We start from the raw sequence: 55,620 nt of genomic DNA on the forward strand, positions 1-55,620 counted from the left end.
GGTGGTCGGTGACGGCGCCGTGGGCCTGTGCGGCATCATCGCGGCGCGCCGGCTCGGGGCCGAGCGGATCGTCGCGTTCTCCCGCAACCCGGCACGGCAGGCGCTCGCGCGCCGGTTCGGTGCGACGGACGTCGTCGCGGAGCGCGGTGACGAGGGTGCGGCGGCCGTCGTGGACCTGCTCGACGGCGTCGGGCCCGACGGGGTGCTGGAGTGCGTGGGCACCAAGGAGTCCATGGCCCAGGCGCTGGCCACCGTGCGGCCCGGTGGGCGCGTCGGGTTCGTCGGCGTCCCCGCGGGAGGTCCGGAGCTGCCCGTGCAGACGATGTTCTCCGCCAACAAGGGCGTGGTCGGCGGGGTCGCACCCGTGCGCGGCTACATCGAGGGCCTGCTGCCGGACGTCTGGGCCGGGACCATCGAGCCGGGCCTGGTGTTCGACGCGACCTTCGCGCTCGGCGACATCGCCGACGCGTACCGCGCCATGGACGAGCGCACGTGCACGAAGGCGCTGGTCCTGCCGTGACCGCGACCCTCGCCGACGTCGTCGCGGCGCTCGACGGCCGCTACCCGCCGCGGACCGCGGAGTCCTGGGACCGCGTCGGCCTGGCCGCGGGCGACCCGGCGGCGCCGGTGCGGCGCGTCCTGTTCGCCGTCGACCCGGTGGCGACGGTCGTCGACGAGGCGATCACCTGGGACGCGGACCTCCTGGTCACGCACCACCCGCTGCTGCTGCGGCCCGTGCACTCGGTGGCCGCGACGACGTACAAGGGCGCGCTGCTCCACCGGCTCGTGCGGGCGGGCTGCGGGCTGTACACGGCCCACACCAACGCGGACGCGGCGCGCGGTGGCGTGGCCGAGGCGCTGGCCGACGCCGTGGGCCTGGTCGGCACGGAGCCGCTCGTCGCGGCCGACGCGCCCGCGCTCGACAAGCACGTCGTCATGGTGCCGGTCACGGGCGCGGACGCCCTGGTCGACGCGCTCGCGGCTGCCGGCGCCGGTGAGGTCGGCGACTACGCACGGTGCGCGTGGACGACCACCGGGCAGGGCACGTTCACGCCGCTGCCCGGCGCGTCTCCCGCGGTCGGGTCCGTGGGGAGCCGCGAGAACGTCGCCGAGGCGCGTGTCGAGATGGTCGCGCCGCGTGGCCTGCGAGCGCGTGTCGTCGCCGCGATGAGGGCGGCCCACCCGTACGAGGAGCCGGCGTTCGACGTGCTGGAGCTCGCCGCGCTGCCCGGGGAGACCGGGCTGGGTCGTGTCGGCGCGCTGCGCGCCCCCATGCCGCTGCGCGACTTCGCCGCGGCGGTGGCCGCCGCGGTGCCGGCCTCCGCGCAGGGCGTGCGGTACGCCGGCGACCCCGACATGCCGGTGCGGCGCGTCGCGGTGCTCGGCGGCTCGGGGGACTCGCTGTTCGACGCCGTGCGCGCCGCGGACGTCGACGTGTACGTCACCGCCGACCTGCGGCACCACCCGGCCTCGGAGCAGCAGGAGCGCGCCGCGTTCGAGGCGGGCGACGGACCACCGCGTCCCGCACTGGTCGACGTCGCGCACTCCGCCTCGGAGTGGTTGTGGCTGCCGCGCGCCGCCGACGCGCTGCGGGCCGATCTGGCGGCCACGGGCACTACGGTGGAGACCCGCGTCAGCACGCGGCGCACCGACCCGTGGACGGGTCATGTGCCGCAGACGTCCCCGCCGGAAGGAACCACGTGACGACCGCTCCCGCAGCCGACCAGCGCCGACTCCTCGACGTCCAGGAGCTGGACACCCGCCTCGCGCAGCTCGCGCACAAGCGGCGCTCGCTCCCGGCCCTCGCGCGGCTCGTCGAGCTCGACTCGCAGCTCGCGGACCTGGACTCCGCGCTGGTGACGTCCCGGACCGCGGCGTCCGACCTGCGCATCGAGGTGGCGAAGGCGGAGACCGACGTCGACCAGGTGCGCAGCCGCGCCGCCCGCAACCAGCAGCGGCTCGACGGCGGGCAGGTCGGTGCCAAGGACGCGCAGGCACTCACGAGCGAGCTCGCCAGCCTCGCGGCGCGGCAGGCGCACCTCGAGGACGTCGAGCTCGAGGTCATGGAGCGGCTCGAGGCGCACGAGGCCGTGCTGCGCGACCTCGAGCAGGCGCAGGGTGCCCTCGTCGCGGACCGCGACAAGGTCGTCGCCGAGCGGGACGCCGGGTACGCCGAGCTGGACGCCGAGGCGGCGCGGGTGCGCGCCGAGCGCGAACGTGCTGCCGAGGGCCTGGACGCGGGTCTCGTCGCGCTCTACGAGCGGCTGCGGGGCCAGCTCGGCGGCAGCGGCGCCGCCGCGCTGCGGGGCAACCGGTGCGAGGGCTGCCGCCTCGACCTGAACGGTCAGGACCTCGAGGCCATCCGCGCGCGTCCGGCCGACGCGGTCGTCCGGTGCGAGGAGTGCGGGCGCATCCTGGTCCGCCTCACCGACTCCTGAGGGGCGGCGCGGTGCGCTGGACCGGCGGGCCGCAGCCGCGAAGAATGTGCGGATGACCAGCGCACCCGGACGTCCTGCCAGCCCGCCCGCCGGACCGGAGGGCGGGTCCGGGTCACCCGCCGAGCCCCTCGCACCCACGCGGGCGGACCCCGCGGGCTCCGGCACGTCGGCTGCGGGGCAGGGCGGCGCGCGGCTCCGTGCCGTGCGGCCGTCGGGGACCGCTCCCCGGTTCGACGACGACGAGCCGACGACGGTCGTGCTCGTGCGGCACGGCCAGACCGCGATGACGGTCTCGCGCGGGTACTCGGGCTCCTCGGAACCCGGGCCGTCGCTCGACGACCTCGGGCGGACGCAGGCGGCGGCTGCCGCGGCGCTCGTCCACCGCGTCGGCCGTGACCTGTGGGGCGACATCGAGTACCCGAGCGAGATCGTCGCCTCCCCGATGGTCCGCACGCAGGAGACAGCCGCGATCCTCGCCGAGCGCCTGGGGCTGCCGCTGCGCACCGACGCGGCCTTCCAGGAGGCGGACTTCGGGCAGTGGCAGGGGCTGACGGCCGAGCAGATCGAGGAGCGCTGGCCCGGGGTGCTCGAGCCGTGGCACACCGACGGCCACGTGCGCCCGCCCGGTGGTGAGTCCATCGCGGACGTCGGCGTGCGGCTGCGCCGCGGACTGGACGGACTGCGCGAGGGCGGGCCGCGGACCGTCGTGGTGGTGTCGCACGCGGTCGCGATCCGCGCGGCGCTCGGTGTGACGATGGGCGCCCACCCCGGGACGTGGAGCCAGCTGCGCGTGGCGCCTGCCTCGGTGAGCATCGTGCGGCTGTTCGCTGACCGCCGTGACGAGATCGCGGTGGCGGGCGCACCCAGCGAGGGCTGGTGACGCCCGGCCGCTGATGACGCCGGGCCGTTGGCGCCGGTCGCGTCAGACGACGACGAGCGACAGCGTGCGAGGCCCGCGTCGCGGCTCGGGGCCCAGCTCCACGGCGTGCAGCGCGTCGCCGACCAGCGCGCTCGCGGCGTGCGCCAGCTCGTCGGCGTCGCGCGGCTCGCGGCCGCGGCGGGTCACGAGGTGGCGCGTCAGCACGCCGCGCGTGTGCTTGGCGTGGTGCGAGACCACCGAGCGGCGTCCGTCGACCTCCCGCAGCACCCGCACGTCGACCCAGCGAGCGCCGGCCGGTGGGGTCCACGCGGCGCGGTACGCGGCCGACCGGCAGTCGACGACCAGCTCGTCCTCGGCGCGCTGCGTGAGCTCGACCCCGAGCGGCCCGCGCCAGGCGGCGGCGAGCGGGCCGATGCCGGGCAGGTCCGTGCCCATCGACAGGCGGTAGGCGGGGACGACGTCGTCGACCGTCAGCACGCCCCACAGCGCCGACACGACGCGCACGCTCGCGACCGCCCGGGTGCGCGCCGCCGGGGTCAGCGTGTCGAGCCCGGCCGCGCCGTACAGCACGCCGGTGTAGACGCGTGAGGCGCGCGCCGCGGGCGCCGAGCGCAGCACGACGTTGCGCGCGACCTCGTCCGCGAGTCCGCGCGAGACGCCGAGCACGTCGCACGCGTCCGGGCGGGCGCTGACGGCGACGAGCGCGTCGAGCACCTTCTCGCGGACCGGCGTCAGGCCCGGGTGCGACAGCGACGCCAGGTCGAGCGGGGGAGCGGCGGCGGGCGCGGGCGTCTTGCCCTCGGAGGGCGGCAGGAGCACGAGCACCGCACGAGGGTACGGTGTGCGCTCCGCCGTCCGACGACGTCAGGGGTGTGACGTGGCGCAGGTCAAGGTCTACGGGCGCCGCTCGGTGTGGGGTGCACGCCGCCAGGAGGTCTCCGATGCCGTGCACGGCGCGCTGGTCGCGGCGTGGGGGCTGCCGGACGACAAGCGGTTCCACCGGTTCCTGCTGCTCGACGACGAGGACCTCGTCGCGCCGCGCGGCCCGGCATACCTCGTCGTCGAGGTCGTGTGCTTCACGGGCCGCAGCCCGGGCGCGGTCCGCGCGCTGATCGCCGCGTTCTTCGACGACGTCGCGCCCGCGCTCGGCCTGGGCGCCGACGACCTGGAGGTCGTGGTCATCGAGAGCCCGCCGACGCACTGGGGCATCCGCGGCGTCGCCGGTGACGAGCTGACCCTGCCGTACCGCGTCGACGTGTGACGCGGGTAGGCTGACCGCGCGGATGAGTCAGCCAGGCGGCCGCGTCAGGACCCTCGGGTCCTGCCGAGGAACGTCCGGGCTCCGTAGGGCAGGGTGGTGGGTAACACCCACCCGGGGTGACCCGCGGGAAAGTGCCACAGAGAACAGACCGCCACGACGGACCGGCTCGCCGGGACGGCGCGGTAAGGGTGAAACGGTGGGGTAAGAGCCCACCAGCGTGCCGGGTGACCGGTGCGGCTCGGCAAACCCCACCCGGAGCAAGGCCAGACAGGGAGCGTTCGAGGGTTGCCCGCCCGAGCTCCCGGGTAGGCCGCTGGAGGCGTGCGGCAACGTACGTCGTAGATGGATGGTCGCCACCCGTGCGAGGGCAACCGCGCACGGGGACAGAACCCGGCGTACCGGCTGGCTCATCCGCACATGAGCCGCTGACCTGAGGAGACGCAACGGCCCGACGTCCCTCATGCCGATTCCGCTCCCGCCCCTCATCGATGTGAACAGTCCACTTCCCGGCCTTCTGCTACGGCGACCCATCCGCAGTCCGCGAGGAGTCCGCAGGAGTGCCGAGCACGGCGTCCACAGCCTCGCGGGTCCGGTCGTCCGAGTCCGGCCACAGGTGGCTGTAGGTGTCCAGCGTCTCGACCGCCGACGCGTGCCCGAGCCGCGCTTGGACCGTCTTCACGGACTCCCCGTGCCGGATCAGCAGCGATGCGTAGTAGTGCCGCTATCGCACGCACCGAGGCGGACGAGCGTGCTACGGACGGGGGTGCGTCGCTGAGGGCACGTTCGCCGGTAGGTTGCCCGACATGACACCCGAGCCCGGCACGCGGGTCAACCAGCTCACCAATCTCGGCCAAGGCCTTGCTGTGGGTTGCCTCGCCCTCGGCGTGACGGCCATCACCCGCACGAAGATGACCATAGAGTTCGCGTTCGGGCACGCCTGGCGACCGTGGTTGTACTCAAGGCGCTTCCCGCAGGTCCGCGCCGATCGGCGCAACGACATCTACTTCGAGATCATCGGACGAAGCGAACGACGCCAGGGGGCAACGATCGCCGCGTGGGACCTACACGGCGAGGTCGGCGTCGAGCCCTATCTGAAGGGCGCTTGGACACTCGATGATGCGCAGGACCTGATGCCGACGTACACAGGGGTGCCGTGGTCCGGCTGGCTCGACCTCGCGGAGCGCTTCGTCGGCGACCTCGGCGACGATCAGGTCGTCCGCGGCTGACTATGCCCGGCGTCGCGACTGTGCGGCGCGTGAACGAGCCGAACGTGGCTCGATCCGGTTGCGGTCGAGGGGGACCGTGCGGTCAGCGCGCCACTGCCGGTACGTGCACTCATCCACGAGCCATCGACCATTCGGCACCACCTGGAAGCCGCCGGGGACAACGCCGTGCCGGATGTAGAGCACTGCGGTGGACACAGCCACGTGGAGCTCGTCAGCGATCTGCCGAGGTGTGAGCGTCCGGCCTGGCAGAGAGTCGTCGGCATCGGGCACGGCGGAAGAGTTACGTAGTCCGCAGCCAGTCCGCAAGAGCACCACCACGGCCCAACGCTCACCGTCAGCGCCCAACAGCGTCCTGGCAGGTCAGCCCTAAGAACGGTCATCCGCCGCATCGTGCACACATCTGCCATATGGGCCGCCGTCGGTACCGGGCGTACCGGCTGGCTCATCCGCACTTCGAGCCTGTGAACTGCAAGAGAACCCCGGTGGAAGTCCCGCGACGGCCTTCATGGGGGTCGCAGGGGTCGCGTGATGTTGCGACATGTTGAGGCGCGTAGCCCCCACACAGCCCCCGGATTCCGGAGTCGGGGTCGTGGGATCAGCGCTCGTCGGCGCCGTCGTCGCGGATCCGGATGATCCCGTCGGACGCGTCGCGCATCCGCTCGTCGTCGTCAGGCCACAGGTGAGCGTAGGTCCGCAGCGTCTCGTTCGCGTCCCTGTGCTCGAGGCGATGCGTGACGGCCACCGGTGACGCGCCGCCGGCGACGAGCAGCGACGCGTGGAAGTGCCGCAGCTCGTGCCACCCGTCCCCGCCCGGCGCGCCCGCGATCGCCGCGGCCGCGCGCCACACCTCCCACGCCGTCCTGATCGCGACGCGCCGGTCGCTCGACGGCGTCCTCACCGGCCCGAGCACCGGCCGCCCTGCTGCGACCGTCTCGCGCGTCAGCTGCCGGTCGATGCGCAGCACCGGCACCGCCGTCGATCTCGACAACGCGGTCCCATGTCAGACCGCGCATCTCCCCGGAGCGCCGCCCGGACGTCGCCCCCAGGACGGACATCGCACGGAAGCGCTTGCGGGCCGCGTCGGTGAGCGGGGTGCATGAGGATCACGCGCGCCGTCGGTGCGCCGAGAAGCACGGGGGCGCGGTGCCAGACGACGACGTGCGTCATCTCGCGCAGCCGGCGGCCACGGATGATCTGGACTCATGTCCGGAACCGTAGGTAGCGCCCCCGAGCGGGCGGGCGTCGGTGTGTCAGGACTGCACGAGCTGGTGTGCCCGCTGGTGCGACACTCCGAGCACCGCCCCGACGTCGCGCAGTGGCACGTCCTGGGCGACGAGGTCCCGCGCGAGCGCCGCAGCGTGCGCGCGCGCCGCAGCCTCGAGCCGCTGAGCCTGGGCGCGCTCGTCGCGGATGGCCGCGAGCCGTGCGGCGACATCCACGTCGCCGACCCTCGCGACGACGACGTGGACGCCGACCTCGTCGAGAGGCACGTCGAGCGTGACCGCCACGAGCTCGCGGGCCATGGTCTCGACCTCCGTGAGCCGGCGCGCCTGGGTGACGCCGATGTCTGGCACGGTGACCGTCCACCAGCGGCCATCGCGGGCCGCGGTCGCGGTGTAGGTGGTGCTCATCGTGCCTCCTCGATCGCCTGCATGATCTTCCGGTACACCCCGGGGCTGATGGTGCGGTGCCCGTCCGGGACCGCGATGCCCTTGCCGCTGGGGTGCTCCCACCAGGTGTGTGACCCGGTCGTGCGGACCGGCTCGAACCCGGCGGCCCGCAGTTCGCGGGTGACCTTGCGGGTGGGCTGCTCTGCGATCATGAAATGTAGTCTATGTCGAGTAGACATAACAAGTCTAGTACGTCTAGACGTGATTGCCTCGACATCCCTGTCGCCTCCATGGAGCCGCCACGGCAGTAAACGCCCAGGCCACGATTTCGTGCTTCAGAACCCGGCGTACCGGCTGGCTCATCCGCCCACCCGGTGCCCTCGCGGTCACAGGCCGGCCGTCGCGCGCTCGGCCTCCTCGGCCCCGGGCGCGGTGACTCCGGCGCCCGTGCGGCGCGTCGGCGCCGCCGGCAGCCGCACCGTGAACGTCGCCCCCTCGCCGGGCTGCCCCACGGCGTAGATCGTGCCGCCGTGGCTGGTGACGACCTCGCGCAGTAGCGCGAGGCCGAGCCCGAACCGGCGCTCGTCGTCGCCGGGTCCGCGGTGGAACCGGTCGAACAGGTGCTCCGGGTCGGCGAGGTCGAAGCCCTCACCGGTGTCGGTGACGACGACCTCCACGGTCCGTCCCTGCTCGGACGTGCTCGCGCACACGGCGACGTGCCCGCCGGGCGGGGTGTGGGTCAGGGCGTTGGAGAGCAGCTCCGCGACGACGCGGCGCAGCGCCGAGGTGATGCCCCGGACGTGCGGGAGGTCGTCGTCGGTGAGCGCCGTGATCGTGACGCCGCGCTCGGCCGCGCGAGCGGCGTCGGCGCAGACCGCGTCCTCGACGAGGGCGGCGACGTCGACGTCCGTGCTGTCGGGGCGGGTGGCGACGGTGTCCTGCGTGGCCGCGAGCCGCGCGGACATCAGGAGCTCGTCGACGATCTCGCCCAGGCGGCGCGTCGTGGCGACGAGCCGGTCCAGGTCGCGCGCCTGCACGTGGTCGTCGGCCGCGCGGGCCCGGCGCACGAGCAGCTGGGCGCGCGCGTGGACCTGCGCGATCGGGGTGCGCAGCTCGTGGCTCGCGTCCGCGACGAACCGGCGCTGGCGGTGCAGGGCGTCGGCGAGGGGAGCGACGGCGCGGCGGCCCACCACGACGCCGCTCACGACGGCGGCGAGCGCTCCGGCGGCGGCGGCGACACCGAACGCGACCAGCAGGTGACGGCGGTCGGCGAGCTGGAAGCGTGCGTCGAAGACCGCCTGCACCACCTCGTCGCCGTTCCGTGCGGTGCGCACGTGGTAGACCGTGCCGTCCTGCGTGATCCGGGTGTCCTGCGCGACCCCCGACGCGGCGACCTCGACCAGGGCCTGACGCAGCGGGAAGCCGTCCGGTGGCGGGGCGACCCCGGTGTCCACGGACGTCCCGTCGAACGTGATGATCCAGCTGCAGGCCGGCGGCCCGGCGATCGTGCCGTGGGCGACGCCCCACGCGAGCTCCCCGTCGATCTGCTGCTCCTGGCTGTGCAGCAGGACGCCGTAGGAGATGGCGCCCGCGAGGCCGAGCAGCGCTGCGACCACGAGCCCGACGAGGGACCCGATCCGCAGGCGCGCGCGCCGGACGACCCGCTCCTCGGGCGTCGGCGCCATCACAGGGCGCCCAGCCGGTAGCCCGCGCCGCGCACGGTGCTGACGGCGTCGCGACCGAGCTTGCGGCGCAGGTAGTACACGTAGGTGTCGACGATCGAGGCGGCCTCGGTGTCGGCGAAGACCTGGCGGCGCAGCTCGGAGCGGGTGTGCACCGCCTGCGGACGCTCGGCGAGGGCACGCAGCAGCGCGTGCTCCCGAGCCGACAGGTCGACCTGCCGGCCGTTGCCGAGCACGACCTGCCGCGTCACGAGGTCGAGCGAGGCGCCGCCGACCGGCAGGTGCGTGTCGGCCTCGTCGACGCGGCGGCACAGCGCCCGGATCCGGGCGCTGAGCTCGTCGAGCTCGAACGGCTTCACCAAGTAGTCGTCGGCGCCCGCGTCGAGCCCGGCGACGCGGTCCGCGACCGTGCCGAGCGCCGTCAGGACGAGCGCACGGGCCGACACGGCACGGGCACGCAGCCGCGTCAGCATGTCGAGGCCGTCCACCGCCGGCAGGCGGCGGTCGACGACCAGCACGTCGTAGGGCCGTGTGAGGCCCAGGTGCAGGCCCCGGTGGCCGTCGCGGGCCTGGTCGACGACGTACCCCTCGTCGGTCAGGACCTCGGCCAGCATGTCGTTGAGCTCTCGGTCATCCTCGACCACGAGGAGCCGGTGCGGTCGTCCGGGCATGTCCTGACCATCGCACACCTCGTGTGACTTGAGTAATACCTGTCTCGTCACAGCGTCGCCCGAACGTGCGGTGCGGGGGTCGGTGCGGCCTCCGTGAGGGGGTGGCGGTCCTCGACCCACGACAGCAGCGGGCTCGTCATGATCGTCGTCACGAGCGCGACGAGGACGAGCACCGTGAACAGTGCCGGCCCGACGATCCCCGCCTCGAGCCCGATGTTCAGGGCGATCAGCTGCATGAGTCCGCGCGCGTTCATCAGCGACGCGACCCGCAGCGCCACACCCTGGGGCTCGCTGCGCCGCCGCGCCGCGAACCAGCAGGCCCCGAACTTGCCGACGATCGCGACCACCACGCACGCGACGGCGAACAGCAGCACGGACGGTTCGGTGAACAGCCCGAACTGGGTGTTGAGGCCCGAGTAGGTGAAGAACAGGGGTACGAGCACCGCGGTGACGGGCGTGAGTGCGCCGACGACGCGCTCGGACGCCGGGCCGCGTGGCAGCGCCAGGCCCAGCGCGAACGCGCCGAACACCGCGTACAGCCCGATCTCGTCGGTGAACCACGCCGCCGCGAACAGGATCGCGACGGTGCCCAGCAGGCGTGCCGGGTCGTCGACGCGGGTGGTCGACATGAGCCGCAGCATGCCGGGGCGGGCCACGAACCACACCAGCGCGACGAACACCGTCGCGCCGCCCACCGTCACCAGCGCCGGTCCCGGGCTCCCCGTGGCGACGGCCAGGACGACGGCCAGGAGCACCCACGCGACGACGTCGTCCACGGCGCCGCTCGCCAGGGCGATCGACCCGTGCCGCGTGCCCGCCTGCCCGCGCTCGGTGATGATGCGCGCGAGCATCGGGAACGCGGTGATGGCCAGCGCGACGCCCACGAACGCGGCCACCACGCCCACCGGCACGCCGTCGGGGGCCAGCGGCACGTGGCCGGCCGCGACGAGGACCAGCCCCATCCCCAGCAGCAGGGGAGCGGTGACACCGGCCAGCGACACGGCCGCCGCCGTGCGGGCGAGCCCTCCGGTGCTGTGCGTGCTGAAGGCGAAGCCGGCGTGGAACATCAGGAGCACCAGGCCGATCTGCCCGACGACGTACAGCACCGGACGCAGGTCGGCGGGGAACAGGGCCTCCTGGGCCCCCGGGAGCAGCAGCCCCAGCAGCGAGGGGCCCAGCAGGACGCCGGCCACCATCTCGCCCACGACGGGCGGCTGACCCACGCGCCCCATCAGCCACGACACGCCACGGCAGACCAGCAGGATGACGACGACCGCGAGGAAGAAGCGCGGTGCGAGCTCGACCGGTGTCATGCGCGGACCTCCGTGACGTAGGTGGTGCAGGGCTTCAGGTGCCGGGCGTGGAGCACCATCGCGGTGCCCAGGACGAGCTGCTGCACCGACCGCCCCACGTCCGACCACCGGTCGCCCAGCCGCATCGCCGCCAGGCGAGCGCTGCCGGGCCCCGGGACGCCGACGGGCGTGAGGTACGCCGGGCCGCGGTTCGGCATCGACCGCGTGTGGGCGCCGGTCGACGTCACGTCGAACCGCCGCAGGACCTCGCGCAGGACGGCGCGCAGCATGACGGGGGCCGACCCCCGCGCGGGGCACGCCCGGTTGGCGGTCACGCCGAAGGGGATGAAGTGCGCGTCGTGGTGCCGCAGGGTGCGCCACCGCTCGGGGTCGAACACGTCGTCGTCGGCGGCACCGGTGCGCTGGTACGCGAGGTAGTTGAACAGCAGCACCGAGCCCGTGGGGAGCGTGACCTCGTCGTCGACGACGATCGGTGCCGACGTGATGCGGTGCGCGACGCCGAACAGCGGGTGCACGCGCAGCGTCTCGTCGACGATCCGGTCCAGGGCGTCGTCGTCGTCCACCTGGTCCCGTGCCGGGCCGTACGCACCCGCGCACAGCAGGACGTGCGCGGCGGCCTCGGACATCTGCACGACCGCGGTGTTGAAGAAGGCGCCCTGCAGGTACCAGGCCGTCTCCTGCGCCGTGAACGGTGGGGGCAGCACCACCGGGCACGTCCCGTCCTCGACGCGGCGCTGCAGGTAGCGCGTGAGCCGGTCACGGCGGCCCATGTGGCGCAGTCCCGTGCCCTTGAGCGCCGTGACGACGTCGTCGGCGTTCGCGACGACCAGCTCGCGCGCGTCGGGCGGGCAGGGCTCGTCGAAGACGAGCTCGTGGTAGACCTCCGCCCACACCGGCATGAGCAGGTCGCGCAGCCGGACCCGGGTCGCGCGGTCGGTGGGCAGGGCGTCGAGGGCGCGTCGTGCGGCGGCGGTCGCGAGCTCGTCGCTGCGCGCGTGCCGCACAGCCAGGACCTGGCGGGTCGTGCGGGCGACCGTCCGGTACCGCTCGCCCGGCTCGAGGTGCTCCTGGTGCATGTGCGGACCCGGCGACAGCCAGTACCAGAAGAGGTCGGACAGCCCGGCGCCCGCGCTGCGGCCGTCGGCGGCCGGGTGCGAGTAGACCCGCTCGAAGTGCTCGGAGCCGACCGTGGGGCCCGGCACGGGGATGCCCTCGGTGCCGTTGACCCAGGTGAACACGCGTTCGCGCAGCCGGACGACGGCGCGCGGCAGCCAGCGCGGCAGCGTCCACGCCGCCACGAGGGCGACCGCGACGCCCGCGACCACGGGGCTCACGGGACGGTCACCAGGTCGGGAGTCAGGTCCGCCGGACGGTGGGCGCCGACCAGTGCCATGGCGTGCGCCAGCTCGTCCGTGAGGTCCTCGAGCACGGCTTGCACTCCGTCGGCACCGCCCAGCGCGAGCCCCCACAGCACGGGACGGCCCAGCATGACGGCGTCGGCGCCCAGTGCGAGCGCGACGAGCGCGTCGACGCCGCTGCGCACGCCGCCGTCCAGCAGCACCGGCACGCGCCCGGCGACGGCGTCGGCCACCGCTGGCAGCGCGTCGAGCGTGCTCACGGCACCGTCGAGCTGGCGGCCGCCGTGGTTCGACACGACGATCCCGTCGACGCCGTGCTCGACGGCCAGGCGCGCGTCGGCGGGGTGCAGCACGCCCTTGACCAGGACCGGCAGGGACGTCGTGCCGCGCAACCACGCGACGGCGTCCCAGCCGAGGTCGGGGTCGACGACCAGGTCCCGCACGCGCCCGTCCGCGGCACGCAGGTTCTCGCACACCATCCCGGCGGGCAGCTCGGTGAACCCGTGCCGCTCGTCGCGCGCGTGGCGTCCGCGGACCGGTGAGTCGACCGTCAGCACGACGGCGCGGCAGCCCGCCGCCTCGGCGCGCGCGACCAGGGCGGCCGTGAACGAACGGTCCGGCTGCACGTACAGCTGGAACCACAGGGCGGCGCCGGCGGCGGCGATGTCCTCGACCGCGGTCGTCGCCATCGTGCTGACGGTGAGCAGGCCGCCTGCCGCCGCGACGCCCGCCGCCGTCGCGGCCTCGCCGTCGCGGTGCGCGAGGCGGTGGAACGCGGTCGGTGCGACGACGACGGGCGCTGCCAGCCGCACGCCCGGCAGGTCGGTCGACAGGTCGACCGGGCCCGGGCCGCGCAGGACCCGGGGCACCAGCCGGCGGCGTGCGAACGCCTCCTCGTTGGCCGTGAGCGTGCGCTCGTCTCCCGCCCCGCCGGCCAGGTAGTCGAAGTGCGCCGGTTCCAGGACGTCACGCGCGCCGCGCTCGACCTCCCGCGCCCGGCCGGCCGGGTCCACGTCAGCGCCCCGCGAGCGCACCGGCCACGAACGCCTCCAGGGGGGCGACGTGGGCGTCGGGCCGGTCCCACCGGTTCTCGAGGTTCTCCGCGAGGTGGTGGGTCGCGACGAGCTCACCCCGGCGGTGGTGCCGCACGACCGGGTGCAGGTAGGCCGCGTCGTGCGCGACCCCCGGCGTGTCCTGGGCGATCCGCTGCACGCCCACGTCGAACGGGTCGACCTTGTCGTGGTCCGGCCCGTACTCGAGCGTGACGACGAACGCGTCGTCGTCGTGACCGTCCGGTCCCATGCCCATGCGGGAGTGGTAGGCGACCGGGACCTCCTCGTGGTAGCGCGCCGCACCGTCCGTCACGGCGACGACGTCCGCCAGCACCCCGAACTGCTGCCACAGCGCGGACGTGCGGTTGACGCGCTCCACCACGGCTGCCGTGATCGCCGCGGGCGTCGCCTCCACGGGCGCCGACGGCCACGGCTCACCGCCGTACCGGCGCTCGAGGACGCGGTGCAGCGCCCGCACGGCGTACCGGAAGCCGTGCACGAACCCGTTGGTCGAGTGCTTGAAGTCGCGCTGCTGGCTCAGGGTCCCGGCGAAGAACAGGTCGGGCACGTCGACGGACTCCCACTCGTCGGTCTGCGCGGGGAAGCGTCCCCCGATCGCCAGCGCCGGCCGGCAGGTGTCGTCGAACACCGCGGGGTCGAACGCGAACCCCGTGCAGCCCAGGACCCGGTCGTAGTGCAGCACGCGGGTCTCGTCTGCCCGCGTGAAGCGGAACGTCACCGCGAGGCCCTCGGCGTCACGCTCGATCCGCTCGACCGTGCCGTCGAGCACGGCGTTGGCGGACTTGAGCTGGTAGGTGTCGAGGAAGTTGTTGTTCACCGCGCGCAGGTGCCCCACGTAGTGCGTCCGCCACGCCAGGTGCACCGAGTCGGGCCCGGCGACGTGGATGACGGTCGTCGTCTCCATGAGCGCGTCGGCGGTCTCGAACGCCGAGTTGCCCTTGCCGATGATGAGCACGCGCTGGTCGAGGTAGTCCTGCGGGTCGACGGACATGGTGTCGTAGCCCTCGACGAGGTCGAACCCCGGGATCGCGGGGCGGTGCAGCCGGCTCACCCCGGTGGCGACGACGACCGAGCGGGCGGTCAGGGTGTCGGAGCCGACCTGCACCTCGAACAGGTCGTCGCGGCGCGACACGCGCGTCACCGGTGCCCCGTACCGCACGCGCACCTTCGAGCGCTCGGCGAAGTCGGCGAGGTACTGCACCATGACGTCGGCGTCCGGGAAGTAGCGGTCGGTGTAGCGCGTGAACCGCAGGTCCGGGTCCTCGCTCAGCAGCGAGTTCCAGTCGAGCCGCAGGTTGAGCTCGGGGTCGTCGCTGCCGGTGCGCGGCTTGTTGATCGAGATGAGCCGGCGGTGGCGCGGGTAGCGCGTGAAGAACGAACCGGGCACGTCGGCGCGGTCGACGACGAGGTAGTCCCGACGGCCGTCCGCCTCCAGGAGCGCGCCGAGCTGCAGGCCGGCGGGCCCGGCTCCGATCACGAGGTGGTCGAGGGTCATGGCTGGTCCTCCGGGTCGGTGGTGAGGACGACGTGCGCGGCGGTGCGCACGTCCTGCTGCAGAGGGCGGTCGGGGTCGACGGGACGCACGGCGGCGGTGAGTGAGGAGAGCAGCGCGCGCGACGCGGGTGCGGTGGGGGGTCGCGCGCCGACGTGGGCGGCCTGGCGCAGGCCCAGGGCGAGCGACCCGACGAGGAGCCGGAGCACCGAGACGCCGTCGAGCGAGCGCAGCGCCGCCTGCGTGCCGAACGGGACGACGTCCTGCGTGCGCAGGTTGGTCGACAGGGACTGCATGCTCGCCGGGGTCGCGTCCCGGCGGAGCTCGGCGACCAGGGCCGTCGAGGCCAGCTGCACCCCCTGCAGCCCGTGCTGGAGCCCGGGGCCGGCCGCGAGCATGGGCGGCAGGCCGCCGTTGCGGACCGGGTCGACGAGCAGGTCCAGCTGACGTTCGGCGAGGTTGCCGAGCTGTGCGGACACGAGCGCCAGCAGGTCGGCCGCGAACGCCGCCGGCTGACCGAAGAAGTTGCCGCCGTGGACGACCTTGTCGTCCTCCGGGAACAGCAGGGGGTTGTCGCTCACCCCGGCGAGGTCGGCGGTCACGACGTCCTCGACGTAGCGCAGCGCGTCGTGCGCGGCGCCGAGCAGCTGCGGCGTGCAGCGGATCGAGTAGGGCTCCTGCAGGGCGCGGGTGCCCGACGGCACGAGACCCGTCAGGAGCCCGCGCATGCGGGCACCGACGACGGCCGCGCCCGGGTGGGCGTACCGGTCCAGCAGGTCGGCGTCGGTGAACTGCCCGTCGCAGCCGAGCAGGTCCGTGAGCAGGCACGTGAGCCTCACCAGCGCGGTGTGCACCTCACGCACGCCGCCGAGCGCGAGCGCGAGCGCGGCGGTCGTGAGCGACGTGCCGTTGACCAGGGCGAGCGCGTCGCGGCCGTCGAGCCGCAGGGGTGTCAGGCCGGCGGCGTCGAGCGCCTCACGTGCCGGCATGCGCCGTCCGTCGACGTCCGCCTCGCCGTCGCCGCGCAGGGCGGCCGCGACGGCGGCCAGCGGGACCAGGTCGCCGCTGGCGCCCACCGACCCCCAGCGCGGCACGACGGGCGCGAACGTGGTCCCGAGCATCGCGGCGAGCGCGTCGAGCACGTGCGGCCCGACCCCCGACGCGCCCTGCGCGAGCGACCGGGCCCGCACCAGCACCGTGGCCCGGACCAGTCCGGCGGGGAGCGTCGGGCCCTGACCGGCGCCGAGGTGCGCGAGCGTGTTGTCGGCCTGGTCCCAGCCGTCGGCCCGGCCGCGGAACCCGACCAGCGCGCCGAAGCCCGTCGTGCGGCCGTAGACCGGACGGTCGTCGCCGACCGCGGTGTCGAGGAACGCCCGTGCCGCGCTGGTGCGCTCGCGTGCCACGAGCGGGACGACGACGTCGACAGGGCCGGCGGACGCCACGAGGTCGTGGGTCCGCAGGGGGGAGGCGAGGTCGACGCGGGTCCTCAGCGCGGCACGGGCTGTCATGAGGTCGACGGTAGGTAGTTGATTTCAGAACTATGTGAGATAAGTCACCTTAGCGTCGCCGGCATGGCGCAGGACCACGCAGGGGACGAGGACGTGACGACGGACGACGTGAGGACGGGGCGGCGGCGCGCCGCGCTGTGGCCGCAGCCGGTGCTCGACCTGCTCGCGCGCGACCCGAGCCGGCCCGTCTTCGAGGACGGCGACCGGGTCGTGGACGCGGGGGAGATGCGGGACGCGGTCGCGCGCGTGGTCGCAGGGCTGCGCGCCGCGGGCGTCGGCCCGGGGGTCGGCGCCGCGCTCGACCTCGGGGTCACGCCCGAGGCCTTCGCCGCCACCGTCGCCGCCTTCACGGTGGGCGCGCGCGTGTGCGGGATGCCGCCCGGCCTCACGCCGGAGCAGCGGACCGACGTGCTCGCGCGTGCCGACGTCGCGGTGGTCGTCGACGAGGCGCGCCTGGCGTGGCTGCTGACGTCGCCGCCGGCGGCGCCGGTCGAGGCGGCGGGGCAGCCTGCCGACGTCGCGCGGATCACCTGGACCAGCGGCACCAGCGGCCGGCCGAAGGGGTGCGTCCAGACCTACGCGTCGATGAGCGCCGCGTGGGCGCCGTACCCCGAGCAGTGGCCGCCGGCGGTGGCGGCGCTGGCTCCCCGGCTGGACCGCTACCTCGTGTTCGGGTCGCTCAGCAGCCAGGTCATGCTCGAGTACGCCGTCCTCACCCTGAGTGCGGGCGGCGTCCTGGTGGCCGCACGGCCGCCCGGATTCCCGGACGCGATCGTGCGGCACCGCGCGACCGCGAGCGTCATCACGGTCGGGCGTCTGCACCAGCTCGTCCGCGCTCAGCGGGAGCACCCGGCCGACCTGTCGACCCTGCGCGCGCTGCTCGTGTCCGGCTCGCCCCTGGCCCCCGCGCGGCTCGCCGAGGCGCTCGACGTGCTCGGGCCCGTCGTCTTCCACGGCTACGGGCAGACCGAGACGGGGATGATCGCCATGGTCTCGCCGGAGGAGATGCTGGCCGCGCCCGCCGTGCTCGCCACCGTGGGCCGGCCACCGGCGTGCGTCGACGTCCGCGAGCGGGACGGTGAGCTGTGGGTGCGCACGCCCGCGCAGGCGTCGGGCTACTGGGGTGACCCGCAGGAGACGGTGGGCGTGTTCGCCGACGGCTGGGTGCGCACCCGCGACCTGGGGCACGTCGATGCCGAGGGGTACGTGCACCTCGAGGGCCGCGCTCGCGACGTCGTCATCGTCGACGCGCAGCTCGTGCACGCCGGTGCCGTCGAGCGCGTCCTCGAGCAGGACCCCGCGGTCGCGGAGGCCTATGTCGCGGCCCGGCCCGACGACGTCACCGGTGAGGCGGTGCACGCGTGGGTCGTCGCCGCCCACGGCCAGGTGCCGGACGCGGCGGTGCTGCGCGACCGGGTCGCCGGGAGCCTGGGGGCGCTCGCGGTGCCGCGGACCGTGACCCTCGTCGACCACGTCCCGCTGGCAGCCAGCGGCAAGCCGGACAAGTCGGCGCTGCCGACGGCCGTCGTCACCGCGTGACGTCGTCGGCAGCGCCGGGCGCGCGCGGCGGGTACACCCAGGTCACGAGCACGACCGAGATGATCATCAGCAGGAACCACGACACGAGCTTGCTGCCGCCGACGACCACCCAGCCGTCGACCTGCGAGGGATAGAGCCAGGCGCCCGCGAAGGTGGCGACGTTCTCCGCCGCCCAGATGAACGCAGCGACCAGCGTGAACGCCAGCAGCAGCGGCATCCGCAGACGGGCGGCGTGCACCCGGAAGTGCATGACGGAGCGCCCGTACACCACGACGACACCGGCCAGCAGGACCCAGCGCGCGTCGGCCACCCAGTGGTGCGTGAAGAAGTTGACGTAGATCGCGACGGCCAGGACGGCCGTCACCCAGCGGCGGGGGTAGCGGTCGAAGCGCAGCTCGAAGATGCGGAACACGCGCACGAGGTAGGAGCCCACGGCGCCGTACATGAACCCCGAGAAGAGCGGGACCGCGCCGACGCGCAGCACCCCCTCGGCGGCGTACGACCACGAGCCGACATCGGTCTTGAAGAGCTCCATCGCCGTGCCGACGACGTGGAAGAGCAGGACGACCCGCATCTCGCGGAGGGTCTCGAGCCGGCTCGCGAGCATGCCGACCTGCAGCGCGAGCGCGGCCAGCGTCAGCGCGTCGTTGCGGGCCAGCCAGGCGTCGTCGGGGTACCAGAACCGGGCGGCGAGCAGCAGGACGAGCAGCAGCGCGCCGAACAGGCACGCCCACCCCTGCTTGAGCACGAACACCGTGAGCTCGACGAGCCCCGCGCGCACGCTGCGGGTACGCAGCCGGACCAGGCGCGCACGGGCCCAGGTGTCGATGCGTTCCTCGACCACCGTGAGCTCGCGCGCGCCCGGCCCGGGGAGGGCCAGACGCAGGTCGCGGAGCACGTGCCCATCACACCGCGGCGCTGCGGTGGGCGGGCGTCGTCCGCCGTCGGGTTCACGGCGGGACCTGTGCAGATCCTGTGCGGCGCCCCACGCTGGGCGCCGCGTCGGGGATCAGCGGGTGGAACGCGGACGGTACCGCTGGACCATCGGGCAGTCGAAGGGGTCGCGGGCGGACAGGCCGACGCGGTTGAGGTACTGGATCACCAGCATGTACGAGCGGACCAGCGAGGTCTCCGTGTACGGCATGCCGACCTGCGCGCAGTGCTCGCGCACCATGCGGCGGGCGCGGGCCAGGTGGGGCCGCGGCATGTTGGGGAACAGGTGGTGCTCGATCTGCGCGTCGAGTCCGCCCATGAGCATCGTGACGGTCGTGCCGCCGCCGATGTTGCGGGACGTGAGCACCTGCTTGGACAGGAAGTCCAGCCGGCTGTCGGCCGGGATGATCGCCATGCCCTTGTGGTTGGGAGCGAAAGACGCGCCCATGTACACGCCGAACACGGCGAGCTGCACCGCGAGGAACGCGGCTGCCAGGCCGATCGGCAGCGCCCAGACCACGAGTGCCACGTAGATGCTCAGGCGGGCCGTGAGGATCGTCAGCTCGAGCGTGCGGGCGCGCGACCTCGGTGCGGCGATGAGGCTCTTGTACGCCAGGACGTGCAGGTTGACGCCCTCGAGCGTGAGCAGAGGGAAGAAGAGCCAGCCCTGCTTGCGGGTGATGGCCGCCATGAGTCCGCGCTGCTTGGCGGCGTCCTCCTCGAGGAAGGAGATGGTGTCCCACTCGATGTCGGGGTCCTTGCCGACCCGGTTCGGGTTGGCGTGGTGCCGCGTGTGCTTCGTCATCCACCACGAGTGGCTGATGCCGACGACGCCGTTGGCGAGCACCCGGCCGAGCCGGTCGTTCGCCGGGCCGGTGAGCAGCACCTGGCGGTGGGACGCCTCGTGCGCGACGAACGCGAACTGCGTCAGGACCAGGCCGAGGCCGGCGGCCACCAGCAGCTGCCACCACGAGTGGCCCAGGAGCACGAACGCCGTGACCAGGCCGCCGAGGACGGCGGTGAGCCCCGCGAGCAGCGAGATGTAGAAGCCGGGTGTGCGCTCGAGCAGTCCTGCCTCGCGCACCTGCGCGGACAGCTCGTGATAGCTGCCGGTCGCGGCCGCCTGACGGGGACGCGTCGGGACGGGGGGCGCAGTTACGGGTGCAGCAGCCACATGACCTCCAGGGCTGATTCGACTTCCCAGCCGTGGGGTGGAGCGGTTGCTCGTCGTGCGGATGGCCCCACCCTACGCGACCGTAGGTTCGCTGTCCCGGGGTAGCGGCGATCGGGTTTCGCAGGGGTCGTCAGCGACCACCGGTCGCGGCGAGCCGCGCCGCGCCCACGATCCCCGCGGCGTTGCGCAACCCTGCGGGGACGATGCGGGTGCGCAGGTCCAGCAGCGGCAGGAACTGCTCGTGCTTCTTGCTCACCCCCCCGCCGACGACGATGAGGTCGGGCCAGAACAGGTTCTCGACCACCGAGAAGTACCGCTGCAGGCGCTGCGCCCACTGCTCGAACGACAGGTCCTCGCGGTCGCGGGCGGCGTCGGACGCGCGCGACTCGGCGTCGTGCCCGTCGATCTCCAGGTGGCCGAGCTCCGTGTTGGGCACCAGGACCCCGTCGACGACGAGCGCCGAGCCGATGCCCGTGCCCAGCGTGACGACCAGGACGACCCCCTGGACACCCTTCGCGGCGCCGTAGACGACCTCGGCGTACCCCGCGGCGTCCGCGTCGTTCACGGCCAGCACCCGCCGGCCCGTCGCCCCGCCGACGGTCGCGGCCACGTCCGTCCCGATCCAGGAGTCGTCCACGTTCGCGGCCGACTGCGCGACGCCGTGCAGGATGACCGCCGGGAACGTCACCCCGATCGGGACGCCCTTGTGGAGGTCGAACGAGTCGACGACCTGCGCGACCGTCCGCGCGACGGCTTGCGGCGTAGCCGGCTGCGGCGTGGGGATGCGCACCCGGTCGGCCGTGAACTCGCCGGACCGCAGGTCGACGGGCGCACCCTTGATGCCGGACCCGCCGATGTCGATGCCGAACGCGGTGTCGGCCTCCGTGTGCTTGTGCTTCGCGTCCTTGCTCATGGCAGCGTCAGGATCTCCGCTCCGGTGTCGGTGACCAGCAGGGTGTGCTCGAACTGCGCAGAGCGGCGCCGGTCGGCCGTGACGACCGTCCACCCGTCGTCCCACATCTCCCAGTCCTCGGTGCCCAGGTCGAGCATCGGCTCGATCGTGAACACCATGCCGGGCTCGATGAGCGTGGCGTGCTCGGGTGCCGCGTCGTAGTGCGGCACGACGAGGCCGGTGTGGAACGCGGGACCGACGCCGTGGCCCGTGAAGTCACGCACGACGCCGTAGCCGAAGCGTGCCGCGTACTTCTCGATGACGCGCCCGATGACGTTGATCGCGCGTCCCGGCCGCACCGCCCTGATGCCGCGCTCGAGCGCCTCGCGGGTGCGCTCGACGAGCAGTCGCGACTCCTCGTCCACGTCGCCGGCCAGGAACGTCGCGTTGTTGTCGCCGTGCACCCCGCCGATGTACGCCGTGACGTCGATGTTCACGATGTCGCCGTCCTCGATCACCGTCGAGTCCGGGATGCCGTGGCAGATCACCTCGTTGACGGACGTGCACAGCGACTTGGGGAAGCCCCGGTAGCCGAGCGTCGAGGGGTACGCGTCGTGGTCGACCAGGAACTGGTGGCCGATCGCGTCGAGCTCGTCGGTCGTGACGCCGGGGGCGACGTGGCGGCCCACCTCCTGCAGCGCCTGTGCGGCGATGCGCGAGGCGACACGGACGCGCGCGACCGTGTCGTCGTCGAGGACGTCGGGTCCTCGCCACGGTGCGGGCATGGGCCTGTCGACGTACTCCGGACGCGGGATGCGCGCGGGCACGGGTCGTCGGGGGCTGACTTGCCCGGGGACGAGCGCGGTGCGCGGCGAGTGGACCGACGGCATGCTTGGCAGTCTACGTAGCGACGGGGCGGCACGGCCCGCCGGGACCAGGAGGAGCCGACGTGACCGAGTACTTCTACAACACCCGGACCAACCAGGTGGAGGAGGGCCGCCAGAGCGACTGGTCGCAGCTCATGGGTCCGTACGCGACGCGTGAGGAGGCCGCGCAGGCGCTCGAGAAGGCCCGCGCCCGCAACGACGCGTGGGACGCGCAGGACGAGCAGGGGTGAGCTCCGCGCCCGGTCACGACACCGTGACCGGGCGCGCGCCTCACGAGTCGAAGGAGTGGGCGGCCTCCGGGAAGGACCCGGAGCGCACCTCGTCGACGTAGTCGCGGGCGGCCGCCGTCAGGGCGGCGCCGACCTCCCCGAAGCGCTTCGCGAACCGGGGTGACCAGTCGCCCATGCCGGCCATGTCCACCCACACCAGCACCTGGCCGTCGCACTGCGGGCCGGCGCCGATGCCGATGGTGGGCACGCGGACGACCTCGGTGATGCGGGCGGCGACGGGCGCGGGCACCATCTCCAGCACGATCGCGACCGCACCGGCGTCCGTCACGGCGACGGCGTCGTCGCTGATCTCCTCGGCCGCGTGGCCCCGGCCCTGCACACGGGGCCCGCCCAGCGCGTTCTCCGACTGCGGCGTGTACCCGAGGTGCGCGACGACGGGGATCCCCGCCTGCGTGAGGGCGCGGATCTGGGGCACCGAACGGTGCCCGCCCTCGAGCTTCACCGCAGCGACGCCCGTCTCCTTCATGATCCGCACGGCACTGGCCAGCGCCTGCTCCGGGCCGGCCTCGTACGTCCCGAACGGAAGGTCGGCGACGACGAACGCGCGGCGGGCGGCGCCGGCGACGGCGCGAGCGGCGACGACGATCTCGTCCAGGGTCACCGGCAGTGTCGTGCGGTACCCGTGCATGGTGTTCCCGATGGAGTCGCCGACGAGCAGCATGTCGACGCCTGCGTCGTCGAAGATCCGTGCCGTGACGGCGTCGTAGGCCGTCAGCATGGTCAGGCGCTCACCGCGTTCCTTGGCTGCCAGCAGGTGGTGCACGCGTACGCGGCGGGGTGTCGGGGCGTCACTGGTCGACATGCGCCGAGCCTATCGGCGGGTGGGCGCCGGGCGCTGTGGGCCAGCGCACAGACGAGGCGCTCCGCCACCTGTGGGACGGACGCACCGCAGGAGCCGGTCATCAGGCAGGATGTACGCCATGGACAGGCAGCAGGAGTTCGTGCTCCGAACCGTCGAGGAGCGGGACATCCGCTTCATCCGTCTGTGGTTCACGGACGTGCTCGGGATGCTCAAGTCGGTCGCCGTCGCGCCCGCGGAGCTGGAGCAGGCGTTCAGTGAGGGCATCGGGTTCGACGGCAGCGCGATCGAGGGCCTCACGCGTGTGTACGAGGCCGACATGATCGCCAAGCCCGACCCGTCGACGTTCCAGATCCTGCCCTGGCGGGGGGAGCGGCACGGCACCGCGCGCATGTTCTGCGACCTGCTGACCCCTGACGGGGAGCCGTCGCTCGCCGACTCGCGGTACGTCCTCAAGCGCGCGCTGGACCGCGCGAGCGACCGTGGCTTCACCTTCTACACGCACCCCGAGGTCGAGTTCTACCTGTTCGACGCACCGGCGGACCCGACGCGTCCCCTCGTGCCCGTCGACCAGGGCGGCTACTTCGACCACGTGCCGCGCGGCACCGCGCACGACTTCCGGCGCGCCGCGATCACGATGCTCGAGTCGATGGGGATCTCGGTCGAGTTCTCGCACCACGAGGCGGGCCCGGGCCAGAACGAGATCGACCTGCGGTACGCCGACGCGCTCACCACCGCCGACAACATCATGACGTTCCGCACGGTGGTCAAGGAGGTCGCGCTCGAGCAGGGCGTGTTCGCGTCCTTCATGCCCAAGCCGCTGGCGGACCAGCCGGGCTCCGGCATGCACACGCACCTGTCGCTGTTCGAGGGCGACCGCAACGCGTTCCACGAGGCGGGGGCGCCGCTCGAGCTGTCGAAGGTCGCGCGGTCGTTCATCGCGGGGCTGCTGAGGCACGCCGCGGAGATCACCGCGGTGACCAACCAGTTCGTCAACTCCTACAAGCGGCTCTGGGGCGGCGCCGAGGCGCCGAGCTTCATCTGCTGGGGGCACAACAACCGCTCCGCCCTCGTGCGCGTGCCGATGTACAAGCCCGGCAAGGGCAACTCGAGCCGCGTCGAGTACCGCGCCGTGGACTCGGCCACCAACCCGTACCTCTCGTTCGCGGTGCTGCTCGCGGCCGGGCTCAAGGGCATCGAGGAGGGGTACGAGCTGCCCGAGGGCGCCGACGACGACGTCTGGGAGCTGACGGACGCCGAGCGCAAGGCGCTCGGCATCGAGCCGCTGCCGACGTCGCTGGAGGCGGCGATCGAGGTCATGCAGCGCTCCGAGCTCGTCGCCGAGACGCTCGGGGAGCACGTCTTCGACTACTTCCTGCGCAACAAGCGCCAGGAGTGGGCCGAGTACCGTGCGCAGGTGACCCCGTACGAGCTGCAGCGGTTCCTGCCGCTGATCTGACGCCATGTCGACGTCCACGGGCCGCGGCGCCTCTGTCGCAGCCCGGCTGACTCGGGTGGGCGTGGCCGACGTGCCGCGTGCGGAGCGACTCCTGGCCGACGCGGCGCTGCGCGCGGTGGACCCGGACGCGGTCGACCACGTCGTCGGCGGGCTGGGCGACGTCGGTGACCCCGACGAGGCCCTGCTCGCGCTCGCGAAGGTGGCCGGGGCGGTGCAGCGGGACCCGGCGCTGTCGGGCCTGCTGCGCGACGTGCTGGCCGACGACGGGCCGGCGCGTCGCCGGCTGCTCGCGCTGACCGGCGCCTCGTCCGCCATCGGCAACACGCTCGCCGCGCACCCGGGCAACCTGCGCGTCGTCGCGGATCCGGCCCCCGGCCTCGGTGTGGACGCGGGACAGGTGCGTGCCGAGCTGCTGCGTGCCGTCGACGCCGACCCCGACGCCGAGGTGCCAGTCGCAGGGTTGTCGGGCACGCCGGGCGTCGACGCGATGCGGCGTGCGTACCGGACCCGGCTGCTCCGGATCGCCGCGACCGACCTGACGGCGGACGACCCCCTGAGCCGGATGCCGGGCGTCGGTGCCGCGCTTGCGGACCTCGCGGCGGCGGCGCTCGAGGCGTCGCTGGCGCTCGCCCGTGCCGAGCTCGACGACGAGGGGCGCGGCGTGCGCCTGGCCGTCATCGGGATGGGCAAGGCGGGCGGGCGCGAGCTCAACTACGTCTCCGACGTCGACGTCGTGTACGTCGCCGAGCCGGTCGACGGCACGCCCGAGGACGTGGCCATGGTCACCGGCGCCCGGCTGGCCGCCGGCGTGGCGCGCGCCTGCTGCGCCCCGGCGGGCGAGCCCGCGCTGTGGCCCGTCGACGCCGCGCTGCGCCCCGAGGGCAAGGACGGCCCGCTGGTGCGGACCGTCGCGAGCCACCGCGCGTACTACGAGCGCTGGGCGAAGACGTGGGAGTTCCAGGCGCTGCTCAAGGCCCGCCCGCTGGCAGGGGACCGCGAGGTGGGACGCGCGTACGTCGAGGCCGTGTCGCCGTTCGTGTGGTCGGCGGTCCAGCGGGACAACTTCGTCGAGGACTCGCAGGCGATGCGCCGGCGGGTCGAGGCCCACATCCCGCGCGCCGAGGCGGACCGTCAGCTCAAGCTCGGCAGCGGTGGCCTGCGGGACGTGGAGTTCACGGTGCAGCTGCTGCAGCTCGTCCACGGGCGTGCGGACGAGACGATCCGCAGCCCCAGCACGCTGACGGCGTTGGCGGCGCTGGCCGCCGGGGGCTACGTCGGGCGGGACCACGCCGCGCAGCTGGCCGTGTGCTACCGGTGGCTGCGGATGATGGAGCACCGCATCCAGCTGCACCGCCTGCAGCGCACGCACCTGGTGCCGACGTCCGACGCGGACCTGCGGCGCCTCGCCCGCACGATGGGCATGCGGGCCGAGGGCCCGGAGGGCCTGCTCGCGCGCTGGCGCACGACCCGCCGCGACGTGCGGCGGCTGCACGAGGAGCTGTTCTACCGGCCGCTGCTGCCGGCCACCGCCGCGCTGTCGACCGAGGAGGCGAGGCTCGCACCGGAGGCGGCGCGCGCCCGGCTGGCCGCCATCGGGTACCGGGACCCGGCCGGTGCCGTCCGGCACATCGCGGCGCTGACCGACGGTGTCTCCCGGCGGGCGGCGATCCAGCGCCAGCTCCTGCCGGTCATGCTCGGCTGGTTCGCGGACGGGGCCGACCCGGACGGCGGGCTGCTCGCTTTCCGGCGCCTGTCCGACCAGCTCGGCACGACGCACTGGTACCTCAAGCTGCTGCGGGACTCGGGCACCGCGGCCCAGAACCTCGCGCACGTGCTGTCGACCTCCCGGTACGTCGCTGACGCACTGCGCCGGTCGCCCGAGTCCGTGACGTGGCTCGACGACGACGCGGAGCTCGCGCCGCGGTCCGCCGAGCGGCTCGCCGCCGAGGCGGACGCGGTCCTGCGCCGGGCCGCCGAGCCGGTGCCGGCGGTCACGGCGCTGCGCGCCCTGCGGAGGCGGGAGCTGGCGCGCACGGCCGTCGCGGACGTGCTCGGCGTGACGACGGGGGTGCGGGCGTCGCAGAGCCTGACGGTGACGGCCGACGCCGTGCTCGCCGGCACGCTGCGGGTCGCGGAGTCCGACGCCCGGACCGCCGCGGGACTGGACGCGAGCCCGACCCGGCTCCTCGTCGTGGCGATGGGCCGGCTGGGCGGGCGTGAGATGGCGTACTCGTCGGACGCCGACGTGATGTTCGTGCACGACCCCGTGCCCGGGGCCGACGGCAAGGTGGCGCAGGACTTCGCGGTGGCGGTGGCCACGCGGGTGCGCCAGCTGTTGGGCAGCGTCGGTCCCGAGCCGACCTTGAGCGTGGACGCCGACCTGCGGCCCGAGGGGCGCAACGGTCCGCTGGCGCGGTCGTTCGACGCGTACGTCGAGTACTACCAGCGGTGGTCGTCCCCGTGGGAGAGCCAGGCGCTGCTGCGCGCGCGGCCCGTCGCGGGCGACGAAGGGCTGGGGGAGCGGTTCGTCGCGCTCATCGACCCGCTGCGGTACCCCGCCGGGGGTCTGGACGCCGCCACGGAGCGCGAGATCCGCCGCATCAAGGCGCGGGTCGAGGCCGAGCGGCTGCCGCGCGGCGTCGAGCCCTCGCGGCACCTCAAGCTGGGCCGCGGCGGCATCAGCGACGTCGAGTGGACCGCCCAGCTGCTGCAGCTGCAGCACGCGCACGCCGTGCCCGGCCTGCGGACCACCTCGACGCTCGACGCGCTCGACGCGGCGCGGGACGCCGGACTGATCGCGGCGGACGACACGGCCGTCCTGCGCGAGGCGTGGCTGCTCGCGTCCCGCGTGCGCGACGCGAACGTCCTGTGGACGGGGCGCGCCGAGGGGGCGCACGCCGACGTCCTGCCGCACGACCGCACGGCGCTCGCGGGCGTCGCGCGCGTGCTCGGTCACCCGCCGGGGTCGGGCGGGATGCTCGAGGAGACGTACCTGCGGACCGCGCGCCGCGCGCGAGCCGTCGTGGAGCGCGTCTTCTACGGCTGAGCCGCCCGTGTGGTCGCCTGGACGGGTGGCCCCTACAGTCGATCGGGTGATGGCCACGGCGGACGGGCAGACGCAGAGCACGGCGGCCGGCTGCCCCGTGCGCAAGCTCGCGCAGCCCGACGACGGGCCGGGTCCGGACCTCGAGCACGTGCCAGGGCCACGCGAGCGCTGGCGCGTCCGCTCCCACGCGCTCGCCCGCGCCGTCCTGCGTCAGCCCGAGGCGACGCGCCAGGCGGGGTTCGGCGCCGACACGCTCAACCAGGGGCCCGTCCGGATGCGGCCGCCGATCCTGTACCAGGAGGGGGAGCAGCACCACGCCCAGCGCCGCGCGGCCGCGCACCTGCTCGCGCCGCGGGTCGTCGCCGGGTACCGGGACTGGATGGCGGCGACGGCCGAGCGGCACGTCGCGCAGGTGCGCACCGACCGCTGGACGGACCTCACGGCGATCACGATGCAGATGGCGGTCGAGGTCACGTCCCGCGTCATCGGCCTCGACCACGGGGCCTCTCCGCGCATGCGGGGCCGGCTCGCGGAGTTCTTCGAGCCCGTGCCGTCGGGCGGCTCGCCGCTCACGCGCGCGCGGGCGGCGCTGCGGAACACGGCGATCCTGCGGTTCTACGTGTTCGACGTGAGGCCCGCGATCCGGGTGCGGCGCCGACGGCGCGGCGAGGACCTGATCAGCAGCCTGCTCGACGCCGGTTACACCGACCTGGAGATCCTCACCGAGTGCGTCACGTACGCCGCCGCCGGCATGGCGACGACGCGCGAGCTCATGACGGCGGCCGTGTGGCACCTGCTCGACGACGACGCGCTGCTCGCCCGGTACCGCGGGTCCGACCGCGACGGCCGCGTCGCGATCATCGAGGAGGTGCTGCGCGTCGAGCCCGTCGTCGGGCACCTGCTGCGGCGCACGACGGCTCCGCTCACGCTCGACGGTCCCGACGGGCCGGTCGAGGTCCCGGCCGGAGCGTTGATCGAGCTCGACCTGCGGGCCGTGAACGCCGACGAGCGGGTCGTCGGTGACGACCCGCTCGCGGTGTGCCCGGCACGTCCGATGACGCGCGCGGTCGGCCCGGTCGTGCTCGCGTTCGGTGACGGACACCACCGGTGCCCTGGCGCGCCGCTGGCGTCGATGGAGGCGGAGATCTTCGTCTCCGCGCTCCTGCTGCACGACGACGTCGCGACGGCCGGGCCCCCGCGGGTGCGGTGGAACGACGTCAGCCAGGGCTACGACCTGACCGCGTGGCGCGTGCGGCGCGTCGGCCCGGCCGGCTCGCCGGGCTGACGCCGCGGGTGGGTCAGGCTGCGGCCACCTCGGCGGCTGCCACGGCGGGGGCGGCCTTCCGCGTGCGACGGGTGCCGACCGCGTGGACGACGAGCCCGACGACGACCCACGCACCGAGCGTGAGACCGGCGGTCAGACCGCCCGTGCCACCGAAGTACGCGACCGAGCGGACGAGGGTGCCGGTCGCCCCGGGGGGCAGGATCTGCCCGAACGCACCGAGCCCGGTCGGCAGCCACGCGGCGGTGGTGGCGATGCCCGCGAACGGGTTGCCGAGGAACATCATCGACATCGCCCCGATCGTGAACCCCTTGCCGCCGAATGCCTCCTGGAGCCCGGTGAGCGGGAACGCCATGGCGGCGATGCCCAGTGCCATGGCGGCGGCGACCGGCAGGAACGCGGAGTCGATGCTGCCGAAGGCGAACCGCAGCACGGTGGCGACGACGAGGCCACCGACCACGGAGAAGGTGAGCAGGCCCACGAGCTTCCAGGTGTTGCTGCGCGCGAACGCGGTCCGGAACGCGACGACGGGCACGATGCCGCCGAACACGAGCGGGAACGCCAGGCCGCCGATGCCGATGCCCGACGGGTCGGTGGTCGGCAGTGCGACGACGTCGTCGGTCGTGACGGGGACGCCCATCGCGGTACCGATGCCCTGCGCGGTGGCGGAGACGGACTGCGCGATGGCGCCGCCACCGGCGGAGGCGACGACGCTGTGGACACCGTTGGGCCCGACGACGAAGCCGCCGACGACCTCGCGCCCGCGCACCGCCTCGATCAGCGTCGCCTGGTCGGTGAACTCCTGGACCTGGTAGGCGCCGGGCGCGGAAGCCGTCAGGGCCTCCTCGAAGCGGTCCGCCTCCTGCGACGAGCCGACGAGCCCGACCGGCAGGTCGGTCGGCCCGCTCTTCAGCGACGGGAGGATGAAGATGGCCAGCAGGACGGCCAGGACCGCGCCGAGGGCGACGGTCATGCCCACCATCTTGGTCAGCTGCTTGCGCTTGCGCGGGGGAGCGACCTCGCCCTCGGGGTCGCGCGGGGCGGGGGCGAGCTCGGTCGTCGCAGTCATGAGTTCCTTCATCCGGGACAAGCGGAGGATCATCGTCCGCTTATGTGGATGATAGCCCTCCGGTTAGGCTGATGGGTGTCGAGAGGCCCGCACGTGGGCATCGTCACACCGAGGAGGGGGCCATGCGCGCGGACGCAGCGCGTCGTCGCGCCGCGCTCATCCGCGCGGCTCGGCACCTGTTCGCCCTGCACGGCAGCGACATCGCCCTCGACGCGGTCGCCGAGGCAGCGGACGTGGGCATCGCGACGCTCTATCGCAACTTCTCCTCGCGGGCCGCGCTGGCCGAGGAGGTGGCCCTCGCCATCCTGGACGACGTGCACGCGGCGGCCGACGAGGCGCTGGAGGGCATGGCCCAGGATCCGCAGGCCGCGTGGCACGAGTACGTCCGCCGGCTCGTCCAGCTCGACGTCGGGGCGCTGTCCGCCGCGCTGACCGAGCACCTCACGGACGACATGTCCGCGCACGTGCGCGTGGCGCAGGCCGAGACGCTCACGGGCGTGGGTGACCTGCTGGGTGCCGCTCGCGCCGCCGGCCTGGTCCGCCAGGACCTGGAACCGCTCGACCTCGTGCTCGGCATCGGCCTGATCACCCGTCCGCTGCCCGAACCGGTCGCGCGCGACGTCCCCGATCTCGTGCCCCGGATGGTCGACATCGTGCTCGCCGGGATGCGGCCCGGCGTCGCCGGCCCGGGGCCGGACGGTACATCTCGACCGGAGGTCGCCCGCCGTGCCGCTGTCGCGCGCCTCGCCGAGCAGCCCTGCGTGTGGCTGACGACGCTGCGGCCGGACGGCTCGCCGCACGTCACGCCCGTGTGGTTCCTGCTCGACGGGGACACGTTCTGGATCGCGAGCTCGACGGTCAACGTCAAGGTCGCCAACCTGGAGCGCGACCCGCGCGTCGCGATCGCGGTCGACGGCTCAGGGGCCCGACCGGTCGTCGCCGAGGGCCACGCGCACGTGGACCGCGACATCCACGCGCATGCCTCGCTCCTGGCCCGCTTCGCCGCCAAGTACGACGGCTGGGACGCCGCCGACGAGCGCCAGGACGGGCCGCGGGTCATGGTCGAGGTCCGGGTCGACCGCTGGCTCCTGCGCCCCGACGCGAGGGCCTAGCCTCTGGCCCCGGGGACGACGTAGAGACGAGAGGTGTCGTGCCGTGGCCGAGTCAGCTGTCCCAGGAGCCGTGCCGAGCGCTGCGCGGACGGTCGTCATCACCGGCGGGGGTACGGGCATGGGTCGCGCCATCGCGGACCGGTTCGTGTCGGAGGGCGCCGAGGTCGTCGTCGTCGGACGTCGGCTGGAGCCCTTAGAGCGTGTGCAGCGTGCACACGTCGACGCCGCCGTCCGTGCGGTCCAGGCCGACCTGACCGACCCGGACGCCGTCCTCCGTGTCGCCGACGCGCTCGAGGGCAGGGTGGTCGACGTCCTCGTCAACAACGCCGGGGGCGTCGGCGAACCGCCCGCGCCGGGCCTGCACGGGCGACTCCAGGCGTGGCGCCACGTCCTCGACCAGAACCTGCTGTCCGCGATGATGCTCACCGAGGCGTTGTGGCCGGTCCTTGCCCGACCGGGCGGTCGGGTCGTCACCATCAGCTCGATCGCTGCTCAGCGCGGTGGGGGAGGTGCCTACGGCGCGGCGAAGGCCGGTCTGCTCGCGTGGAGCGCCGAGCTCGCCGTGCGCGGTGGCCGGGACGGCATCACCGTCAACTCCGTGGCCCCCGGCTACGTGGCCGACACGGAGTTCTTCAACGAGAGCGGACGGTCTCCACGGCACGATGCGCTCGTGAGCCAGACGCTGCTCGGTCGCGCAGGAGCGCCGGCCGATGTCGCAGGGGCGGTGCAGTACCTGGCCTCCGAGGACGCCGGTTGGGTGACCGGGCAGGTGCTCAGCGTCAACGGCGGCGCTGTGCTGGGCCGGTGAGAGTGCGGCACCCCCGCCGCCACGAGGGTGACGGGGGTGCCGGTCTTGCAGGTCAGGCGCTCACGGGAGCAGCCGTGACGCCTGACGATCAGCAGTCGTAGTAGAGCTCGAGCGACAGCCAACTCCGCTGCGTTTGTGCTGCTCAGCGAGTTTGGGGCTGGTGCACGAGTAGGTGACACCCACCTGTGGCGCCGGGGGCGTCGCTGGAAGGATGCGCATCGTGCCCAGGCCCTATCCCAAGGGGTTCCGCGACGATGTCGTGGCGGTGGCTCGCCGCGGGGATGCTCCGATCGAGCAGGTCGCAGCCGACTTCGCCGATCGCCGAGTCGTGCCTGCGCAACTGGTTGCGTGACGCCGACGTCGAGGACGGTCAGCGGCCCGGCCAGAGCCGTGTCGAGTCCGCCGAACTGCGGGAGGCGAACCGCCGCATCCGACTACTCGAGCAGGAGAACGAGATCCTGCGCCGCGCAGCGGCCTACCTGTCCCAGGCGCACCTGCCGGGAAGAGGCTCTACCCGCTCGTGAGCGAGCTCGCCGCAGACGGCATCCCCGTCGCGGTGACGTGCCGGGTCCTCAAGCTCGCCAGACAGCCCTACTACCGCTGGCTCGCCGCGCCCGTGACGCATCGGGAGCTCGACGAGGCGCACCTGGCCAACGCGTTGTTCGACGCCCACCGTGACGACCCGGAGTTCGGCTACCGGCTCCTGGCCGACGAGGCCACCCGCGCCGTGCACCGGGCGTGCGACCGGCGGGTGTGGCGGATCTGCTCGGGCAACGGCTGGTGGTCGGCCTTCGGGAAGCCACGGGCCAGGGGCGCCAAGAAGGCCGGCCCACCGGCCCACGACGACCTCGTCCTGCGTCTCTCGGGACACGATGCCTGCGCACCGGCTAGCGAATCTGCCGCACCCGTTCGGAAGAACCCCAGGCGGTGTCGGCGGTCAGGGCCACTACGTCCAGCCGGTTGGCGAGCGCGAGACAGAAGCGGTCAGCGAGCGACAGACCGGATCCGCGCTGCCACAGCGCGGCCGCCGCCTCACCGTCCCGGGCGGTGGCATCGTGGAGGGACAGGCCGTAGCTGGCGAGCAGGGCGGAGGCGACGGACCAGTCCCCTCCACCAGCGCGGATCTTCTGTGCGACTTCGGACCAGTTCACGGCCGAGCACACTGTGCCGCCGGCCAGCGCCTCCTCCACGACGTCGGCCCCGGGTTCACCGGCGAGGAAGGCCAGGACTGCGGAGGCGTCAAGAACAGCCGTCACGCGGCGTCCTCTGCTGCTGCGGCGGAGCGACGGTCAGCGAGGAGCTGGGCGACGACGTCCGTGCCGGCGAGCTGGCTGCGCAGGAGGTCGCGCGCTTGTTCGCGGGTCATGAGCACCAGGCCGCCGGGTGTCTCGAGCAGCAGCAGCGGGACGCCTTCTGCCAGGCCGGTGTGTGCGCGCACCTCCGCGGGGACGACGAGCCGCCCGCGGTCTCCCATGGTCACAGGGTATGTCCCACTCATCGAAGTAGCGTACCACTCGTGATGTCTGCGTGGGATGGAAGAGTGAGCCCTGGGCGTAGGCCAGACGCGCCCACGCGCAGCCCGGTACGGCGAGCGGCGCCGCCTGGCGCGCTTGACCCCGGCGCCCAGCGGTTCGTCCTGGTCGCCCGCCTCGACGCGCAGACTCGCAGCGCGCCCCGCGGCTGCGACCTGCGCTGAGCCGGGCGTCCAAGGCCTGCGCTCGGTTCCACGCCTCCTGCGCGCGGCGGCTACCGCAGAGCTCGCCGGCGCGTCGACCGTGCTCGTGGTACCAGATGATCCGGTAGTTCGGCTTGGCCTGCGTCGGCTCGATGAGCGTGACGCGGCCGCTGGCGCCGATCGGGATGCCCCGGCGTCGGGCGCTCACGCCGCGGCCTTCCGTGCCGCGCGTGCTGCTGCGATCGCCGCGAGGGCCGCGTCCTCGGAGACCACGTAGGTGGCGCTGGTCGCCGCCGCCGAGGATCCGGCCGCGGCAGGACCCACCGTGCTCGCGGCGATGCCACTCGCGCCGGCCGGCTTGTCGGCACCAGCGGCGGCGCAGTTCGGGCAGACCCGGGCGCTGTCGCCATCGACGAAGTCGAGCACCGTGAGAAGGCCCGCCATTGCGGCAACCTCCGCACGCGGTTGTGGCAAGAAAAGCGGCACCCCCGCCGCCACGAGGGCGACGGGGGTGCCGGTCTTGCAGGTCAGGCGCTCACGGGAGCAGCCGTGACGCCTGACGATCAGCAGTCGTAGTACAGCTCGAACTCGTGCGGGTGCGGACGCAGCCGGATCGGGTCGACCTCGGCGGAGCGCTTGTAGTCGATCCACGTCTGGATGAGGTCCGGCGTGAAGACGTTGCCGGCCGTCAGCCAGTCGTGGTCGGCCTCGAGGTTGTCGAGGACCTCGGACAGCGAGCCCGGGACCTGCTCGATGAGCGCGTGCTCCTCCGGGGGCAGCTCGTACAGGTCCTTGTCGACCGGGTCCGGCGGCTCGATCCGGTTCTGGATGCCGTCGAGGCCGGCCATGAGCATGGCCGCGAACGCGAGGTACGGGTTCGACGACGGGTCGGGCACGCGGAACTCGATGCGCTTGGCCTTCGGGTTCGAGCCTGTGACCGGGATGCGGATGCACGCGGAGCGGTTGCGGGCCGAGTACACCAGGTTGACGGGGGCCTCGAAGCCGGGCACCAGGCGGTGGTAGGAGTTCACCGTCGGGTTGGTGAACGCCAGCAGCGCCGGCGCGTGCTTGAGCAGGCCGCCGATGTACCAGCGCGCCATGTCCGACAGGCCGCCGTAGCCCTTCTCGTCGAAGAACAGCGGCTCGCCGTCCTTCCACAGCGACTGGTGGACGTGCATGCCCGAGCCGTTGTCGCCGAACAGCGGCTTCGGCATGAACGTCGCCGTGCGGCCGTTCTCGTGCGCCACGTTCTTCACGACGTACTTGAACAGCTGCACCTTGTCGGCCGACTTGCCGAGGGTGTCGAAGCGGTAGTTGATCTCCGCCTGACCGGCCGTGCCGACCTCGTGGTGGGCGCGCTCGACCTGGAAGCCCAGCTCGTCGAGCTGCAGCGAGATCTGGTCGCGCAGGTCGGCGAAGTGGTCGACCGGCGGGACGGGGAAGTAGCCGCCCTTGTAGGGCGTCTTGTGCCCGAGGTTGCCACCCTCCTCCTTGCGGCCCGTGTTCCAGGCGCCCTCGATGGAGTCGATGTAGTAGAACGACGCGTCCTGGCGGGTCTGGAACCGGATGTCGTCGAAGATGTAGAACTCGGCCTCGGGCGCGAAGAACGCGGTGTCCGCGATGCCGGTCGACTTCAGGTACGCCTCGGCCTTCGCGGCGACCTGGCGCGGGTCGCGGCTGTACGGCTCGTCGGTGTACGGGTCGACGATGTGGAAATTGATGTTGAGCGTCTTCTCCGTGCGGAACGGGTCGACGTAGGCCGTCGTCAGGTCCGGGATCAGCTTCATGTCGGACTCGTGGATCGCCTGGAAGCCGCGGATCGAGGACCCGTCGAACATCTGGCCGTCGGTGAAGAAGTCCGCGTCGAGCGAGGCGGCAGGCACGTTGAAGTGCTGCATCACGCCCGGCAGGTCGCAGAACCGCACGTCGACGAACTTGACGTCCTCGCTCTTGATGAACGCCAGGACTTCCTCTGGCTTCGTGAACATCCGCTGCTCCTCGGTCGATGGTGCCCGGTCGTCCCGGGCAGAGCGAGGCTAGGAGCGGCGGGTTTCCCTGCCGTGGCCTCGCTGTTTCCGGGAGGTTACGGACCTGCGTGCGAGGTAACGATCGCACGACATGGCGGGTGCATCGGGCCGATCGGTGGCGCACGTAGGCTGGACGCATGGTGACGCGCGACTCCGTGGGCTCCTGGCTCGAGGGTGGACCCGGTGGCCACGACGACGGGGACGGACCCGCGCGCGGCGCGCGGCTGGGCCTGCCCGCGACGGGCCCGGGATCGCTCGCGCGCCTGGGTCGCCGCGTCGTCGCGCTCGCGATCGACTGGGCCGCCTGCCTCGCCGTCTCCGCGGTGCTGCTGCCCTCGCGCACCGACGGGCTCTACCTGCTGCGCGGGGACTCCCTGGCGACGTTGGCGGTCTTCGCGCTCGAGAACGTCGTGCTCGTCGCGACGCTCGGGCACACCCTGGGGCACCGCCTGCTCGGCCTGCAGGTGCGGCGGGCGATCCAGGCGGCGCCCGACGGGCCGCCGCAGCTCGCGCACCGCCCACCCGGCGTGGTGGCTGCACTCGTGCGGACCGGGCTGCTCTGCCTGGTGCTGCCGGCGGTGATCTGGGACGGCGACGGTCGCGGCCTGCACGACCGTGCGGCGGGAACGGTGCTCGTCCGGCGCTGACCGCCCCGACGCACCGCCGCGGGGCTCAGCGCCCGCGCATGCCCTTGCGGTCGGGGCGTGCACGCGTCGGGTCGATCCCCTTCGGCACGGGCAGCTTCGCGGCGCCGAGGGACGTGACCCGGCGCAGCACGACAGCGACCTCGTCCTTGGTGAGCTGCGGCTTGAGCTTGGTGACGGTGCGCGGCAGCTTGCGCAGCGGCACCTGGCCCTCGCCGTCACCGACCTGGATGAGGTGGATCGGCGCGCCGGACACCACGCGCGCCGTGCGCTTGCGCTCCGCCTCGAGCAGCTTGCCGACGCGGTGGGACGGGCCCTCGCCGACGAGGACGACCCCGGGCCGTCCGACGCCCCGGAAGACCAGGTCCTGCGTGCGCGGGTCGACCGCGACGGGCTCCTGCGTGAAGGTCCACCCGCGGCGCAGCGTGCCGAGCGCCGCGAGGGCGGCGCCGGGCTGGCCCTCGATGCGCGTGTACGCGGCCGTCTCGGCCCGTCGTGCCAGCACGAACATCGCACCCAGGACCGCGAACGGGATGCTGAGGATCAGCACGTAGACGAGCTGGTTGATCAGCAGGCCGATCACGACGCCGAGCGCCACGATGCCGAGGAACACCGCGAGGATGATCCACGTGACGGCGGGGTCCGACTGCCGGGTGATCTGGAACGCCTGCCAGACCTGGTGGTACCAGCGGGTCTTCTTGACCTTCCCGGTGCCCGCCCCCGTGCTCGAGGAGGAGCCCTGCGGGGACGTGGAGCGCTCGCGTGCCATGAGCCGGGAGTCTACCGGCGCGGACGCGTGCGACCGAGCCGTCGTCCGCGTCAGCCCGCAGTCGTCCTGGAGAGCAGGGCGGACGCCTCCTGGCGGGCCGTCATCGGCTCGCCGAGGTGCGCCAGCGCGTCCGGGATCTCCAGGCCGCGACGTCGCATCGCCTGGCCCCACAGCCGCCCCGCCCGGTACGACGAGCGCACGAGCGGTCCGGACATCACCCCGAGGAACCCGATGCGCTCGGCCTCCTCGGAGAGCTCGACGAACTCCTCCGGGCGGACCCAGCGGGCGACGGGGTGGTGACGCACGGACGGACGCAGGTACTGCGTGATGGTGATGAGGTCGCAGCCCGCGTCGTGCAGGTCCTGCAGCGCCTCGACGACCTCCTCGGTCGTCTCACCCATGCCGAGGATGAGGTTCGACTTGGTCACCAGGCCGGCCTCGCGGGCGCGTGTCAGGACGGACAGCGAGCGCTCGTAGCGGAAGGCCGGGCGGATCTGCTTGAAGATCCGCGGCACGGTCTCGAGGTTGTGGGCCAGCACCTCGGGACGCGACTCGTTGATCAGGTCCAGCAGCTCGGGGACCGCGTTGAAGTCGGGGATGAGCAGCTCGACGCCGGTGCCGGGGTTCATGGCGTGGATCTGGCGCACCGTCTCGGCGTACAGCCACACGCCGCCGTCGGGCAGGTCGTCGCGCGCCACGCCCGTGATGGTCGAGTACTTCAGGCCCATGGCCTGGACCGACTCGGCGACGCGGCGCGGCTCGTCGGTGTCGAGCGCCGCTGGCTTGCCGGTGTCGATCTGGCAGAAGTCGCAGCGCCGCGTGCACTGGTCACCCCCGATGAGGAAGGTGGCCTCGCGGTCCTCCCAGCACTCGAAGATGTTGGGACAGCCCGCTTCCTCGCAGACCGTGTGCAGGCCCTCGCGGCGCACCAGGCCCTTGAGCTCGCTGTACTCGGGGCCGGTCGTGGCCCGCGTGCGGATCCACTCCGGCTTCTTCTCGATCGGGGTGGCGGCGTTGCGCGCCTCCACCCGGAGCATGCGGCGGCCCTCGGGAGCGATCGTCACGCCGTCAGCCTAGCCCGCTTACGCGGACCTCCCCTGTCCACGGGGTGTGACGGGGACCTCTGTCCCGCGCGCATCGGGCGCCCGGGGGGCAGGCTGGGGCGAGACGGTCGACCGCCGGCCCGCGGGGGGCGACCGGCCGGCCTGGAGGAGGTGGCGCGATGCGCGTCCTGGTGACGGTGGCGTCGCGGCATGGAGCGACGCGCGAGATGGGTGCGGAGGTCGCCTCGCAGCTGCGCGCGGCGGGCCACGACGTGGACGAGCTCGAGCCGGACGACGTCGAGCACGTCGAGCCCTACGACGCCGTGGTGATGGGCTCGGCCGTGTACGTCGGGCGGCTGGCGCTCGGGCTGCGCGACCTCGTCGAGCGGCAGGCCGGCCAGCTGCGGCAGCGCCCGACGTGGCTGTTCTGGTCCGGTCCCGTGGGGGACCCGCCCATGCCCGAGACGGTGCCCGACGACGTGACCGACATCGCCCGCACGACGGGGGTGCGCGACGTGGCGGTGTTCGCCGGACGGCTGGACCGCGACGGGCTCAACATCTCCGAGCGTGCGCTCGTCGCGCTCACCCGCGCCGACGCCGGCGACTTCCGCGACCTCGACGCGGTCCGCGCCTGGGCACAGGGGATCGCGGCCGCGCTGCGCTCGATCGAGCGGGACGCGTAGCGGCTCAGCGGCCGGTCGCCGCCGCGTGGTGCACGGCCAGCAGCGGGCCGAGCACGTCCTGCAGGTGCCCGACGACCACGGGCGCGACCTCGGCGATCGTGACGCTGCGCGCCGCCTCGGCGGACAGCGTCGTGACGTCGGCGTCGTCGATGCCGCACGGCACGATCCGCGAGTACCAGTCGAGCGACGCGGTGCAGTTCAGGGCGAAGCCGTGCATCGTCGTGCCCCGGGCGACGCGCACGCCTATCGCGGCGACCTTGCGCTCACGGCGTGGCAGCGGCGACGCGGTGGCGTCGTCGGCGGGCAGCCACACGCCGCTGCGCCCCTCGACGCGTCCGGCGGTGACCCCGACGTCGGCGCACGTGCGGATCAGCGCCTCCTCGAGGGCGCGGACGTAGCGCACGACGTCCACCGGTTCCGCGAGGCGCACGATCGGGTACCCGACGAGCTGACCCGGCCCGTGCCACGTGATGCGCCCTCCGCGGTCGACGTCGACGACGGGCGTGCCGTCGACGGGACGGTCGGAGCGCGCCGTGCGCTTGCCCGCGGTGTAGACGGGCTCGTGCTCGACGAGCAGGAGCGTGTCCTCGCGCTCACCGGCGGCGACGGCCGCGTGGATCTCGCGCTGCAGGTCCCAGGTGGGCACGTACGGCTGCAGGCGGGTGCCGAGCTCGAGCGGTTCGACGCGCATGCTCGCCAGGCTAGACGGTCGGTGCCGACGGGTGAGCGGTCTCGCGAGGGCGCACCGGTCCGGGCAGCAGCTCCCACGGCGCGACGAGCTCACGCAGCAGCTCGTCGAGCAGCGCTCGACGCTCGGGCGGCAGGTGCCCGAGCACCTGCTCCTGGGCCGGTCGGGGATCGGCGCACGCCGCGAGGGCGGCGGCGCCCGCGGGCGTGATGTCGATCACGTGACGTCGGCGGTCGTCCGCGTGCGGGCGGCGCGTCACGTAACCGGTGCGCTCGAGCCGGGCGACCACACGGCTCATCGTCTGCTCGGTGACGCCGCACGCGTCGGCGAGCTCGCGCTGCGACATCGGCGCGACCGTGACGTGGACGAGGACCGGAAGGCTCGCGTGGTTCAGGTCCCACGACGCCAGGTGCGCGTCCCACGCACGCTCGATCCGCCGCGCGACGGCGGACAGCATCCGTCCGACCGGCCAGTGGTCCACCGGCGGCACCTGCGGGGTGCTCACTCGACCTCCCGTTTGCCGACCTCCTGCTCGGGGTCCATGATACTCAGCATGCTGAGGAATCCCGTGGCCCGTGCGGTGGCCGTCGCTGTGGTGCTCGTCGTATGGATGGGGTTCGCCTCCGTGGGGGGGATGGCCCAGGGCAAGCTGTCCCAGGTCCAGACGAACGACGCCGCTGCTTTTCTGCCCTCGTCGGCGCAGTCCACACGGGCGGCGGAGGCCTCCCGCGAGTTCGTCGACACGCAGACCCTACCTGCGCTCGTCGTGCTGACCCCTGCCGACGGTGGTGACGTCACCGACGAGCAGCTGGGTGCCGTGGCGCAGTTCGCCGGTGAGTTCGCGCAGACGGAGGTCGGCGACGGGACCTGGGCGGAGCGCCTGACCGGTGACATCGTCCCGATCCCCTCCGAGGACGGTGAGGCGATCCTGCTCGCCGTCCCGCTCGACGCCGAGGCGGCGGAGGAGCTCGTGGGGGAGGAGTCCCTCACCAACGTCCTGGTCGCCGACCTGCGGGCCGCGCTCGACGACGAGCTGGGCGCGACCGCGTCCGGCGCCGGCGACCTCGGTCTCGAGGCGTGGGTGACCGGACCGGCGGGGTTCGTCACGGACCTCGGCACCGCCTTCGCCGGCATCGACGGTCTGCTGCTGCTCGTCGCGCTCGGCGCCGTGCTGCTCATCCTCGTCGTCGTCTACCGCTCGCCGTTCCTGCCGCTCGTCGTGATCTTCACGGCCGTCTTCGCCCTCGCCCTCGCCGGGCTGGTGGTGTACGAGCTCGCGGACGCGGGGGTGCTCGTGCTCAACGGTCAGGCGCAGGGCATCCTGTCGATCCTCGTCGTCGGCGCCGCCGTCGACTACTCGCTGCTGCTGGTCGCGCGGTACCGCGAGGAGCTGAAGCACACCGACCACCCGGCCGACGCCATGCGCATCGCCTGGCGCCAGTCCCTCGAGCCGATCGCCGCCAGCGCCGGGACGGTCGTCGCCGGTCTGCTCTGCCTGCTGCTGTCGGACCTCGCCTCCAACCGCAGCCTCGGCCCCGTCGCCGCGATCGGCATCGCCGCGGCCCTGCTCGCCGCGCTCACGCTGCTGCCGGCGATCCTCCTCGTCGCCGGTCGGCGCTCGCGCGCCCTGTTCTGGCCCCGGGCTCCGCGCCCCGCGACGGCCGCGACCACGCCGTCGACGCACGGCGAGCACGCCACGGCCGTCCCGCCGGAGGTCGCCGACCCGGCCGAGGGCGCCGGCCTGTGGGCCCGCTGGGCGCGGTTCGTCGCGCGACGCGCACGTCCCGTGTGGATCGTCAGCGCCGCCGTCCTGCTGCTCGCGGCAGCCTTCGTGCCGACGTTCCGCGCCGGCGGCACGAGCCAGACGGACGTGTTCCTCACGGCCGTGGACTCGGTCGCGGGCGAGGAGGTGCTGGCCGAGCACTACCCGGCCGGTGCCGTGCAGCCCGCCATCGTCGTGGTCCCGCAGGAGGAGCTCGACGCGGTGGTGGAGGCCGCCGAGGGGGTCGAGGGCGTGAGCTCGGCCGCCCCCTACACGGGTGCGCCGTCGGGGGCCCCGGGAGCGGGCGCCGACGCACCGCCGGTCGTCGTCGACGGCCGCGTGCGCGTCGACGTCGTCACCGAGGCGCCGTCCGACAGCCAGGAGGCCGTGGACACCGTCGCGGACCTGCGCGAGGCCGTCACCGCGGTGGCGCCCGACGCGATCGTCGGCGGGCCCGCAGCCGAGACGCTGGACACGCAGATCGCGAGCGAGCGGGACCTGCGCGTGATCGTCCCCGTCGTGCTGGTCGTGATCCTGCTGATCCTCATGCTGCTGCTCCGCTCGGTGGTGGCCGGTCTGCTGCTGATGGCGGCCAACGTGCTGTCGTTCGCCGCGACGATCGGCATCTCCGCCCTGGTCTTCAACCACGTGCTCGACCTGCCCGACGCCGACCCGGTCGTCCCGCTGTACGGCTTCGTCTTCCTCGTCGCGCTGGGCGTCGACTACTCGATCTTCCTCATGACGCGTGTGCGGGAGGAGTCGTTGCGCGTCGGCACGCGCGAGGGGGTCACCCGCGGGCTCGCCGTCACCGGCGGCGTCATCACCTCCGCGGGTCTCGTGCTCGCGGCCACCTTCGCCGCGCTGGCCGTGATCCCGCTGCTCTTCCTGGCACAGCTGGCCTTCATCGTCGCGCTCGGCGTCCTCGTCGACACGTTCGTCGTGCGCAGCCTGCTCGTCCCGGGGCTCGTGCACGACGTCGGGCCGCGCTCCTGGTGGCCCAGCGCGTTGGCCCGCCGTCCGGAGCACGGGGCGCACAACGCCGCCGGCGAGCACGGTCCCGACGCCGCGGACGGCGAGCACGGAGCGCACGCCGCGGCCGGTGGGGCGGCGACGACGACGCGCTGACTGCCTCCTACAGTGGCCGGATGGAACCGCTGCGCATCGGGCTGATCGGGTACGGCGCGGCCGGGCGTGGGATCCACGCCCGGCTCGCGCGTGAGACGGGTCAGGAGGTCGTCGCCGTGGTGACGCGCCACCGCGGCGACCAGGTGCTCGCGGACTGGCCGGGTGCGCGCGTCGTGCCCGACGTCGACGCGCTGCTCGCCGACCCGCAGGACCTGGACCTCGTCGTGGTCGCGAGCCCGACGGGTGAGCACGCGGCGCACGTGCGCGCGGCGCTCGAGGCCGACCTGGCGGTCCTCGTGGACAAGCCGCTCGCCACGACCCGGGTGCAGGCCGCTGCGCTCGTGCGGCTCGCGCGCGAACGTGAGGGTCGGCTCACCGTCTTCCAGAACCGGCGCTGGGACCCCGAGCAGCTGACGCTGCAAGGGCTGCTCGCGGACGGGACGCTCGGCCGCGTGCACCGCTTCGAGCGGCGCTGGGAGAGGTTCCGACCGCAGCCGCAGCACCGGTGGAAGGAGCAGGACCCGGTCGCCGGTGGGCTGCTGCTGGACCTGGGTGCGCACCTCGTCGACTCCGCCGTCCAGCTCTTCGGGCCGGTGCGGCGCGTGCACGCCGAGCTGCGCGCGCTCACGACGCCCGCGTTCGACGACGTCTTCCTCGCGCTCGAGCACGCGCCCGACGCCACCGGCCACCACGTCGTGTCCCACCTGTGGGGCGGCGGGCTCGTGGGGGCGCCGGGACCGCGGACACGGGTGCTGGGTGACGCCGGCGCGTACCTCGTCACGAGCTTCGAGGGTGAGCCGACACCGTTCGCGGTGCTCGACGACGCCCAGGAGGCGGGGCGGCGCCCCGGCGAGCCGGAGCACGAGGGGTGGCTCGTGCGTGGCGCGGAGCGCACGCCGGTGCCGCGCGCGCCGGGCGGTCACGGTGACCTCTACCGGGCGGTCCAGGCGTGGCTGCGGGCCGGGGGACCCGTCCCCGTCGATCCCGCGGACGCGGTCGCCACGGCGCGGGTGCTGGACGCGGCCCGGGTGGCTGCGGAGACCGGAGTGGCCCAGATCCTCGACTGAGCAGCGCCTGTGGACGACGCGCTCGCCGGAGGTGCTCGTCGGTGTTGGATGTCGGGGTGCACACCGCCGCCCCGCCACCGGACGACGTCACCCGGCTCCTGCAGGCGCACGGTACGCGCGTCGCCTCGTCCGTCGGGACGGACGGGTCGTGGTGGGTGGCCCGGCCGGTCGAGGACGACGACGGCCCGTGGCTCGAGGTGCTGGTCGCCGACGTCCCCGTGGACGCCACGCTCGCCACGCGGGCGGGGCTGCTCACGGGCCTCGCGCACCCCCACCTCGCCCGGATCCTCGCGGTGGAGCCCCTGGGCCCCGGGCGCGTCGCGCTGGTGTGCGAGCACGTGCCCGGCCCGACGCTCGCCGCGGTGCGCGCGGCGCGGCCCCCGCTGGCCGACGGTGAGGTCGTGACGGTGGCGGTCCCCGTCGCGCAGGCGCTCGCCGAGCTGCACGCGGCGGGTCTCGCGCACGGCGCGGTCGGCGCCGACCGCGTCGTGCTGACCCCGGGCGGCGTGCCCGTCCTGGTCGACCTGCGCGGTGCGCTGCGCGGCGTGGGCACCACCACCGGGGACGTGCACCGGCTCGTCGCGGCCCTGCTCGGGCTGATGCCGCCGCTCGACGCGCACCTGGCGGCCGGCCTGGAGGAGACCGTGCGGCTGCGCGACGCGCTGGAGGCGCTGCTGCGGGGTCGCGCCACCTCGCAGGAGGTCGTGGAGGCCGTGTTCGCGGCGGCCACGCCCGAGCCGGTCCAGGTCCCGGAGGCGGACGAGCTCGCAGGCGCCCAGGTCGCGCTCGCGGCCGGGCGAAGCGGTGTCGCGCGGTCGGCGGCACCCGACCTTCCGCCTGCGCGGCGCGCGCGTCGGGGACCTCGTCGTCGCCCGTGGTGGCCGGTGGCTGCCGTGGCCGCGACCGTCCTGGTGCTCGGCGGCGGTGCCCTCGTGGTGCGGGCACTGCCCGACCCGCCTGCCGGGGCGAGCGCGCCCGCCACCACCGCCGGCGGCACCGCGGCCACGCCCATCCCAGCGGCGCCGGCGGACGGTGGTGGCGATGCCGGCGATGCGCGGCTGCTGGCCGACGAGCGGGACCCGGCGGCGGCCGCCGCGGCACTGACCCGGCTGCGGGCTGCGGCGCTCGCGGACGCCGACGCGAGCGGCGTCGCCGCCCTCGAGGTCGCCGGGTCGCCGGCGCTCGCGGCGGACGAGGCCCTGCTCGCCGCGCTGGCGGGTGCCCGCAGCGACGGGCTCGTGGTCGACGTCGTGTCGGCTGCCGCCGGCGGGACGACGCCGGACGGTGACGTGAGGGTCGAGGTCACCTCCGCCATGAGCGCACACGTGCGGGTCGCACCGACGGGGGAGCGCACCGACGTGCCGGCGACGCCGGGTCGAACGGTCGAGCTCGTCCTGCGCTGGACGCCGGACGGGTGGCGGGTGTGGGACGTCAGGGCCCCGGGCGGCGCGACGCCCTGAGCCAGTGCGCGACCTCGGCGACCGTGCCGTGCCGTGGCACGAAGCCCGACGCCCGCAGCACCGCGGCGTCGGCGTTGATCGACCCGAGGACCTCCGACGAGAAGTCACCCAGGGCGACGCGCAGGAGCGGTGCGGGCACCGGCACCGTCACGCGTGCACCCCACGCGCGTGCCAACGCCGCGACCAGGTCGTCGTGCCGGTCGGCACGTGCCACGAGGTTGGCCGGCCCCCGCACCGGCTGGGTCAGCAGGTGCGTGATCGCGCGGACCTCGTCGAGCAGGCTGATCCAGCTCCAGTACTGCCGGCCGGACCCCAGCCGCGTCGCGACGCCGGCCCGCAACGGCAGGAGCAAGGGTGCGGCGGCACCGCCGTGCGCGCTCAGCACGATGCCGGTCCGCAGGTGCACGACGCGGACGCCCGCGTCCTGCGCCGGTGCCGTCGCGGCCTCCCAACGACGGACCACCCCCGCGAAGAAGGTGTCGCCGAGGGGCTCGTCCTCGCGCAGCAGCGTGTCACCGCGGTCCCCGTAGGCGCCGATGCCGGAGGCCTGCAGCAGCACGCGGGGTGCGGCGTCGTCCCCCCCACCCGCGAGCTGCGCGAGGGTCCGGGACAGCAGCCCGGCGGTCTGCACGCGTGACGTCACGATCTCGCGCTTGCGCGCGGCCGTCAGCGCGCGGGACGCCACGTTCACCCCGGCGAGGTCGACCACGGCGTCGCACGACGCGACGACCGCTGTGTCGATGCTCCCGGCGACCGGGTCCCACGCGGACTCGCCGGGGGACTGCGGGGCCCGGCGCACCAGGCGGACGACGTCGTGGCCGGACTCGCGCAGGTGCTGCACGAGCGCCGTACCGACGAGACCGGACGACCCGGCGACGAGCACGCGCATGTCGGCCACCCTAGCCACGGGGCGTCCGGACGGCGCGGGGGACCGGCGCGGCGGACGCGGCGACCGGTGGGACGCCGCAGGGCCGCCCACCTGTCGGTGGACGGCCCTGCGCGGGTGCGTGCGTCAGAGGCCGAGCTCGGCCTCGAACGCGCCCTCCTCGAGACGGTTCTTCACCGCGGTGAGGTAGCGGGACGCGTCGGCGCCGTCGACCAGGCGGTGGTCGTACGACAGGCACAGGTAGCACATCGACCGGATGGCGATGACCTCGGCGCCGTCCGCGTCCTTGACGACGACGGGTCGCTTGACGATCGCGCCCGTGCCCAGGATCGCCGAGGTCCCGCCCGGGACGATCGGCGTGTCGATGATCGCGCCGCCCGAGCCGGTGTTCGTGACCGTGAAGGTCGCACCGGACAGCTCGTCCGGCGTCACCTTGTTGGCACGCGTGCGTGCGGCCAGGTCGGCGATCTTGCGCGAGATGCCGGCGATGTTGAGGTCGCCCGCGTCGCGGATGACCGGCACGAGGAGCCCGCGCTCGGTGTCGACCGCGATGCCGACGTTCTCCTGGCCGTGGTACGTGATCGTCTTGTCCTCGAGCACGCCGTTGACCTTGGGGTACGTCTTGAGCGCCTCGACAGCGGCCTGCACGAAGAAGGGCAGGAACGTGAGGTTGACGCCCTCGCGCGCCTTGAAGTCCTCCTTCGCGCGTGCCCGCAGGCGGGCGATCCGCGTCACGTCGACCTCGACGACCGTCGTGAGCTGGGCCTGCGTGTGCAGCGCCTCGACCATGCGCTCGGCGATGATCTGCCGGAGCCGGCTGGCCTTCTCGGTCGTGCCGCGCAGCGGCGAGACGGCCGCAGGAGCTGCCGCCTTGGCCGGTGCCGCAGCGGCCGGTGCCGGTGCCGCCTGAGCGGCCTCGGCGGCCTTGCGTGCCTCCTCCGCCTTGGCGGCCGCCTCGAGGACGTCCTCCTTGCGGATGCGGCCCCCGACGCCCGAGCCGGTGAGCGTGGAGACGTCCACGCCCTTCTCGGCCGCGAGCTTGCGGACCAGCGGCGTGAGGTACGACCCGCCGGCCGACGGCTGCGCGGCCTGCTGCGGTGCCGCCGGCTGGGCGGCGGCCGCCTCCTGCGCGGGGCGCGCAGGCTGCTCGGTCGCGGGTGCCTGCTCGGCCTTCGGCGCGTCCTGGGCGGGCGCGGGCGCCTGCTCGGGCTGCGGGCTCGACTGCGCCGGGGCCGCGGGCTGCTCCGCCGCGGGGGCAGCGGCGGCGTCACCCGACCCGACGATGGCCAGGACTGCGCCGACCTCGACGGTCTCGTCCTCCTGGACGCGGATCTCCTGCAGCGTGCCGGCGACCGGCGACGGGATCTCGGTGTCGACCTTGTCGGTGGAGATCTCGAGCAGGGGCTCGTCGACCGCGACCTCGTCACCGACGGCCTTGAGCCACCGGGTGACGGTGCCCTGGGTGACGGACTCGCCGAGCGCCGGGAGGGTGACCTCCTGGCCGCCACCGCCACCGCCGGACGACGCGGCGGGGGCCGGCGCCTCCTCGTGCTCCTCGACGGACTGCTGCGCGGACTGCTCCGCCGCGGGCTCCTCGACGGGCGCCTGCTCGGCGGGAGCCTCGGTGGCCTCCTCGGCGGGTGCCTGCTGCTCGCCCGAGCCGGCGTCGCCGCCGCCCTCGCCGGAGCCGATCACGGCCAGCGTGGCGCCGACCTCGACGGTGTCGTCCTCCTGGACGAGGATCTGCTCGAGCACGCCGGCGAACGGCGACGGGATCTCGGTGTCGACCTTGTCGGTCGAGATCTCGAGCAGGGGCTCGTCGACGGCGACCGTGTCGCCGACGTTCTTGAGCCAACGGGTGACGGTGCCCTCGGTGACGGACTCACCGAGCGCGGGAAGCTGCACGTTGTCGGACATGACCGCTCGTGTCTCCTTCGATCCTGAGGTCAGTTGTGGGCGTGCAGCGGCTTGCCGGCGAGCGCGAGGAACGCCTCACCGAGTGCCTCGTTCTGCGTAGGGTGCGCGTGCACGAGCTGGGCGACGTCCTCCGGGTAGGCCTCCCAGTTGACGATCAGCTGGCCCTCGCCGATCAGCTCCCCGACGCGCGCACCGATCATGTGCACGCCGACGACCGGACCGTCCTTCTTGCGGACGAGCTTGATGAAGCCCTGGGTGGCGAGGATCTGGCTCTTGCCGTTGCCCCCGAGGTTGTACTCGAGGACCTCGACGCCGTCGTCGCCGTAGAGCTCCTTGGCGCGCTTCTCGGTCACGCCGACCGACCCCACCTCGGGGTCCGAGTACGTGACGCGCGGGATGCCGGACTCCTCGATGAGCGGCGGGTTGAGGCCCGCGATCTGCTCGGCGACGAAGATGCCCTGCTGGAACCCGCGGTGGGCGAGCTGCAGGCCGGGGACGATGTCGCCGACCGCGTAGATGTTGGCCACGCCGGTGTGCAGGCGCTCGTCGGTGATGACGAAGCCGCGGTCCAGCGTGATGCCCTGCTCCTCGTAACCGAGGCCGCCGGTGTTGGGCCCACGGCCCACGGCGACGAGCAGCACGTCCGCGTCGAACGTCTTGCCGTCCTCGAGCGAGACGTGCACGCCGTTGTCGTCCTGCGTGACGCCGGAGAACCGGACCCCCAGGTTGAACGCGATGCCGCGCTTGCGGAACGCGCGCTCGAAGGCCTTCGAGATCGCCTCGTCCTCGTTGGGCACCAGGTGGGGGAGCGCCTCGATGATCGTGACGTCGGCACCGAACGAGCGCCACACGCTGGCGAACTCCGAGCCGATGACGCCGCCACCGAGGATGATGGCCGAGCGCGGCACCCAGTCGAGGGTGAGCGCCTGGTCGGACGTCAGGACGCGGCCGCCGATCTCCAGACCGGGCAGGGACCGCGCGTACGAGCCGGTGCCGAGCACGATGTGCTCGCCGGTCAGGGTGCGGTCGCCCACCTGGACGGTGTTCGGGCCGGTGAGCTTGCCGTAGCCCTGCACGACCTCGATCTTGCGGGACTTGATGAGCCCCTGCAGCCCCTTGTAGAGGCGGCCGACCACGTTGTCCTTGTACTGGTTCACGCCGCCCATGTCGATGCGCTCGAGGTGCGTGTGCACCCCGAAGCTCGCACCCTCGCGGGCGTTGTCGGCCAGCTCAGCGGCGTGCAGGAGGGCCTTGGTCGGGATGCAGCCTCGGTGGAGGCAGGTACCTCCCACCTTGTCGGCCTCGACCAGGGCGACGGTCTTGCCCAGCTCGGCGGCGCGCAGTGCGGCGGCGTAACCGCCACTGCCTCCGCCCAGGACGACGATGTCGAAAGCGGTGCCGTTGTCGGCCACGTGCGCACTCCTCGGAGGGTCTGGGATTTGCTGCCCGCCCATCTTGTCATCCCGGTCGCGTCGCGACGAACTGGCTAGCACGTCCGAGGGTGTGAGTCCCGCGACAGTCGTCCCATGACCTGCGGCCGCGGTGTGCTCGCGGGGCGGCCCGCGTCGTCTTCCAGGCGGGACCCAGGCACCGTCGGTAGGGTGCGGCGCATGGGTCTGTTCTCGCGTCGGCGTCCGGGTCGGTCAGGTGCGCCCACGGGCGCGCCCACCGGACGCGATGCGCGCGCCGAGACGTTGGCGTACCTGCGCGACTTCGTGGCGACCCGGGTGGGGGTGGAGGCGTACGTGGAGCCGCAGACCAACGTCACCCCGACGACGCTCATGCTCGTGGCCACCGACGGGGAGTGGACGCGACGCAAGGTCCCGGACGAGCGCGCAGCCGCAGCGCTGGCACGTGACCTGCAGATACCCGTCTACGACGTCCAGCGCACGGGATACCCGCAGCGCGTGCGGGACTGGAACTCGCGACAGCGCATCGAGCGCAAGCGGCGCGCGGCGGGACGGGCCTGAGAGCTCGACCGGCCGCCGCGCCGCGCGGCGCTCAGGACGCCCGCTGCTCCAGCAGGCGCAGGAGAGTGCGGACGCCCACGCCGGTCCCGCCGACCGGCGTGTAGCCGAAGGCCGTCCGCTCGTTGAACGCGGGGCCCGCGACGTCGAGGTGCGCCCACGGCGTCGTGCCGACGAACTCCTGCAGGAAGATCCCGGCGGTGAGCATCCCGCCGAACCGGTCGCCGATGTTGGCGAGGTCGGCGACCTTCGACTTCAGGCCCGCGCGCAGGTCCGCCGGGAGCGGCATGGGCCAGAACTGCTCGCCGGCGTCGTGCGCCGCGTCGACGAGCTCGGCGCGGGCCTCGTCCGTCCCCATGACGGCCGAGACGCGGTGGCCCAGCGCGACGACCTGGGCGCCCGTGAGCGTCGCGATGTCGACGACGAGGTCCGGCTTCTCCTCGACCGCGGCGACCAGTCCGTCGGCCATGACCAGTCGGCCCTCGGCGTCGGTGTTGAGCACCTCCACGGTCTTGCCGCCCCGGATCGTGATGACGTCGGAGGGCCGCTGCGCGGTGCCGGACGGCATGTTCTCCGCCAGGCAGAGCCAGCCCGTCACGGCGACGGGCAGGCCGAGACGCGCCGCTGCGACCACGGTGTGGAGCACGGCGGCCGCTCCGGCCATGTCCGACTTCATCGCCTCCATGCCGGCCGCGGGCTTGATGGAGATGCCGCCGGAGTCGAACGTGATGCCCTTGCCGACGAGCGCGACGTGCCCGGACGCCTTCGCCGGGGAGTAGGCGACCTTGACGAGACGCGGCGGGCGCGCCGAGCCCTGGCCGACACCGACGATGCCGCCGTAGCCTCCGGCGGCCAGGGCCTTCTCGTCGAGCACCGTCACCTTGAGCGACTTGGCGCCCGATGCCTTGACGGCGGCCTTGGCGGTGTCCGCGAAGGCCTCCGGGAACAGGTCGTTGGGCGCGGCGTTGACCAGGTCGCGCGTCGCGTGGACCGCGGCCGCCAGCACCTCGGCACGTGCCACGGCGGCCTGGGTCGCCTTGTCCCGGGCGAGGGGCGTCACGACCTCGATGCGGCCGACCGGTGCGTCCTGGGTGTGGTAGCGGTCGTACACGTACGCGCCGAGCAGCGCGCCTTCGGCGACGGCGGCGACCGCCTCGGCGTCGTCCGCGGGCAGGGCGAGGGCGACGGAGCCCAGGCCGGACAGCTCGCGCGTCGCGGCGCCGCTCGCGCGTCGCAGCAGCTCGGCGCCCGCCGGCGTGGCGGTGTCGGCGGGACCCTCACCGAGCCCCGTCACCACCAGGGTGGCCGCACGCAGGCCGGCGCCCGGGAGGCGCCGGACCTCGTCGACCGCGCCGGTGATGCCGAGCCGCGCTCCGTCCTGCGTGATCTGGCGCGTCAGCTCCGCCGGGAGCCAGTCGGCTCCCACCGGGACCACGGACGTGCCCTGGGCGCGCACGCCCACGACCACCGCGTCGACGTCGAGCTGGCTGGGGTCGGAGGAGGTCAGCGAGATCACAGGGCGATGCTACCGGCGACACGCTCGGGGACCGAGGGACCTGTGCGTGCTGCGCATCGGCGACGGTAGGTTCTGGACCCGTGTTCCTCCCTCTCGCGCTGCTCGTGGCGGCGCTGTGCCTCGCGCTGGCCGGCTGGGCCACGTGGTTCGTGGTGGCCGACCGCGCCGTCGTCCTGCGCCAGCTGTGGGGTGGCGCCGTCGTCGAGGGGGTGCTGCTGCTGCAGGCGGTCGTCCTGGCCGTCGTGCAGGCCCGTGGTGACCAGGAGGTCGACGGCTGGCTGCTGTGGGGGTACGTCGTCACGCAGCTGGTCGTGCTGCCCGTGGCCGCGGCCTGGGCGTTCGCGGAGCGGACGCGCTGGAGCTCGGTGGTGCTCCTCGTCGCGGCGCTGACCGTCGCCTTCCTCGAGCTGCGGCTCCTGCAGATCTGGGCGGCGTGAGGTGACGACGCCGGCGCCGACGTCCGCGCACCGCCCGACCGGCACCGGCGGGGGCCGGCTGCTCGTGGCCGTCTACGGCGTGCTCGCCCTGGCCGCGACCGCTCGCGGGCTCTACCAGGTCGGCACCAAGCTCGACGAGGCCCCGGTCGCCTACGTGCTCTCCCTGGTGGCCGGGATCGTCTACCTGGTCGCGACGTACGCGCTCGCGCGCGACCGCCGGGCGCTGGCGTGGGCCGCCGTCGGCTTCGAGCTCCTCGGGGTCCTGACCGTCGGGACGTTGTCGATGGTCGACGTCGGGGACTTCCCGGACGAGACGGTGTGGTCGCAGCTCGGGGCCGGGTACGGGTACGTGCCGCTCGTCCTGCCGTTCGTCGGCCTGTGGTGGCTGCGGCGCACCGGACGCGCGCCGGTCGTGGACACCCCGCCGGCGGACGCACCGCCCGCCGTAGGGTGAGCGCCGTGTACCGGCTCCTCTTCGACCTGGTCTTCCGCCGCATGGACCCCGAGCGTGCGCACGAGGTCGCGTTCGCGCTCATCGGCGCCGTGGGACGCGTGCCCGTGCTGCGCCGGGCGGTGTCGTTCGTCCTGCGTGTGCCCCGCGGGGGCGCCGGGCAGGCCACGGTGTGGGGGCGCACGCTGCCGGGCCGGTTCGGCCTGGCGGCGGGGTTCGACAAGAACGCCCGCGCCGTCGAGGGACTGGCGATGCTCGGGTTCGCGTTCGTCGAGATCGGCACCGTCACCGCGCACCCCCAGCCGGGCAACGAGCGGCCCCGCCTCTGGCGCGTGGTCGAGGACCGTGCGCTGCGCAACCGGATGGGCTTCAACAACGAGGGCTCGGCGGCGGTGGCGGCGCGGCTGCGCCGCCTCCGGAGCACCCCGCACGGCCGCGCCCTCGTGGTCGGCGCCAACATCGGCAAGACGAAGGTGACGCCCGCGGCCGACGCGCCGTCCGACTACGCGACGAGCGCAGAGCGTCTCGCGCCGTACGCCGACTACCTCGTCGTGAACGTGTCCTCCCCGAACACGCCCGGGCTGCGCGACCTGCAGGCGGTCGACGCGCTGCGGCCCGTGCTCACCGCGACCCGGGACGCCGCCGGCCAGGCCACCGCCCGGGCAGGGCTCCCGCCGGTGCCGGTGCTGGTGAAGATCGCTCCCGACCTGTCCGACGAGGACGTCGACGCGGTCGCGGACCTCGTGACGGAGCTGGGTCTCGACGGGGTCGTCGCCGTCAACACGACGATCGCCCACGATCTCGGGCCCGGGGGCCTGTCCGGTCCGCCGGTGCTCCCGCGGGGTCTCGACGTGGTGGCCCGGCTACGGACCCGGCTCGGTCCGGACCCGGTGATCATCGGCGTCGGCGGGATCAGCGGGCCGGCGGACGCCCTCGAGTACCTTGCCGTCGGCGCGACCCTCGTGCAGGCCTACACGGCCTTCATCTACGAGGGGCCGACGCTGCCCGCCCGCATCGGCCGTGCGCTCGCACAGGACTCCGCGCAGAGGGTCGGTGCCCGATGACGGCAGCGCGCGCCCGGTGGCAGTGGCGGCTGGTGGCAGCCGACGGCTCGGACGTCGAACGCCCCGGCAGCCCGGTGTTCCTCGCCCGTTTCGAGGCCGAGCAGTGGCTCGGTGAGCACTGGCGCGCGCTCGCCGCTCAGGGCGTGCACCGCGCCGTGCTGCAGAACGACGGCACGGAGCTGTCGCCCGGCGTCGAGCTGCCCGCCGGCTGAGGCTCACACGAGCGCGGGCTGCGCTCCCGGTGCCCGGGCGGGGGTCGAGCCGCCCAGCGACGCCCACGCGGCGGCCAGGCCGTCGACGGCACGACGCAGCGCCTCGACGGGCTGCGAGAAGGGCACCCGCAGGTGGTCGTCGAAGGTGCCGTCCACGCCGAACGCGGGGCCCGGTGCGATGCGCACGCCGTGGCCGTGCGCCAGCGCCGCGAGCGCCGTCGAGACGGGGCGCCCGAGGTCGACCCACGTCGACAGCCCGCCCGCGGGCACGGGCACGCGCCAGTCCGGCAGGGCCTGGGCGAGCGCCGCGGTCAGCGCGTCGCGCTGCTCCCGCACGGCCGCCCGGCGCTGCGCCAGGACCTCGTCGGCCCGCGCGAGCAGCTCCACCGTGACCAGCTGGTCCAGCACCGACGTGCCCAGGTCCACGTGGGCACGCCGCTGCGCGAGTGCCGCGACGACGTCCGGGTGACCCCGGACCCACCCGACGCGCAGCCCGCCCCAGAACGACTTCGACGCCGAGCCCACGCACACGACGTACCGGTCGGAGGCCGTGCCGCCGGCGAACGGGGCGGGCTCGGGACCGTCGAGCGTGAGGTCCGTGAGCGTCTCGTCCCCGACGACGGCCGTGCGGGTGCGGCGTGCGAGGTCCCGCACGCGCTCACGGTCCGACGCGGACAGCGACGTGCCGGTCGGGTTGTGGTGGTCGGGCACGAGGTAGACGAGGCGGGGTGAGGCCTGGCGCACCGTCGACGACAGCAGCTCGAGGTCGGTCCCGTGCCGGGTGACGGGGACGGGCACGGGTCGGGCGCCGGCCGCGCGGACCGCGTCGATCGCGTGCGGGTAGGTCGGGTGCTCGACGACCGTACGGTCGCCGGGGCCGGCGAACGCACCGGCCAGGAGGTGGATCGCCTGCTGCCCGCCGGTGGTGACGAGGACCTGGTCGGGCGTGGTGGGCACGCCCCGGCGCGTGTAGCGCTCCGCGATCGCCGCCCGCAGCTCGGGCAGGCCGAGCGGGAGGTAGCCCGCGCCGGTCGAGTGGCGGGGGAGCGCGTCGAGGGCGGCGGCGCACGCCTCGGCCAGCTGGGGCGGCGCCGGTGGCGCTGCTGCCGACATGTCGACGATCCCGTCCTCGACGGTGCCCAGCCGGGTCGGCGCCCGGTCGCCCGCGTGCGACGGCAGGGTCGTCACGGTTCCCGACCCGCGCCGGCTGACGAGGAATCCCTCGTCGCGCAGCAGGTCGTAGGCGGCGGTGACGGTGGTGCGCGACAGGCCCAGCGCCTCGGCGACCTCGCGCTCGCCGGGCAACCTGGTCGCGAGCGGCAGCGTCCCGGAGCGCGTGAGCCCGCGCAGCGCGTCGGCCAGCGACTGGTAGGCGGGGCCGTGGTGCTGCCACGACCCGAGCAGCGCCCGGAGCTGCGCTCCGTTGACGCGACGATCCACGTTCACCGACATAGGTCCACTCTCGACGAAGTGGCTATGGATGACAAGGCCATTGGTCGCGAGAGTAGAGCCATGCTGTGGATCGTGGTCTGTCTCCCTCTCGCGCTCGTGCTCAGGGCCCTCGTCCGGTGCGTGCGCGGCGACGGGCTCGGCCATCGGCCGCCGCCGCCCAGCCGCCCCCGTGGCGAGCGTGGCCCGACGTGGTGAGGCCCGCCCCGGACGGCCTGCGGACCGCGGGCCGGGCGGTGCCCCGCGGTCGCGCCGGTGCGCGTCGCGGTGCGCAGCTCGGTGCCGGGCTCGTCCTGTACGCCGCCTCCATCGCGCTGCTCGTCCACCCGGCGCTCGGGTCGACACCCTGGGACGTGCTCAGCCAGGGCGTCGCGCGCGTGGTCGGTTGGACGTTCGGGACCGCTACCGTCGCGGTCTCGCTCGTCGTCCTCGCGTGCTGGGTGCCGCTGCGTCAGCGTCCCGGGGTCGGCACCGTGGCCAACGTGCTGGTGATCGGCGCGCTGGTGGACCCGTTCCTCGCGCTCGCGGGCATGCTGCCCGAGTCGCTGCCGCTCGCCGTCCGCGGTGCGATGGTCGTGCTCGGGATCGGTGTCAACGCGCTGGCGACCGGGCTGTACGTGGGCGCGCGTCTCGGCCCCGGTCCGCGCGACGGGCTGATGACGGGGCTGGTCGCGCGGACCGGTCGACCGGTCCGGCTGGTGCGAGGCGCGATCGAGGTCGTCGTCGTGGCGGCGGGGTGGGCGCTCGGGGGCACGGTGGGTGTCGGCACCCTCGCCTACGCGCTGGCGATCGGACCGCTCGTGCACGTGCTGCTGCCGCGACTGACGGTGCCGACCGAGCGGTAGCCTGCCGCCTGGAAGGGTGTCGTCGAGGAGGGTCATGTACACGGTCGGTGCGGTGGTGGACGGCTTCGAGCTGGCCTCGTCGGGGGAGTGGGTGCGCCTCTCGCCGACCGGGGGATCGCCCTACCGGATCG

56 protein-coding genes and 1 other RNA gene (2 of these 57 running past the window's edge) are annotated in these 55,620 nt (G+C 74.0%); 27 read left to right on the forward strand and 30 right to left on the reverse strand.

Annotation, left to right across the window (positions count from 1 at the left end):
* The 4 genes in view from IR158_RS04235 to IR158_RS04250 are tightly spaced (at most 52 nt apart) and all read left to right on the forward strand, a layout consistent with a single transcriptional unit that may run on beyond the window.
* Positions 1–520: the 3' end of a zinc-dependent alcohol dehydrogenase family protein gene (locus IR158_RS04235; protein WP_291809966.1), read on the forward strand. It extends 530 nt beyond the left edge of the window; only the last 520 of its 1,050 coding nucleotides appear in the window; its start codon lies beyond the left edge, outside the window; its stop codon occupies positions 518–520.
* Positions 517–1,704, forward strand: a complete 1,188-nt coding sequence (locus IR158_RS04240) for a Nif3-like dinuclear metal center hexameric protein (RefSeq protein WP_291809969.1) — start codon at positions 517–519, stop codon at positions 1,702–1,704. Before IR158_RS04235 ends, IR158_RS04240 begins: the two co-directional genes overlap by 4 nt.
* Complete coding sequence (locus tag IR158_RS04245; protein WP_291809971.1) at positions 1,701–2,438, forward strand: C4-type zinc ribbon domain-containing protein; 738 nt, start codon at positions 1,701–1,703, stop codon at positions 2,436–2,438. Before IR158_RS04240 ends, IR158_RS04245 begins: the two co-directional genes overlap by 4 nt.
* Positions 2,439–2,490: 52 nt before the next feature.
* Positions 2,491–3,318 (forward strand): histidine phosphatase family protein, encoded by an 828-nt coding sequence (locus IR158_RS04250; protein ID WP_291809974.1) that lies wholly within the window; start codon positions 2,491–2,493, stop codon positions 3,316–3,318.
* A 42-nt stretch (positions 3,319–3,360) separates the two neighbouring features.
* Here IR158_RS04250 and IR158_RS04255 read toward each other — a convergent pair whose 3' ends face one another.
* A complete protein-coding gene (locus IR158_RS04255; protein ID WP_291809977.1) occupies positions 3,361–4,143 on the reverse strand; it encodes a peroxide stress protein YaaA in 783 nt (260 codons plus the stop codon).
* A 52-nt stretch (positions 4,144–4,195) separates the two neighbouring features.
* Here IR158_RS04255 and IR158_RS04260 point away from each other — a divergent pair, with 52 nt between their 5' ends.
* The 3 genes from IR158_RS04260 (at position 4,196) to IR158_RS04270 (ending at position 5,805) form a co-directional block, all read left to right on the forward strand.
* Positions 4,196–4,579: a tautomerase family protein gene (locus tag IR158_RS04260; RefSeq protein WP_291809981.1), complete on the forward strand. Its 384-nt coding sequence runs from the start codon at positions 4,196–4,198 to the stop codon at positions 4,577–4,579.
* Positions 4,580–4,602: 23 nt separating this feature from the next.
* An RNA gene (rnpB, locus tag IR158_RS04265) (RNase P RNA component class A) lies at positions 4,603–4,993 on the forward strand.
* A gap of 389 nt (positions 4,994–5,382) precedes the next feature.
* Positions 5,383–5,805 carry a hypothetical protein gene (locus IR158_RS04270; protein WP_291809983.1) on the forward strand — a complete coding sequence of 141 codons (423 nt, stop codon included), beginning with the start codon at positions 5,383–5,385 and terminating at the stop codon, positions 5,803–5,805.
* Between the two features lie 595 nt (positions 5,806–6,400).
* On the opposite strand, the gene IR158_RS04275 is transcribed toward IR158_RS04270, so the two are convergent.
* The 10 genes from IR158_RS04275 to IR158_RS04320 all read right to left on the reverse strand — a co-directional run bounded on the left by IR158_RS04275 (position 6,401) and on the right by IR158_RS04320 (position 16,512).
* Entirely contained in the window at positions 6,401–6,775 is a 375-nt protein-coding gene (locus IR158_RS04275; protein ID WP_291809984.1) for a tyrosine-type recombinase/integrase, read from the reverse strand.
* A 280-nt stretch (positions 6,776–7,055) separates the two neighbouring features.
* Positions 7,056–7,436 (reverse strand): hypothetical protein, encoded by a 381-nt coding sequence (locus IR158_RS04280; protein WP_291809987.1) that lies wholly within the window; start codon positions 7,434–7,436, stop codon positions 7,056–7,058.
* Positions 7,433–7,627: a type II toxin-antitoxin system HicA family toxin gene (locus tag IR158_RS04285; RefSeq protein ID WP_291809990.1), complete on the reverse strand. Its 195-nt coding sequence runs from the start codon at positions 7,625–7,627 to the stop codon at positions 7,433–7,435. Before IR158_RS04285 ends, IR158_RS04280 begins: the two co-directional genes overlap by 4 nt.
* A gap of 174 nt (positions 7,628–7,801) precedes the next feature.
* The gene (locus IR158_RS04290; RefSeq protein ID WP_291809992.1) at positions 7,802–9,100 is read right to left on the reverse strand and encodes a HAMP domain-containing sensor histidine kinase; all 1,299 of its coding nucleotides are present in this window, start codon (positions 9,098–9,100) and stop codon (positions 7,802–7,804) included.
* Entirely contained in the window at positions 9,100–9,768 is a 669-nt protein-coding gene (locus IR158_RS04295) for a response regulator transcription factor (protein ID WP_291809994.1), read from the reverse strand. Before IR158_RS04295 ends, IR158_RS04290 begins: the two co-directional genes overlap by 1 nt.
* Before the next feature lie 47 nt (positions 9,769–9,815).
* Entirely contained in the window at positions 9,816–11,081 is a 1,266-nt protein-coding gene (locus tag IR158_RS04300) for a cation:proton antiporter (RefSeq protein ID WP_291809997.1), read from the reverse strand.
* A complete protein-coding gene (locus tag IR158_RS04305) occupies positions 11,078–12,415 on the reverse strand; it encodes a cytochrome P450 (RefSeq protein ID WP_291810000.1) in 1,338 nt (445 codons plus the stop codon). The genes IR158_RS04300 and IR158_RS04305 overlap by 4 nt, the downstream gene beginning before the upstream one ends.
* Positions 12,412–13,452: an alpha-hydroxy acid oxidase gene (locus IR158_RS04310; RefSeq protein ID WP_291810002.1), complete on the reverse strand. Its 1,041-nt coding sequence runs from the start codon at positions 13,450–13,452 to the stop codon at positions 12,412–12,414. The genes IR158_RS04305 and IR158_RS04310 overlap by 4 nt, the downstream gene beginning before the upstream one ends.
* 1 nt (position 13,453) lies before the next feature.
* Complete coding sequence (locus tag IR158_RS04315; protein ID WP_291810005.1) at positions 13,454–15,007, reverse strand: NAD(P)-binding domain-containing protein; 1,554 nt, start codon at positions 15,005–15,007, stop codon at positions 13,454–13,456.
* Positions 15,004–16,512: an aromatic amino acid ammonia-lyase gene (locus IR158_RS04320; protein ID WP_291810008.1), complete on the reverse strand. Its 1,509-nt coding sequence runs from the start codon at positions 16,510–16,512 to the stop codon at positions 15,004–15,006. Before IR158_RS04320 ends, IR158_RS04315 begins: the two co-directional genes overlap by 4 nt.
* Positions 16,513–16,575: 63 nt before the next feature.
* Here IR158_RS04320 and IR158_RS04325 point away from each other — a divergent pair, with 63 nt between their 5' ends.
* On the forward strand, positions 16,576–18,051 hold the full coding sequence (locus IR158_RS04325) for a class I adenylate-forming enzyme family protein (protein WP_291810010.1): 1,476 nt from the start codon (positions 16,576–16,578) through the stop codon (positions 18,049–18,051).
* Here IR158_RS04325 and IR158_RS04330 read toward each other — a convergent pair.
* The 4 genes from IR158_RS04330 to map form a co-directional block, all read right to left on the reverse strand.
* Complete coding sequence (locus IR158_RS04330) at positions 18,041–18,856, reverse strand: DUF817 domain-containing protein (RefSeq protein ID WP_291810139.1); 816 nt, start codon at positions 18,854–18,856, stop codon at positions 18,041–18,043. The genes IR158_RS04325 and IR158_RS04330 overlap by 11 nt on opposite strands.
* Positions 18,857–19,060: 204 nt before the next feature.
* A complete protein-coding gene (locus IR158_RS04335) occupies positions 19,061–20,158 on the reverse strand; it encodes an acyl-CoA desaturase (RefSeq protein WP_291810012.1) in 1,098 nt (365 codons plus the stop codon).
* Between the two features lie 130 nt (positions 20,159–20,288).
* The gene (gene ppgK / locus IR158_RS04340; RefSeq protein ID WP_291810015.1) at positions 20,289–21,071 is read right to left on the reverse strand and encodes a polyphosphate--glucose phosphotransferase; all 783 of its coding nucleotides are present in this window, start codon (positions 21,069–21,071) and stop codon (positions 20,289–20,291) included.
* On the reverse strand, positions 21,068–21,940 hold the full coding sequence (map, locus tag IR158_RS04345; protein WP_291810019.1) for a type I methionyl aminopeptidase: 873 nt from the start codon (positions 21,938–21,940) through the stop codon (positions 21,068–21,070). The genes ppgK and map overlap by 4 nt, the downstream gene beginning before the upstream one ends.
* Positions 21,941–21,999: 59 nt before the next feature.
* Here map and IR158_RS04350 point away from each other — a divergent pair, with 59 nt between their 5' ends.
* Positions 22,000–22,167 (forward strand): SPOR domain-containing protein, encoded by a 168-nt coding sequence (locus IR158_RS04350; protein ID WP_291810021.1) that lies wholly within the window; start codon positions 22,000–22,002, stop codon positions 22,165–22,167.
* Positions 22,168–22,207: 40 nt separating this feature from the next.
* Here the strand turns inward: IR158_RS04350 and panB are convergent, their stop codons facing one another.
* Positions 22,208–23,029: a 3-methyl-2-oxobutanoate hydroxymethyltransferase gene (gene panB, locus IR158_RS04355; protein WP_291810024.1), complete on the reverse strand. Its 822-nt coding sequence runs from the start codon at positions 23,027–23,029 to the stop codon at positions 22,208–22,210.
* Positions 23,030–23,147: 118 nt separating this feature from the next.
* Here panB and IR158_RS04360 point away from each other — a divergent pair, with 118 nt between their 5' ends.
* From IR158_RS04360 to IR158_RS04370, 3 genes are read left to right on the forward strand one after another with little or no spacing between them, the layout of a single operon-like run.
* Entirely contained in the window at positions 23,148–24,485 is a 1,338-nt protein-coding gene (locus IR158_RS04360) for a glutamine synthetase family protein (RefSeq protein ID WP_291810027.1), read from the forward strand.
* 4 nt (positions 24,486–24,489) lie between these two features.
* Complete coding sequence (locus IR158_RS04365) at positions 24,490–27,531, forward strand: bifunctional [glutamine synthetase] adenylyltransferase/[glutamine synthetase]-adenylyl-L-tyrosine phosphorylase (protein WP_291810029.1); 3,042 nt, start codon at positions 24,490–24,492, stop codon at positions 27,529–27,531.
* A 49-nt stretch (positions 27,532–27,580) separates the two neighbouring features.
* Positions 27,581–28,816, forward strand: a complete 1,236-nt coding sequence (locus IR158_RS04370) for a cytochrome P450 (protein ID WP_291810140.1) — start codon at positions 27,581–27,583, stop codon at positions 28,814–28,816.
* A 13-nt stretch (positions 28,817–28,829) separates the two neighbouring features.
* On the opposite strand, the gene IR158_RS04375 is transcribed toward IR158_RS04370, so the two are convergent.
* Positions 28,830–29,882: a hypothetical protein gene (locus IR158_RS04375; RefSeq protein ID WP_291810030.1), complete on the reverse strand. Its 1,053-nt coding sequence runs from the start codon at positions 29,880–29,882 to the stop codon at positions 28,830–28,832.
* Between the two features lie 122 nt (positions 29,883–30,004).
* Between IR158_RS04375 and IR158_RS04380 the strand changes: the two genes are divergently transcribed.
* The 3 genes from IR158_RS04380 to IR158_RS04390 all read left to right on the forward strand — a co-directional run bounded on the left by IR158_RS04380 (position 30,005) and on the right by IR158_RS04390 (position 32,326).
* Entirely contained in the window at positions 30,005–30,994 is a 990-nt protein-coding gene (locus IR158_RS04380; protein ID WP_291810033.1) for a TIGR03618 family F420-dependent PPOX class oxidoreductase, read from the forward strand.
* A gap of 43 nt (positions 30,995–31,037) precedes the next feature.
* Positions 31,038–31,802, forward strand: a complete 765-nt coding sequence (locus IR158_RS04385; RefSeq protein WP_291810037.1) for an SDR family oxidoreductase — start codon at positions 31,038–31,040, stop codon at positions 31,800–31,802.
* Positions 31,803–32,056: 254 nt separating this feature from the next.
* Complete coding sequence (locus IR158_RS04390; protein ID WP_291810039.1) at positions 32,057–32,326, forward strand: hypothetical protein; 270 nt, start codon at positions 32,057–32,059, stop codon at positions 32,324–32,326.
* 363 nt (positions 32,327–32,689) lie between these two features.
* Here IR158_RS04390 and IR158_RS04395 read toward each other — a convergent pair whose 3' ends face one another.
* The 4 genes from IR158_RS04395 to glnA all read right to left on the reverse strand — a co-directional run bounded on the left by IR158_RS04395 (position 32,690) and on the right by glnA (position 35,465).
* Positions 32,690–33,058 carry a type II toxin-antitoxin system VapC family toxin gene (locus tag IR158_RS04395; protein ID WP_291810041.1) on the reverse strand — a complete coding sequence of 123 codons (369 nt, stop codon included), beginning with the start codon at positions 33,056–33,058 and terminating at the stop codon, positions 32,690–32,692.
* On the reverse strand, positions 33,055–33,276 hold the full coding sequence (locus IR158_RS04400) for an AbrB/MazE/SpoVT family DNA-binding domain-containing protein (RefSeq protein WP_291810043.1): 222 nt from the start codon (positions 33,274–33,276) through the stop codon (positions 33,055–33,057). The genes IR158_RS04395 and IR158_RS04400 overlap by 4 nt, the downstream gene beginning before the upstream one ends.
* 405 nt (positions 33,277–33,681) lie before the next feature.
* Positions 33,682–33,921: a hypothetical protein gene (locus IR158_RS04405; RefSeq protein WP_291810045.1), complete on the reverse strand. Its 240-nt coding sequence runs from the start codon at positions 33,919–33,921 to the stop codon at positions 33,682–33,684.
* Positions 33,922–34,040: 119 nt separating this feature from the next.
* Positions 34,041–35,465 carry a type I glutamate--ammonia ligase gene (gene glnA / locus IR158_RS04410; protein WP_291810047.1) on the reverse strand — a complete coding sequence of 475 codons (1,425 nt, stop codon included), beginning with the start codon at positions 35,463–35,465 and terminating at the stop codon, positions 34,041–34,043.
* Positions 35,466–35,641: 176 nt separating this feature from the next.
* On the opposite strand from glnA, the gene IR158_RS04415 reads away from it, so the two are divergent.
* A complete protein-coding gene (locus IR158_RS04415) occupies positions 35,642–36,151 on the forward strand; it encodes an RDD family protein (protein WP_291810049.1) in 510 nt (169 codons plus the stop codon).
* Between the two features lie 25 nt (positions 36,152–36,176).
* On the opposite strand, the gene IR158_RS04420 is transcribed toward IR158_RS04415, so the two are convergent.
* Together IR158_RS04420 and lipA are read right to left on the reverse strand one after the other, a co-directional pair.
* Positions 36,177–36,917, reverse strand: coding sequence for a DUF4191 domain-containing protein (locus tag IR158_RS04420; RefSeq protein ID WP_291810051.1), 741 nt, complete (start codon positions 36,915–36,917; stop codon positions 36,177–36,179).
* 50 nt (positions 36,918–36,967) lie between these two features.
* A complete protein-coding gene (lipA, locus tag IR158_RS04425) occupies positions 36,968–37,981 on the reverse strand; it encodes a lipoyl synthase (protein WP_291810053.1) in 1,014 nt (337 codons plus the stop codon).
* Positions 37,982–38,139: 158 nt separating this feature from the next.
* On the opposite strand from lipA, the gene IR158_RS04430 reads away from it, so the two are divergent.
* Positions 38,140–38,643 (forward strand): flavodoxin domain-containing protein, encoded by a 504-nt coding sequence (locus IR158_RS04430; RefSeq protein ID WP_291810056.1) that lies wholly within the window; start codon positions 38,140–38,142, stop codon positions 38,641–38,643.
* A 4-nt stretch (positions 38,644–38,647) separates the two neighbouring features.
* Here IR158_RS04430 and lipB read toward each other — a convergent pair whose 3' ends face one another.
* Both lipB and IR158_RS04440 read right to left on the reverse strand, forming a co-directional pair.
* On the reverse strand, positions 38,648–39,334 hold the full coding sequence (gene lipB, locus IR158_RS04435) for a lipoyl(octanoyl) transferase LipB (protein ID WP_291810059.1): 687 nt from the start codon (positions 39,332–39,334) through the stop codon (positions 38,648–38,650).
* A 10-nt stretch (positions 39,335–39,344) separates the two neighbouring features.
* On the reverse strand, positions 39,345–39,836 hold the full coding sequence (locus tag IR158_RS04440) for a MarR family winged helix-turn-helix transcriptional regulator (protein WP_291810062.1): 492 nt from the start codon (positions 39,834–39,836) through the stop codon (positions 39,345–39,347).
* A gap of 48 nt (positions 39,837–39,884) precedes the next feature.
* Between IR158_RS04440 and IR158_RS04445 the strand changes: the two genes are divergently transcribed.
* Genes IR158_RS04445 through IR158_RS04455 form a run of 3 tightly spaced genes read left to right on the forward strand, consistent with a single transcriptional unit; the run spans position 39,885 to position 44,745 of the window.
* On the forward strand, positions 39,885–42,218 hold the full coding sequence (locus tag IR158_RS04445; RefSeq protein ID WP_291810064.1) for an MMPL family transporter: 2,334 nt from the start codon (positions 39,885–39,887) through the stop codon (positions 42,216–42,218).
* Between the two features lie 20 nt (positions 42,219–42,238).
* Positions 42,239–43,285 carry a Gfo/Idh/MocA family oxidoreductase gene (locus IR158_RS04450; protein ID WP_291810066.1) on the forward strand — a complete coding sequence of 349 codons (1,047 nt, stop codon included), beginning with the start codon at positions 42,239–42,241 and terminating at the stop codon, positions 43,283–43,285.
* Positions 43,286–43,341: 56 nt separating this feature from the next.
* Entirely contained in the window at positions 43,342–44,745 is a 1,404-nt protein-coding gene (locus tag IR158_RS04455) for a hypothetical protein (RefSeq protein ID WP_291810068.1), read from the forward strand.
* Here the strand turns inward: IR158_RS04455 and IR158_RS04460 are convergent.
* The 3 genes from IR158_RS04460 to lpdA form a co-directional block, all read right to left on the reverse strand.
* A complete protein-coding gene (locus IR158_RS04460; RefSeq protein ID WP_291810070.1) occupies positions 44,717–45,634 on the reverse strand; it encodes a TIGR01777 family oxidoreductase in 918 nt (305 codons plus the stop codon). The genes IR158_RS04455 and IR158_RS04460 overlap by 29 nt on opposite strands.
* Before the next feature lie 123 nt (positions 45,635–45,757).
* The gene (sucB, locus tag IR158_RS04465; RefSeq protein ID WP_291810072.1) at positions 45,758–47,548 is read right to left on the reverse strand and encodes a 2-oxoglutarate dehydrogenase, E2 component, dihydrolipoamide succinyltransferase; all 1,791 of its coding nucleotides are present in this window, start codon (positions 47,546–47,548) and stop codon (positions 45,758–45,760) included.
* 29 nt (positions 47,549–47,577) lie between these two features.
* A complete protein-coding gene (lpdA, locus tag IR158_RS04470; protein ID WP_291810075.1) occupies positions 47,578–48,960 on the reverse strand; it encodes a dihydrolipoyl dehydrogenase in 1,383 nt (460 codons plus the stop codon).
* A gap of 198 nt (positions 48,961–49,158) precedes the next feature.
* Between lpdA and IR158_RS04475 the strand changes: the two genes are divergently transcribed.
* The gene (locus tag IR158_RS04475; RefSeq protein ID WP_291810078.1) at positions 49,159–49,518 is read left to right on the forward strand and encodes an oxidoreductase; all 360 of its coding nucleotides are present in this window, start codon (positions 49,159–49,161) and stop codon (positions 49,516–49,518) included.
* Between the two features lie 31 nt (positions 49,519–49,549).
* On the opposite strand, the gene IR158_RS04480 is transcribed toward IR158_RS04475, so the two are convergent.
* Positions 49,550–51,031, reverse strand: coding sequence for a leucyl aminopeptidase (locus tag IR158_RS04480; RefSeq protein ID WP_291810079.1), 1,482 nt, complete (start codon positions 51,029–51,031; stop codon positions 49,550–49,552).
* Between the two features lie 80 nt (positions 51,032–51,111).
* Here IR158_RS04480 and IR158_RS04485 point away from each other — a divergent pair, with 80 nt between their 5' ends.
* Genes IR158_RS04485 through IR158_RS04500 form a run of 4 tightly spaced genes read left to right on the forward strand, consistent with a single transcriptional unit; the run spans position 51,112 to position 53,195 of the window.
* Positions 51,112–51,468, forward strand: a complete 357-nt coding sequence (locus IR158_RS04485; RefSeq protein WP_291810082.1) for a hypothetical protein — start codon at positions 51,112–51,114, stop codon at positions 51,466–51,468.
* 1 nt (position 51,469) lies between these two features.
* Positions 51,470–51,922, forward strand: coding sequence for a hypothetical protein (locus tag IR158_RS04490; RefSeq protein WP_291810085.1), 453 nt, complete (start codon positions 51,470–51,472; stop codon positions 51,920–51,922).
* Positions 51,923–51,927: 5 nt separating this feature from the next.
* Complete coding sequence (locus IR158_RS04495; RefSeq protein WP_291810086.1) at positions 51,928–52,983, forward strand: quinone-dependent dihydroorotate dehydrogenase; 1,056 nt, start codon at positions 51,928–51,930, stop codon at positions 52,981–52,983.
* Positions 52,980–53,195 carry a hypothetical protein gene (locus IR158_RS04500; protein ID WP_291810089.1) on the forward strand — a complete coding sequence of 72 codons (216 nt, stop codon included), beginning with the start codon at positions 52,980–52,982 and terminating at the stop codon, positions 53,193–53,195. Before IR158_RS04495 ends, IR158_RS04500 begins: the two co-directional genes overlap by 4 nt.
* 3 nt (positions 53,196–53,198) lie before the next feature.
* Here IR158_RS04500 and IR158_RS04505 read toward each other — a convergent pair whose 3' ends face one another.
* Positions 53,199–54,647: a PLP-dependent aminotransferase family protein gene (locus IR158_RS04505; protein ID WP_291810092.1), complete on the reverse strand. Its 1,449-nt coding sequence runs from the start codon at positions 54,645–54,647 to the stop codon at positions 53,199–53,201.
* Positions 54,648–54,835: 188 nt separating this feature from the next.
* On the opposite strand from IR158_RS04505, the gene IR158_RS04510 reads away from it, so the two are divergent.
* Both IR158_RS04510 and IR158_RS04515 read left to right on the forward strand, forming a co-directional pair.
* Positions 54,836–55,489, forward strand: a complete 654-nt coding sequence (locus tag IR158_RS04510; protein WP_291810095.1) for a hypothetical protein — start codon at positions 54,836–54,838, stop codon at positions 55,487–55,489.
* A 34-nt stretch (positions 55,490–55,523) separates the two neighbouring features.
* Positions 55,524–55,620: the 5' portion of a hypothetical protein gene (locus IR158_RS04515; protein WP_291810099.1), read on the forward strand. The gene runs 698 nt beyond the window's last position; only the first 97 of its 795 coding nucleotides appear in the window; its start codon is at positions 55,524–55,526; its stop codon lies beyond the right edge, outside the window.

Source organism: Cellulomonas sp. (genome assembly GCF_015234515.1).
Classification (GTDB): Bacteria; Actinomycetota; Actinomycetes; order Actinomycetales; family Cellulomonadaceae; genus Cellulomonas.

Excerpts from the sequence above, each read along its gene's own strand:
- IR158_RS04250 (WP_291809974.1), top strand. The coding sequence starts at position 2,491 with ATGACCAGCGCACCCGGACGTCCTGCCAGCCCGCCCGCCGGACCGGAG.
- IR158_RS04270 (WP_291809983.1), top strand. The coding sequence starts at position 5,383 with ATGACACCCGAGCCCGGCACGCGGGTCAACCAGCTCACCAATCTCGGC.
- IR158_RS04280 (WP_291809987.1), bottom strand. The coding sequence starts at position 7,436 with ATGAGCACCACCTACACCGCGACCGCGGCCCGCGATGGCCGCTGGTGG.
- IR158_RS04285 (WP_291809990.1), bottom strand. The coding sequence starts at position 7,627 with ATGATCGCAGAGCAGCCCACCCGCAAGGTCACCCGCGAACTGCGGGCC.
- IR158_RS04290 (WP_291809992.1), bottom strand. The coding sequence starts at position 9,100 with ATGGCGCCGACGCCCGAGGAGCGGGTCGTCCGGCGCGCGCGCCTGCGG.
- IR158_RS04295 (WP_291809994.1), bottom strand. The coding sequence starts at position 9,768 with ATGCCCGGACGACCGCACCGGCTCCTCGTGGTCGAGGATGACCGAGAG.
- IR158_RS04300 (WP_291809997.1), bottom strand. The coding sequence starts at position 11,081 with ATGACACCGGTCGAGCTCGCACCGCGCTTCTTCCTCGCGGTCGTCGTC.
- IR158_RS04315 (WP_291810005.1), bottom strand. The coding sequence starts at position 15,007 with ATGACCCTCGACCACCTCGTGATCGGAGCCGGGCCCGCCGGCCTGCAG.
- IR158_RS04320 (WP_291810008.1), bottom strand. The coding sequence starts at position 16,512 with ATGACAGCCCGTGCCGCGCTGAGGACCCGCGTCGACCTCGCCTCCCCC.
- IR158_RS04325 (WP_291810010.1), top strand. The coding sequence starts at position 16,576 with ATGGCGCAGGACCACGCAGGGGACGAGGACGTGACGACGGACGACGTG.
- ppgK (WP_291810015.1), bottom strand. The coding sequence starts at position 21,071 with ATGAGCAAGGACGCGAAGCACAAGCACACGGAGGCCGACACCGCGTTC.
- map (WP_291810019.1), bottom strand. The coding sequence starts at position 21,940 with ATGCCGTCGGTCCACTCGCCGCGCACCGCGCTCGTCCCCGGGCAAGTC.
- panB (WP_291810024.1), bottom strand. The coding sequence starts at position 23,029 with ATGTCGACCAGTGACGCCCCGACACCCCGCCGCGTACGCGTGCACCAC.
- IR158_RS04360 (WP_291810027.1), top strand. The coding sequence starts at position 23,148 with ATGGACAGGCAGCAGGAGTTCGTGCTCCGAACCGTCGAGGAGCGGGAC.
- IR158_RS04365 (WP_291810029.1), top strand. The coding sequence starts at position 24,490 with ATGTCGACGTCCACGGGCCGCGGCGCCTCTGTCGCAGCCCGGCTGACT.
- IR158_RS04370 (WP_291810140.1), top strand. The coding sequence starts at position 27,581 with ATGGCCACGGCGGACGGGCAGACGCAGAGCACGGCGGCCGGCTGCCCC.
- IR158_RS04375 (WP_291810030.1), bottom strand. The coding sequence starts at position 29,882 with ATGACTGCGACGACCGAGCTCGCCCCCGCCCCGCGCGACCCCGAGGGC.
- IR158_RS04380 (WP_291810033.1), top strand. The coding sequence starts at position 30,005 with ATGCGCGCGGACGCAGCGCGTCGTCGCGCCGCGCTCATCCGCGCGGCT.
- IR158_RS04390 (WP_291810039.1), top strand. The coding sequence starts at position 32,057 with ATGTCGTGGCGGTGGCTCGCCGCGGGGATGCTCCGATCGAGCAGGTCG.
- IR158_RS04400 (WP_291810043.1), bottom strand. The coding sequence starts at position 33,276 with ATGGGAGACCGCGGGCGGCTCGTCGTCCCCGCGGAGGTGCGCGCACAC.
- IR158_RS04405 (WP_291810045.1), bottom strand. The coding sequence starts at position 33,921 with ATGGCGGGCCTTCTCACGGTGCTCGACTTCGTCGATGGCGACAGCGCC.
- glnA (WP_291810047.1), bottom strand. The coding sequence starts at position 35,465 with ATGTTCACGAAGCCAGAGGAAGTCCTGGCGTTCATCAAGAGCGAGGAC.
- IR158_RS04415 (WP_291810049.1), top strand. The coding sequence starts at position 35,642 with ATGGTGACGCGCGACTCCGTGGGCTCCTGGCTCGAGGGTGGACCCGGT.
- IR158_RS04420 (WP_291810051.1), bottom strand. The coding sequence starts at position 36,917 with ATGGCACGCGAGCGCTCCACGTCCCCGCAGGGCTCCTCCTCGAGCACG.
- IR158_RS04430 (WP_291810056.1), top strand. The coding sequence starts at position 38,140 with ATGCGCGTCCTGGTGACGGTGGCGTCGCGGCATGGAGCGACGCGCGAG.
- lipB (WP_291810059.1), bottom strand. The coding sequence starts at position 39,334 with ATGCGCGTCGAACCGCTCGAGCTCGGCACCCGCCTGCAGCCGTACGTG.
- IR158_RS04445 (WP_291810064.1), top strand. The coding sequence starts at position 39,885 with ATGCTGAGGAATCCCGTGGCCCGTGCGGTGGCCGTCGCTGTGGTGCTC.
- IR158_RS04450 (WP_291810066.1), top strand. The coding sequence starts at position 42,239 with ATGGAACCGCTGCGCATCGGGCTGATCGGGTACGGCGCGGCCGGGCGT.
- IR158_RS04460 (WP_291810070.1), bottom strand. The coding sequence starts at position 45,634 with ATGCGCGTGCTCGTCGCCGGGTCGTCCGGTCTCGTCGGTACGGCGCTC.
- sucB (WP_291810072.1), bottom strand. The coding sequence starts at position 47,548 with ATGTCCGACAACGTGCAGCTTCCCGCGCTCGGTGAGTCCGTCACCGAG.
- IR158_RS04475 (WP_291810078.1), top strand. The coding sequence starts at position 49,159 with ATGGGTCTGTTCTCGCGTCGGCGTCCGGGTCGGTCAGGTGCGCCCACG.
- IR158_RS04500 (WP_291810089.1), top strand. The coding sequence starts at position 52,980 with ATGACGGCAGCGCGCGCCCGGTGGCAGTGGCGGCTGGTGGCAGCCGAC.
- IR158_RS04505 (WP_291810092.1), bottom strand. The coding sequence starts at position 54,647 with ATGTCGGTGAACGTGGATCGTCGCGTCAACGGAGCGCAGCTCCGGGCG.